Below are 56,784 nucleotides of genomic sequence, written 5' to 3' on the forward strand. Positions count from 1 at the left end.
CGCCGCCGGCACGCCGGGGAACGTCGCCGGGCGGCCGCGCACGAGGTCGAGCACCGTCACGCCGGTCACCGTCAGCACCAGCGCGCCCGTCGCCAGCAGCACGATGGCGATCGCCTTGATCCCGCGGGCGCTGCCGTCCTTTGCCGTGAACCCGCCAGCCGCCAGCACCGTGACCACGAGCGTGGAGATCAGCGTCGCGTCCGGGCCGGCCCCGATCGCCGCCGGGACGAGCGTGCCGAGCAGCGACGCCCCGACCGTGACCGCGAATCCCGTCCAGGAGAAGCGTTTCGCCTCGCGCAGCTGACGCCGGACCGTCGGCGCGCGCGGCTTGGTGACTGTGCTCATGCAGGTAGGAGCGCCGACCCCCGCCGCCAAGGACGACCTTCCCCCGTTCGGCGGTGCAGCGGGCCGGTCGTGATCTGAGGCACACCGCCGGCAAACGCCCCTGCCGGGTGATCGAACGGTGTTTACATGGCCGGAACGCGCAGCCGAAGAAGAGGTGAGTGATGATCGGATTCGAGACCGACCTGCAGGACCTGCGGGACTCGGCCGGAGCCCTCCAGGACGCGGCCGACGCCGCGGCCACCGCGTCGAACGGCCTGCGCGGCACCGATGTCCCCGTGTCCGGCGGCGGCAGCGGCCTCTTCGGCGGCATCGCCGGGATGCTGCCCGTGGACAACGCGTTCGGCCGCTCGCTGGGCATGCCGTCCGTCGCCGCGGCCTACGACGACCACCTGGCGAAGATCCAGAAGCTGGTCGCGCAGCTGCACCGGACCACCGCCGACACGAGCCACGCGCTGCTGCGGGTCGCTGACCTGTACGAACAGGCCGACGAGGACTCGAAGCAGCACGTCAACCGCGCGGCCGCGGGCCTGGAAGGGAACTGAGGACGTGGACGGCTACTTCGACACCGGCCTCGACGCCCAGCCGATGGCCGCCGGCGACGACCGCCGCGCCGAGCTGCTCGAAGGCGTCTCCGAGGACCTGAAGGACGGCGCGAACGACGCGCTGGACGCGATCGACGTGCTCCGGACGACCGACTTCCTGCTCTTCGGCTTCGACGGCTCCAACGAGAACGTCCGGAAGATGCAGGACGAGATCGCCGCGATCTACCGCGAGTTCTCCGACGCCGACATCGACCACGAGTCGGCGGGCGGCCTGCAGCACCTGATCATGCGGCACGACGCCACCTGGAAGGCGCTGCAGCGCGACTCGAAGCCGAAGCTCGACGACGCCCGGCAGTTCCTCACCGAGTGGCGTGGCTCGGCCGCGAACGCGGTCAAGGCCTACCTCAACGAGCTCGCGGACGCCTTCACCCAGGTCGAATCCAAGATCACCGTGCTGGAGAGCGACATCGTCGCCGCGCGGGAGGCCATCGCGTCGGCCCGGCAGGACCTGAGCAACCTCGGCACCACGTTCCTGCAGACGGCGCAGGACTACCAGAAGGACCAGTCCCGCAAGCGCGAGGCGGCGATGTCGAAGGTGCTCGCGGCGACGTTCGCGGGCGCGGTCGCCGGGCTGCTCACCGTGGCCAGCGCCGGCGTCGCCGCCCCGGCGGGCGCGGCGATCTTCACCGCGGCCAACGGCGCACTGGTGGCCGGCAACGCCGCCGGCGGCGCGATCGGCGCGGTGGTGGCCAACCAGGCGGAGATCACCGGCGACAACGGGTTGGACCTGTACCAGAGCTTCCTCGACAGCGCGGGCAAGATCCGTGACGGCGCCGCCGACGCGGCCCAGACGCTGGCGAACCGCATCGGCGACGAAGCCGTCGACCTGCCGAAGATCCCCGACCCGCCGGACGTCAGCCCGGGCGCGAGCTTCGACCCGTCGAACTTCGAGACCGGCCACACCTCGCGCCGGACGGAGCAGAACGTCCGCGACCGGCACGTCGACATCGCGCCCGACGGCCGGGTCTCGCAGGACAACGGTCACCTGGGGCGGCTGGATGGCTGACCGTCCGGCCAAACCGGACCGCGAAACCCTGCTGGCCGAACTCGATGCGCTCTCGGCGACGGCGACGTCCGCCGACGGCGCGGTTTCGCTGTCGGTCAACACCGACGGCGTGCTGACCCGGCTGCGGCTCACCGACGCCGTCTCGGGGATGTCGCCGACCGAGATCGCGGACGCCGTCTTGCGCACGTACGTCGAAGCGCAGCGCGAGTCGGCGAAGCGGACCGGGCAGCTGCTGGCGCCGCTGGGCAGCGGCGGCTACCTGATGGACCGGCTGCGCTGGCGGGTGCAGTTCGAGCCGGAACCGGTCCCGGTGGCCGCACCGGCGCCGGCCGCGCCGGTCGCCGAGCCGGACGGCAAGGTGCTGAAGGACCGGACTTCGGACACCCCGGCCGCCGAGCCGCCGTCCGGCCCGGTGGCGGACGACGACTGGTACGCCGGCGGGATGCGGTTCGACAAGGCCTGGTGAGTCAGGCGGGCTTGAGCTGCCCGGTGAAGAAGGCGAGGAGGTCTTCGACCCGGTCGGCGTCTTGCGAGACGTAGAGCCCGGCCGCCCGGCGGTCGTCCGCGCCGAACAGCACGATCCCCGCGACGCTGCCCATCCCGGCGAGGTACCGGCCGTGCAGCCCACCGCCGTCCCAGTCGCCGCGCGCGAGGCCCTTGGCATCCGCCTGCAGCTTCACCTTCGCCTCGATCTCGCCGGTGGTCACGCCCTGGTAGTACGTGACGGCACTGCCGTTGATCGAGCAGGTGACCGCCACCTGGGCGTGCAGCAGCTTGCCGATGGCGTCGGCGGCGTGGCAGGAGGCCCGGTCCGGAACGGTGCCGGCCAGTGAGCGCAGGCAGGGCGTGAACCCGGCCTGGTCGCGCTGCGCCGTCGTCCCACAGTCCACTGCGGACGGTGCGGAGTCGCCCCTGGTGGCCAGGACGACGATCGTCACCGCGACCGCGACGACCACGAGCACCGCCAGGCCGATGAGCCACGGCTTGCGCGTGGCGCGAACGGGCGGCGGGGGCGGCGGAGCCGGTTGCTGCCACGGTTGCGGCCGCGGCGGCGTCACCGGCGGGCGGACGGGCGCGAAGGCGGGCACGGTGAGGTCGGTGGGGCCGAGCGGCACGTGGTGGAGCCCGAACGCGACGGCCGTCTCGGGCTGGTCCTGCGTGGTGGGCGCGACGCCGAGCTGCCGCCCGAGCAGGGCGGCCAGCAGCGGCATCCGGCTCGGCCCGCCGACGAGGTAGACCCCGCCGAGCTGCGCGGGCGCGAGGCCGGCGCGGCGGATGGTCGCGGCGAGCAGTTCGGCGCTGCGCAGCAGGCTGGGCCGCACGAGCGCTTCGAGCTCGTCCCGGCTGACGAGGACGTCCCCGAACGGCTCGGGCATGGGCACGTGGGTCTGCGCGTGCCGGGACAGGCTTTCCTTGGCGTCGCGCACGTCCTGCAGCAGCGCCCGCCGAGTGCGCCGGTCGGCGGTGGTCTGCGGGCGCAGGAGACGTTGCCACTGCGCCGGATCGGCGTGCGACACCGACCGGCCGATGTGGACGAGCAGGGCCTGGTCGATGTCGAGGCTGCCGAGATCGGGCAGGCCATCCTCGGCGAGCACGGTGAAACCCTGCTGCGTGACACCGACGACGGCGCAGTCGAAGGTGCCGGCACCGAGGTCGTAGACGCCGATGGGGCCGAGGGTCCGGCTCCCCAGGCTGGCGTAGTGCGCGGCGGCGGCCACGGGTTCGGGGATCAGCCGGACGTCGGCGAGCTGCGCCATCGCGGCGGCTTCCCGGAGGACGTCCTGCAGGTCGCCGCCCCAGCCGGCGGGGTGCGAGATCCGCGTCTGCGCGGGAGGGCGGCCGAGCTGCCGCCCGGCTTCCTCACCGACCCGGCGCAGGACGGCGGCGAAGGCGTCGGTGACGGGGACTTTGGTGCCACCGAGGTCGAGGGTGCCTTCGTCGATGCGCCGCTTGGGGTGGGGTTCGAACCGGGCGGGATCGAGGCGGGCCCGGCGTTCGGCGTCCTGGCCGACGACGAGCGTGCCGTCGTCGTTGACGTAGACGGCGGAGGGCATGGTGACCGAGCCGTCGACCTCGACAACCCGCGCCCCGCGCCCGGCGGCGGAGAGGACGGCGACGGTGCTCGAGGTCCCGAAGTCGATCGCCAGCACGTCCACGCGGATTCCCCTCCCAAGGTCCGCGGGCATCGTCTCACGCGCGTGGGGCGCGGCTCCGGTCAGGCGGAGTCGCGCTGAGCGGCCGAAACAGTGACGTCGCGGTCCGCGAAGTCGGCGACCACCCGCATCCGCCCGCCGAGGGCCGTGATGTAGCGGCGAAGGGTGTCCAACGCCATCTGGCCCGGATCACCCTGTTCGAGCTGGCTGATCCGCGGCTGGCTGACTCCCATGCGCCGCGCGAGCTCGGTCTGGCTGACACCGGCGTCCTCGCGGAGCTGAGCAAGCCGGAACCCGAGCACATAAGCCTCGGTCGCCTCCCGCGCCGCGATCCGCGCGGCATCGACGTCACGACCGGCCTCACGGTCGATGGCGAGCTTCTCGGCTTTGACTTCCTTCCACGACCGGCTCGCGGGTGGTCCCTGCTCCGCTGCTCCGCGACGGGGATGTTCAGGTCGTACCAACGCCGGTCTCCGCTCCTCCAGGTTTGTGCAAGATCGAGCCCTTGATCCGATAGCCGGTGGGCACCCGGAACGCCGAAGGGCGGCTCCCACTGCGGGGAACCGCCCTCCTAGCGCACTACCTCAGCCGATCAGTCGTTCTCGGCTTCGCCCTGCTCCTCGTGGCCCGCGCCGATGCTGACCGGCGGGGCGTCCGGGATGGACGACGGACGGCGCTCGCCGCGGAACGTGAACCGCGCCTGGTCGTCCTTGTCCTCCGGGTTGCCGCTCCAGCCCTCGACGTCGACCAGGATGATCTGGCCCGGCTCGACCTCGCCGAACAGGATCTTCTCCGACAGCTGGTCCTCGATCTCGCGCTGGATCGTGCGGCGCAGCGGCCGCGCGCCCAGCACCGGGTCGAAGCCGCGCTTGGCCAGCAGCGACTTGGCCTTCGCCGTCAGCTCGAGCTCCATGTCCTTGGCCTTGAGCTGGGTCTCGACCCGGCCGATCATCAGGTCGACCATCTGGATGATCTGTTCCTGCGTCAGCTGGTGGAACACGATGATGTCATCGATCCGGTTCAGGAACTCCGGGCGGAAATGCTTCTTCATTTCCTCGTTGACCTTCTGCTTCATCTTCTCGTACCGGGTGCCGGTGTCGTTGGACCCGGCGAACCCGAGCGAGACGGACTTCGAGATGTCCGACGTGCCCAGGTTGGACGTGAAGATGAGGACCGTGTTCTTGAAGTCGACCGTGCGGCCCTGACCGTCGGTCAGGCGGCCGTCCTCCAGCACCTGCAGGAGCGTGTTGTAGATCTCCTGGTGCGCCTTCTCGATCTCGTCGAACAGCACCACCGAGAACGGCTTGCGCCGCACCTTCTCGGTCAGCTGGCCACCCTCTTCGTAGCCGACGTAGCCCGGAGGGGCACCGAAGAGCCGCGAAGCGGTGTAGCGGTCGTGGAACTCGCCCATGTCGATCTGGATGAGGGCGTCGTCCTCGCCGAACAGGAACGAGGCCAGCGCCTTCGACAGCTCGGTCTTACCGACACCGGACGGGCCGGCGAAGATGAACGAGCCCGACGGGCGCTTCGGGTCCTTCAGGCCGGCGCGCGTACGGCGGATCGCCTGCGAGACGGCCTTGACCGCGTCCTCCTGGCCGATGATGCGCTTGTGGAGCTCGTCCTCCATGCGCAGCAGCCGGGTGGTCTCCTCCTCGGTCAGCTTGAACACCGGGATGCCGGTCCAGTTGGCCAGCACCTCCGCGATCTGCTCGTCGTCGACCTCGGCGACGACGTCGAGGTCGCCGTCCTTCCACTGCTTCTCCCGCTCGCCCTTCTGGCCGAGGAGGGTCTTCTCCTCGTCACGCAGGCGGGCGGCCCGCTCGAAGTCCTGCGCGTCGATCGCGGACTCCTTGTCGCGGCGGACGTTCGCGATCTTCTCGTCGAACTCGCGCAGGTCCGGCGGCGCGGTCATCCGGCGGATGCGCATCCGGGCGCCGGCCTCGTCGATCAGGTCGATCGCCTTGTCCGGGAGGAACCGGTCGTTGATGTACCGGTCCGCCAGGGTCGCGGCGGCGACCAGCGCCGAGTCGGTGATCGAGACGCGGTGGTGCGCCTCGTACCGGTCGCGCAGGCCCTTGAGGATCTCGATCGTGTGCTCCAGCGACGGCTCGCCGACCTGGATCGGCTGGAACCGGCGTTCGAGGGCGGCGTCCTTCTCGATGTACTTGCGGTACTCCTCGAGGGTGGTCGCGCCGATCGTCTGCAGCTCACCGCGGGCGAGCATCGGCTTCAGGATCGAAGCCGCGTCGATCGCGCCCTCGGCGGCACCCGCCCCGACCAGCGTGTGCAGCTCGTCGATGAACAGGATGATGTCGCCGCGGGTCTTGATCTCCTTGAGCACCTTCTTCAGGCGCTCTTCGAAGTCACCGCGGTAGCGGGAGCCGGCGACCAGGGAGCCCAGGTCCAGCGTGTAGAGCTGCTTGTCCTTGAGCGTCTCGGGCACCTCGCCCTTGACGATGCTCTGCGCGAGGCCCTCGACGACGGCGGTCTTGCCGACGCCGGGCTCGCCGATGAGCACCGGGTTGTTCTTGGTCCGGCGGGACAGCACCTGCATGACCCGCTCGATCTCCTTGCCGCGCCCGATGACCGGGTCGAGCTTGCCCTCGCGGGCGAGCACGGTCATGTTGCGGCCGAACTGGTCGAGGACCAGCGAAGACGACGGGGTGCCCTCACCGCGGCCGGAACCGGTTTCGGTGGACTCCTTGCCGCCCTGGTAGCCCGAGAGCAGCTGCAGCACCTGCTGGCGGACCCGGTTGAGGTCCGCACCCAGCTTGACCAGTACCTGCGCGGCGACGCCCTCGCCCTCGCGGATCAGGCCGAGCAGGATGTGCTCGGTGCCGATGTAGTTGTGGCCGAGCTGCAGCGCTTCGCGCAGCGACAGCTCCAGCACCTTCTTGGCGCGCGGCGTGAACGGGATGTGCCCGCTCGGCGCCTGCTGGCCCTGGCCGATGATCTCCTCGACCTGCACCCGCCTCGCGCGGTCGGTGAACCTCTCAAACATGTGCACTCCCTCGACTGCTGCGCCGGCGGCCCGTTTCCATCGTGCTTTCACCGCGATGGATTCAGCACCGTGAGACCACTCTAGTAGCCAAGTCGTCGCGCTGGCGTACCACTACGGCTCTCGGCGGTCGTTCCCGCACCCGGACGTGGCATCTGCCGGGTGCTTCCATCATCAGGTTGCCCTGCACCTTTACGTCAAGCCCAACGTGCGGAGCGCCATCCGGATTCCGCCATCCGCGCGGTGTCCGCTCACCGCGAACAGTCCGCAAGCTGGGAGTACCCCACCCGATTGGCGGAGCCACCGAAAGTCTGTAAGGTTAGGCACGCCTAATCCCCTACGGCGCTTCGAGGAGGGCCGCGGTTGAACCAGCAGCGGTCCTTCCGTGACGCACGCGAGGTCGGCGACGGCCTCGCGTCGTCGTTGCGGCGGGTTTCGGGCCGGCAGGGCCGCAGTGAGCTGCGCCGCGACGTCCCGGCGGGCTGGATCCGCTGTTCGGAGCTGCTGGAGACACCGGCGTACTTCGACGAGTGGCGCGGCCTGCTGGGCGACTGGCTGCTGCGCGAGCACTCCTCGGCACCGGCCCGCACGACGGCCAGCTGGGTGATGACCTGGTACCTGCACGTACCGGCGTACGTCGGCGCGCTGCTGCTGCACCACGAGCGCCGGGTGCCGTCGCTGAAGCCGTCGGAGCTGGCATTCCGCCTGTCCGACGACCGCCCCCACCCGGACGGCATGGCGGTGCTGGGTGACGCGTTCCACTGCCTCCCGACGGACCCGGGCTCGGCCCGCCCGGAGGCCACGGTGGTCCGCGACGAGCGGGCGCTGGCGGCGGTGCTGAGAGCGCGTTACCTGGCGCACGCGGCCCAGTTCGTCCGGGCGTACGCGCCGCTGAGCAGACTCGGCCGCCGGACGCTCTGGGCGGCGGCGACGGACGCGCTGGAGAACTCGCTGTGGTGGGCGGGACGGCAGGGCGGCACCCCGGAGGCGGAGGGCGCGGGCGTGGCGGACGCCGCGCTGGTCCTCGACGAGCGGTACCCACCGCTGACGTCGGCGTCGACGCTGCGCCTGACGGCGGACCGCGAGTGGACGCGGCGCCGCGAGAGCTGCTGCTTTTCGTACCTGCTGCCGTCGGCCGACGAGTGCGACGGCTGCCCGCGCACCTGCCCGCGCTGACTCAGGGCGTCCAGCCCGGGTCCCGGCCCGCCGCGCCCAGCGCCCGCGCCAGCGGCGGCGCGTCCTCCGCCACCGCCACCGCCGGCCCGTAGACGCCCATCGACCGGGCCTGCTCGCCCATGGCCACCGCCGACTCGTACACCGCCGTCGCCGCCGCCGGGTCGCAGTCCAGTGCCTGGCCGCTCGCCCGGGCCAGGTCCCAGCCGTGCAGGACGAACTCGCCCAGCACCATGTCGCCCACCACCGCGGCCGGCAGCTCCGCCGTGCCCAGCGCCGTCGTGCCCGTCCAGGCCGACGGCGTCTCGAAGACGTCGACCAGCGTCTCCGTCTGCTTCTCCAGGGCCGCCCGCCAGTCGTCGGTCACCAGTGCCGCCTCCGCCTCGCCGCCGGACGGCGACGGCGGGGACTCGCGCCGTCCCGCCGCGACGAGCCACGGGCCCCAGTACAGGAGGTGGTTGAGCAGCCCGCGCACGTCGTAGCCCGCGCAGGGCGTGGGGGCGGTCAGGTCGGGGACCGCGCGGACGATCCGGAGGAATTCGGCCGCGGCGGGCCGCACCAGCTCGGCGTTCATGTCCGTGATCCAAACCCCCCGCCCGCCGGGCCGTATTGGACGAACGCGACAGCTACCGTGGGCGAGTGGGCGAACACCGGATCCCGCGCGGCATCGTGGCCGGGGCCACCGCGCGCACGATGTTCACGCTGACGCGGCACCCGCCGGCGCCCGAGCTGGCCGAGTTCGTCGACTACCACTGGATCCTGCGGTGGGACCGCACCGGCAAACCGCCGTACGAACAGCGCGTGCTGCCGAACCTCGCGGTCCACGTGACGTTCTTCCCCGGCGCTTCCGGCGTCCACGGCCCGGCCCGTGCCGTCTTTTCGCACCGGCTGACCGGCCGCGTCCAGGGCTTGGGCGTGCGATTCCGGCCCGGGTGCTTCCGCGCGTTCCTCGGCGGCCCGGTGCGTGACATCGCCGACCGCGCTGTCCCGCTCGCGGACGTTTTCGGCCCGGCGGCCGCGCGGGCCGCGGAATCGGTGCAGTCGGCGCGCGACGATGCGGAAATGGTCCGTGCGGTCGACAACTTGCTGATCGCAAATCCCGTGCGGCTCTCACCCGCGGCACGGGAGGCGGCGGAGGCGGTGGAATCAATCGCACGCGATCCGGGAATTACCCGGGTGGCGCAACTGTGCGCGGATACTGGACTAACCACCCGCTCTGTCCAGCGTATGTTCGCCGAACACGTCGGCTGCCCGCCCAAGTGGGCGATCCGGATATACCGCCTCAATGACGCAGCGCAGCGGCTCGTCACGGAAGGACAGCCCGATTACGCCGGTCTGGCGGTGCGACTGGGCTATAGCGACCAGTCGCACTTCATCCGCGATTTCCGGACCGTGACCGGGCTGTCGCCAGCCGAGTACGTCCGAACCGCCGGCGCGGACGGCGGGGAACCGGACAGCGACCGGACATGACAAAGCCGCCGGGTGCGAATTCACCCGGCGGCCACCACCTCTGGCAACCCCCGCGTCACCAGAATCGCCACCCCCGGCACGGGACAACGGCCTGCCGGTGACCGGCCGTCAACCCGTGCTGGGCGGCGCGAACAGTCTTCAGTTCTTCTTGTGGTAAGCCTCGACGACCTCGGAGGGGATGCGGCCGCGGTCGGAAACCGCGTATCCGTTCTTGCGCGCCCACGACCGGATGGCCTGGTTCTGCTCGCGGTCGACCGCCGCCGGCCGGGCCGAACCCTTGCCACCCGCGACCGGGCGCACCGAAGCGCGCTTGCGGCCACCCGCGCGACGCGCGTGCTCGACATACTGGGCGAGGGCGTCCCGCAGCTCCTCGGCGTTTTCCGAGGAGAGATCGATCTGGTAGCTGACGCCGTCCAAACCGAACTCGACGGTCTCTTCCGCCTCACTGCCGTCGAGGTCGTCGACCAGCGAGACGAGCACCTTCTGTGCCATCCGTTTCCTCCTGCGGGGGTTACTCAATGATCCGGGTTCGGGGCGAGCCCCGGAACAGAAGACTTTGTCCAGAACATTAGTACCCGCTTCCGGAGTGCAGCGCAAATCTCATATCCATAACCCGGCCGCTATGCACACGGCCGGGTTATTCGGGACGCACCAGCGGGAAGAGGATGGTCTCCCGGATACCGAGACCGGTCAGCGCCATGAGCAGCCGGTCGATCCCCATTCCGACACCACCGCTCGGCGGCATTCCGTACTCGAGGGCGCGGAGGAAATCCTCGTCCAGCCGCATGGCTTCGCTATCGCCCGCGGCGGCCAGCAGGGACTGTTCGGTGAGGCGTTCCCGTTCGACGACCGGATCGACCAGCTCGGAGTATCCGGTGGCGAGTTCGAAACCGCGCACGTAGAGGTCCCACTTCTCCGCCACACCGGCCCGGGAGCGGTGCTGCCGGGTCAATGGGGAGGTCTCCAGCGGAAAATCACGGACAAACGTCGGTGCGTGCAGGTGATCTCCGACGAGGTGTTCCCACAGTTCCTCGACCAGCTTGCCGTGCCCCAGCTTCGGATCCACTTCCAGGCCCCTGGCCTGCGCGAATCCGAGCAGTTTGGCGGCCGGCGTCTCCGGCGTCACCTCTTCGCCGAGTGAATCGGACAACGACTCGTACATTCCGAGTGTGGTCCATTCGCCGGAGAGGTCGTACTCCGAACCGTCGGGCAGGGTGACGACCTGCGTGTCCAGCACCGCCTGCGCGGCCTCCTGGATCAGCTCGCGGGTCATCACCGCGTTCGTGTCGTACGTGGCGTAGGCCTCGTAGTACTCGAGCATCGCGAATTCGGGCGAATGCGACGAGTCGCTGCCCTCGTTGCGGAAGTTGCGGTTGATCTCGAAGACCTTCTCGATGCCGCCGACGACGCAGCGCTTGAGGTAGAGCTCCGGCGCGATCCGCAGGAACAGCTCCATGTCGAACGCGTTGGAGTGCGTGACGAACGGGCGGGCCGTGGCGCCGCCGTGCAGCGTCTGCAGCATCGGCGTCTCGACCTCGGTGAACCCGCGGCGGTGGAACGACTCCCGCAGCGACCGGACCACGCCGGCGCGCGTGCGCACGACGTCCCGCGCGCGCGGGCGCATGATCAGGTCGACGTAGCGCTGGCGGACCCGCGTCTCCTCGGCCAGGTCCTTGAAGGCGTTGGGCAGCGGGCGCAGCGCCTTCGACGTGATGCGCCAGGAGTCGGCCATCACCGAAAGCTCGCCGCGCTTGGACGTGATGACCTCGCCCTGCACGAACACGTGGTCGCCGAGGTCGACGTCGGACTTCCACGCCGCCAGCGCGGCTTCGCCGACCTTCGCGAGGCTGATCATCGCCTGCAGCTCGGTGCCGTCGCCTTCGCGGAGGCTCGCGAAGCACAGCTTGCCCGTGTTGCGCAGGAACATGACCCGGCCGGTGACGCCGACGGTCTCGCCGGTGGCGGTGTCGACGGGCAGCCCGGAATGCGCCGCGCGCACCTCGGCGAGCGTGTGCGTGCGGGGTACCTCGACCGGGTAGGGATCGATGCCCTCGGCGAGGATCCGGTCGCGCTTCTCCCGGCGCACCCGCATCTGCTCGGGCAGTTCGTCTTCGGCGGGCTCGCTGGTGGAAGCGGGGTTTTCGGTCATGGCCCATAGGGTACGAACCCCGTCGCCCGCTACGCCAACCGGATTACCTTTGCTTTCGGTCGGTTAACCTGGGTTTCGTGAGTGACCCCACACCCGAGCACCGCGCCCGGCGGGCCGCTTCGTTCGGCGCCCGCGCAACCGAATACGCCCGGCACCGGCCCGACTACCCGCGAGAAGCCATCGAGTGGGGCCTTTCCGGGGCGACCGGCACCCCGAACCGGGTGCTCGACCTGGGCGCCGGAACCGGCAAACTCACCCTCGGCCTCACCGCACTGGGGCTCGACGTCACCGCCGTCGAACCGGACCCGGAAATGCGCGCGGAACTGGCGCGGGCCGTGCCGTCGGCGACGTCGCTGGCCGGCCGGGCGGAACAGATCCCGCTGCCGGACGGCGGCCTGGACGCGGTGTTCGTCGGCCAGGCGTTCCACTGGTTCGACGTGCCGGAGGCGATGACGGAGATCGCCCGCGTGCTGCGCCCGGGTGGCGTCTGCGTGCCGGTGTGGAACTACGAAGACGAATCGGTGCCGTGGGTCGCCGAGTTCACCGAACTGGGCCGCGACGGTGCCCGCCGCCCGGCGAGCGTCGAAGATTTGCGCCACGTCACCCACCCCGCGTTCGAGTCTTTCGAATGCGAACGGTTTCGCCATGTGCAACGGCGCACCGCGGAGAGCCTCCTGGAAACGATCGCGACGTATTCGATGGTGATCGTCTCGGCCCCGGACGAGTCGGCGGCCCTGCTGAACCGGCTCCGGCAGTTCCTGGCCACGAATCCGGCGACGGCGAACGGCGAGTTCGACCTGCCGCTGGTCACCACGGCGTTGCGCGCGCGGCGCCGCTGAACCGCGGCTTGACCTCGACCTCGGTGGAGGTTCGATACTGCGGGAATGCGCAGGAAATCACTGGGGCGGGCCTTGATCTCGCTGACCTCGCTGGTGACGGCCGTCGGCCCGTACAAGGCCGACTGGAACGAGACGCACGTGTTCAACCCGGCCTGGCCACCGCACGCGAAGTTCCACAACGGCCAGACGATGAGCCTCGGGCTCGCGCTGGGGGCGACGAGCCTGTGGCAGCTCTGGCGGCGGCCGACCCGGGCCGGTCTCGACGCGGGTGCCGTCCTGGCGTCGCTGTACTGGGTGACGCAGATTTCGGCGCTGGCCTACCCCGGGTCCCGCGCGGTGGACCCGCCGGGGGCCGACCGGTTCCCGCAGGCGAAGGTCGCCTTCCCGGCGCTGGCGGTGACCGCGCTGGGGTACGTGCTGGAGCGCCGCCGGCTGGCCCGGGGCTGAAGGGCGTCAGGCCCGGGTGTTGCGCTCGTACACCAGCCGCAGGCCGAGCAGGGTCAGCTCCGGCACGTGGTCGGTGATCGTCTCCGACTCGCCGATCACCAGCGGCGCCAGGCCACCCGTGGCCAGCACCGCCACCGGTTCCGTCCCGCCCGGTGCCAGCTCGCGGACGATCCGGCGGACCAGCCCGTCCACCTGGCCCGCGAACCCGTACAGGATCCCGGACTGCAGGCACTCCACGGTGTTCTTGCCGATCACCGACCGCGGCGGCACCAGTTCGACCTTCCGCAGCGCCGCCGCGCGCAACGCCAGCGCGTCCACCGAAATCTCGATGCCCGGGGCGAACGCGCCGCCGAGGAACTCGCCGCGGGCCGAGATCGCGTCCACGTTGGTCGACGTGCCGAAGTCGACCACCACGCACGCCGTGCTGTGGAGGTGGTGCGCGGCCAGCGTGTTCACCAGCCGGTCCGCGCCCACCTCCTTCGGGTTGTCCACCAGCAGCGCCACGCCCGTGCGCACGCCCGGCTCCACCACGATCTTCGGGATCCGGGCGTAGTAGCGGGCGAGCATCACCCGCAGCTCGCGCAGCACCGCCGGCACCGTCGACAACGCGCTGATCCCGGTCACCGCGTCCGCGTGCGGGCCGAGCAGGCCGCGGACCGTCAACGCCAGCTCGTCGGCCGTGATGCGCGCGTCCGTGCGCATCCGCCAGTCGCCGACCAGCGTGTCCCCGGACCACAGCCCCAGGACGATGTTCGTGTTGCCGACGTCGACGGTGAGCAGCAAGCGGGTCAGCTTTCCGCGTGCAGCAGCGCGTCGAGGCGGCGGGCGTCCGCCGTCTCGGCCACCGGGAAGACCGCCGTCTCCTCGTCCGCGGGCAGGGTCACCGTGCCGGACAGCAGCCCGGACCCCTCCGGTGCGTGCCCGGGATCGGTGTGCCGGTGGACGATCCGGTTGTCCGCGTCGACGAACACCACGCGCGGCTGGTACGCCGCCGCCTCGGCGTCGTCCATCTGGCCGTACGAGATGAGGATGACCAGGTCACCCGGGTGCACCAGGTGGGCCGCGGCGCCGTTGATGCCGAGCACCCCGCTGCCGCGTTCCCCCTTGATGACGTAGGTCTCCAGCCGCGCCCCGTTGGTGACGTCCACAATGGACACCTGTTCCCCCGGCAGCAGGTCCGCGGCCTCCATCAGGTCTTCGTCGACCGTCACCGAACCGACGTAGTGCAGGTCGGCCTGGGTCACGGTGACCCGGTGGATCTTCGACTTGAGCATCGTGCGGTACATCGTGGACTCCTATTCCCCTGCGTCCCGCTCCGGGTGCGCCGGGTGGTCCACCGACGCGCCGAGCAACACCGGAACGTTGTCGATCAGCCGGGTACTCCCCACCCGGGCCGCGATCAACAGCCGTGCTTCACCGTCGACGGGCGCGGGCCCGAGGTCGGTTCCCCTCAACTCCAGGTAATCCACCTCGACCGCGGGCCGCGCGGCGAGGGTCTTCCACGCGGTCTCGAGGACCGCTTCGGCCCCGTCCCGGCCGACGAACGCCCCCGCGGTGAGGGCGGCCGACAGGACGATGGCGTCTTCGCGCTGTTCCGGCGTCAGGTAGACGTTGCGCGACGACAACGCGAGCCCGTCGCGCTCCCGCACGGTCGGCACGCCGATCACGCGCGTGTCGATGTTCAGGTCGCGCACCATCCGCTTGATCAGCACCAGCTGCTGGTAGTCCTTTTCGCCGAAGAACGCGTAGTCCGGACGGAGCAGGTTGAACAGCTTCGCCACGACGGTGAGCACGCCGGCGAAGTGGCCGGGCCGGACGGCACCTTCGAGTTCTTCGCCGAGCGGTCCCGGGTGGACGGTCACCACGGCCCCTTCGGCGTACAGGGCGTCCGCGCTGGGCGTGAACGCGATTTCGACGCCGTCTTCGCTCAGGACGCCGAGATCGGCCTCCAGCGGCCGCGGGTACGCCTCGAAGTCTTCGCCCGCGCCGAACTGCAGCGGGTTGACGAAGATCGAGGTGGCCACGACGGTGTTCGGCAGCCGCTTCGCGCGGCGGATCAGCTCGCGGTGCCCGGCGTGCAGCGCGCCCATGGTCGGCACGAGCGCCAGCTTGCGGCCGACGCCGTGCAGCGCCCGGCCGACCTGGCTCGCGTGCTCGGGGGACGCGAACGTGTTCAGGGTGCCGCGGCTGAATTTCGGTGTGGTCACTGGTCTGGGTGCCCTTCGGCGGGATCGTCGAGGAGTTCGGTGAGGTCTTTGGCGGCCGCGGTGTCCAGCAGCCCGGCCGCCGTCGAACGCGCCACCGTGCGCTTGGCCAGCGCGCGGTAGGCCGGCGCCACGTCCGGCGCCCGGTCCGCCAGCACCGCGAGGTGCTTGCGGACGGTGCCGGCGTCGCCACGCGCGACCGGGCCGGTGAGGGCGCGGTCGCCGTGTCGCAGCACATTATCCAACGCGGCCGACAGCAGTGGTGCGACCAGGCGTTCGGAATGCCCGATTCCGGCCTGGCGCAACAGGTCCGCGCAGTCCGCGACCAACGTCATCAGGTGGTTCGCGCCGTGGGCCAGCGCAGCGTGGTAGAGCGCTCGCGCGGAGTCGGGGATCCGCACCGGTTCGGCGCCCATCTCGACGGCCAGCGCTTCGCCGACGTTCCACGCCGCTTCGTCGTCCTCGGCCGCCGTGACGCCGATGCTGCACGCCGCCAGCCGTTCGAGGTCCTCTTCGCGGCCGGTGAACGTCATCACCGGGTGCAGCGCGAGCGGCAGGGCCCCGGCCTCGGCCGCGGGGGCCAGCACGTCGATGCCGTGCGCCCCGGAGGTGTGCACGACGATCTGCCCCGGCCGCAGCGACTCGGTGGCGACCAGCCCGCGGACCATCCCGGCCAGCGCGTCGTCGGGGAGGGCGAGCAGCACCAGGTCCGCCCGGCGGACGGTCTCGTCGGGCGGCAGGAGCGGCACATCGGGGAGGAGGCGTTCGGCGCGGGCCAGCGACGAAGCGGACAAGCCGGACGCGGCGACCACGGTGTGCCCCGCCCGGGCCAGCGCGGCGCCGAGCACGCTGCCCACCCGGCCGGCGGAAACGACGCCGACCGCGAGGCGGGCGGGCCGCATCATGGCGTGCGCCTGTGGACGCTCATGGTTGGCAGACTCCCTCTGCTCTCGTTCCAGTCCCTTCGCGGGTACCGGACGACGGCGCGAGACTAACTCGGGTCAGCGGGCGTCGTTGAGCCCGGGTGACCAGCTTCACCCGGACCGGGTCACCCGCGGGCGGCCTCGTCGGCGAGGCGCGTCGCCTCCGCACGGGCGGCCTTCAGGGTGCGCAGCAGCTCCTGCTGGCGCTGCCGGTCGGCGTCGCTGGTGAGCTGGTGCCGGTCGAGGAACGCGAGCTCCGTCACGCTGGCCTGGTAGACGGCGACGGCTTTCGCAGCCTGCTTACCGGACTGCCGTTTCGCCTGCCGCCGCCAGGCCCGCCGCCCGGGCAGGCTGGCCAGCAGCTCGACCTCCGACGGCGCGATCCACCGAGCGGCGGCCATGTGCGGCAGCGCGGCGGCGATGATCCGCTGCTCCCGCCGTCGCTGCAGGACAACCAGGTAGACGACCCCGAGGAAGAGCGGAAGCATGATCAGGAAGTAGACGGTGAGGAACTTCGACCCGCCGAGCAGCGCGGCGCTGTTCCACAGCGCGTGCAGGCAGACGGCGGCGAGGTACCCGGCGACCGGCGCGATGATCTTGAGCGCCTTGGTGGTGGTCCGCGCGGCGATCCCGATCCCGATGCCGGTGAGCACGGCGAACAGCGGGTGCGTGAAGGGAGCGAGCACGCCCCGCAGGAAGAAGGCGGTGATGACGCCCTGGCTGTGCCCGTCACCGAAGCCGTAGTCGTAGAAGGCCCGGCCGAAGTAGTAGATGTTCTCGGTGAAGGCGAACCCGGCGGCGCTGAACCCGGCGTAGACGACACCGTCCACGACACCGTCGAACTCACTGGACCGCCGCCAGAGGATGAGCACGACGAAGAGGGCCTTCGCGGCCTCCTCGACAACGGGAGCGGAGACGAGCGCGGCCACGGTGTTGCCGCTGCCCTGCCCGAGCAGCTCGTCCCCGACGGCTTCGGCGGTGGTGTTGATGAGCAGCGCGGTGATGGTCGCGATGCAGGCGCCCCAGGCGAAGGCGAGCAGCAGGAACTTGGCGGGCTCGGGCTCCCACCGGTCGACCCAGAGGAACCCGGCGACCACCCCGGCCACGGGCACGAGCGCGGCGAGAACCCCGATGGTGACGGCGAGCGGCCCGACCCGCGCGGTGGCCAGCCCGAAGAGGAACAGGCCGCAGAGGGCCACGACGATCAGCCCGAGCACCGGCAGCAGCACGGTGATCCGGCGAGGCCGCCGTCCGCGGTCGAGTCCCGTCGCGGGCGAGAGGGTTCCGCTCACAGCCGGTCACCCTACGCAGAGCGGACACGAAGAGAAACGCCACCTCGGTCTTCCGAGCCTCCGGGACCGGCAGGTGCGCGCGGTTCGGCACACCCGGCAAGCACGAGGTGCGCTTGCCGGACCGCCTGAGGTGCGGTTCGCGGACCCAGGCCAGGCAGGTGCGCTCGCCAGGCCGCGTTCGCTCCCGCGCATCTGAGGCGCGCTCGGCTCACCCAACTCGAGCCGCCGAAGACCACGTCAGGTGGCTCGCCGGGCTCAGTCTTCCGCGCGGCGGCGGCGTCGCGGTGTCGAACCCGTGCCGCCGTTTGCGGCCAGTAGCTCGCTCACCGAACGGCCCGCCGCGTGGGAGCCGCTGCCCGGGGCCGGCTCGGGGGCCGACCGGCGGCCGTTGCGGGCTCCGTTGTGGCCGTTCTGCTCCACCTCGGCCGGGTCGACCGGGGCCATTCCGCGGCGGGACATCGAGGCCCGCTCGGCGACCATGCCTTCCCAGGCCGGTGGCTCGCCGTCCGGGCGACGGCGGCGGCCGCCGGCGGGTGGCTCCGGGGCCGCGGGGACCGCCGGCAGCTGCTGGGAGTCCTCCGGCTTGCGGCGACGGCCGCCCGAGCGGCCCTGGAAGTTGCGGACCGACTCCGGCAGCGTCGGGTTCGCCAGCGGTGCCGCGTCGGCCTGGGCCGCCGCCTCGCCCGGCGCGCGGTGGGACCCACCGTGCCGGGACGGCGGCTCCTCCAGGATCGGCGACATGTCCGCCCGCGAGAACTGCTCCAGCCGCGACGGGCGGCGGCCGTCGGCGGCCGGGACCGGCGTCGTCGGGGGCACCACCGGGGGCAGGTCCGTGCGCGACGGCTGCCGCGGCGCCGGGCTCTTGCTCGGCACCGGCGTCGTCGGCGGGACCACCGGCGGCAGGTCGGTGCGGGACGCCGCGGCGTCCCGCGGCATCGGCGGCTTCGGCTCGGGCGGCTTGGGCCGGTTCGGGCGCTGACGCTCGGCGAAGTCGTCGCGGTTCTGGAACGCCGCGCTCAGGTCCTTGACCGGCCGGATGTCCGACCGCGACATCTCGGACGGCTTCGGCGGCGGCACGTTCGCCCCCGGCCCCGGACGCCCCGGCGCCCGCGGCGGCTCGGGCGCCTTGCGCGGGTCGGGACGCACGCCGTTCGGCTGCCCACCGACACGCGGCAGATCCGGCCGCGACATCTCCACCCGCGGGATATCGGGCCGCGACATCTCAACGCGAGGAATGTCCGGACGCGACATCTCCACGCGCGGAATGTCCGAACGCGACACCTCACCACGCGGAACGTTCGGCCGCGGCGCCTCGACGCGCGGAATATCAGGCCGCGACATCTCGACCCGGGGGATGTCCGGACGCGACATCTCCACCCGAGGAATGTCCGGACGCGACATCTCCACCCGGGGAATGTCCGACCGCGACACCTCGGCGGGCCGGATGTCCGACCGCGACATCTCCGCCCGGCGCGCGGGCGGCGGCTCGGGACGGCGGATCTCGGTCTTCGGCTCCGACGGGCGCCGGATCTCCGTCTTCGGCTCCGACGGACGGCGGATCTCGGTCTTGGGCTCGGCCGGCCGTGGCACGTCCCGACGCGTCGGGTCGGCCGCGTCCGGGCGGCGCTCAGGCTGCTTCGCCACTTCGTCCGGCTTCGGCAGCCGCATCGGCTGCGACTCGGCCTGGCGGCGCGCCGCCTCGGCGCGCAGCTCCGCGGCCTTCAGCTCGCGCTGCGCGGCGTTCAGCGCCGGGTCGACCGGCGGGACCGGCGGACGGCGTTCGCTCAGCGGCTTCGGCCGGGCCAGCTGCTGGGTGCTCTGCACGGAGACGTTCGCCGGCGCCTTCGGGACCGGCTTGCCGCCGAAGCCCTTGCCCTTGCCGAGGCCGCCCTTGCCGTTCGCGGGCTTCGCGCCCGACGCCTTGCGGCGGCGCTCGTCGAGGACGCGGTCGATCAGCTCGGTCGGCCGCTCGCCGCCCTCGACCGGCTTCTTCCCGGCCATCAGCTGAGCGGGCTTCTTCTTCGGCGCGGCGTCCGGGATCAGGCGGTTCTCGTCGGACAGCTTGCGCATCCGGGTCGCCTGCGCGGTCAGCGCGACGCGTTCGAGCAGCACTTCGCCGCCGAACAGCGACTGGAGGCTGTCGCGCAGCGCGGACACCTCGGCGCGCAGCGCCTCCAGCTCCTCGCGGCCCTTGGAGTCGGCGACGGAACTCTTCTCCGCCTCCACCTCCAGCTCGAATTCGCGCCGGGCCGCGATCTCGCGTTCCAGCTCCAGTTCGTACACAGCCTGCGCCTCGGCGACCGCGTCCTCGCTCTGTGCCGCGTGCTTGCGGTACTTCACGGCGAGGAAGGCGCCGATCAGGGCGGCCCAGAGGGCCGCGACGATCCCCAGCCGGAGATAGCGGAGGTCGTCGCTGAGCACCAGTGCGAGGGTGGCTCCGATGGCGAGGACAAAGCCGACAACGAGCCACGGCCTGCCCAAGAGGCGGCCGCGCGAGTCGTCACCCACGCCGGTCATGTCTGACACCGTACCTGCTCGTAATCCGAACGAGACCTACTCGGTCCAGCGAGCGGTGCGATTCCAGCGCTAACCGGTCGTCCCGCGGGTGGGCTCACGATCGTGGTCACGCGGGGTCCGGCAGCAGTGTTCGAGCCACAAAGCCGCTGCTACCAGGGCTGCGGCGGACACCACGCCGACCACCGCGGCCCGGGTGTCGAGCACCGCGGCGACGAGTTCGTCACGTCGCGGAAAAAGATAGGCGAGCGCCGCCAGCCAGGCGCCCGCCATGAACGCTCCGGCGAGTGACGACGCCTTGGCGAGCGCCACTGATCGGGCGACCCCGATGGCGGCAACGACCCGGCCGCTCTTGATCCGCGACCGGATCGAAAACGCCAGCACGAGCTCGATCACGGCCAGCACGGCGAAGGTGATGCCGGCGAGCAGCGGCAGCTGCGGCAGCGAGCCGTACGCGACCTGGAAGAGCAGGTAGCCGAGGCCAAGGCCGAGCAGACCGGCCACCACCAGGTCACGGGGCCGGGTGAAGTGCATGCCCCAACCGTACCGTGGAAGAGTTGACTCTCCCCCGACTGGAGAGTTCACCATGCGTCTTGTGGGCACCACCGCAACCTTCACCATCGGCGAGCTGGCCCGCCGGACCGGCCTGCCGGTCAAGACCATCCGGTTCTACTCGGACGAGGGCCTGCTGCCCCCGACCGACCGGACGGACGCCGGCTACCGGCTCTACGACGCGGCGGCGATGGCCCGCCTGGAACTGGTCCGCACCCTGCGCGAGCTGGGCCTCGGCCTGGCCGACGTCTCCGCCGCACTGGCCCGGTCGGCGACGGTCGGCGAGCTGGCGACCCGGCACGTCGAGGCCCTCGACGAGCAGATCCGGCGGCTGCGGCTGCGCCGGGCGGTGCTGCGTGCGGTGGCCAAACGCAACTCGGAGCTGGAGGAAGTGAACCTGATGAACCGACTCGCGTCGATGTCCGACGAGGAGCGCAAGCGGCTGGTCGACGAGTTCTGGGACGAGATGGTCGCCGGGCTCGACATCGACCAGGACTTCTACCGCCGGATGCGCTCGGGGAAGCCGGAACTGCCGGACGACCCGTCTCCCGAGCAGCTCGAGGCCTGGATCGAGTTCGCCGAGCTGGTCCAGGACCCGGACTTCCGCGCCCTGATCCGCCGCATGAGCGAGACCCAGGCCCAGCAGATCCGGGACGGCGATTTCGAGCAGCCGGCGGAAGCCTGGCGAACGCACTGGAACGACTGGATGGCGCGCGCCCAGGAGGCCGTCGACGCGGGAGAAAGCCCGACGTCGGAACAGGGGCAAGCGCTTGCGGCCACGATCGCGGCCGCTTCCGCGCGCCCGGACCAGGACGCGGACTCGGCGGAGTTCCGCCGCGAGCTGGCGGACCGGTTCGCGGCCAGCGGCGACGACCGCGCCGAGCGCTACTGGCAGCTGCTGGCGATCATCAACGACTGGCCGCCGGTCCCGACCACCCGGCCCGCGGTCGGTTTCATGATCGCGGCGCTGCGCGGCTGACCGCACGGTGACTACCGTTCGACGACGGCCCGGGAACGGACCGTAACGAACACGCACGATCCACCGATGTGAATCCGTTTCAGCGCAACTCGAGGTCCGTCCGGCGGACCGTGGCCACCTCGGCCGCCGGCCGGGCCCCCAGCAGCTCCGCGATCGGGCCGTGGCCCGGCAGGACCGCGTCCGGGGCGATCTCCACCCAGGGCACCAGCACGCTCGCGCGGTCCGGGGTGCCCGGGTGGGGCAGCAGCAGCTCGGGGTCGTCGGAGGTCACGCCGTCCACCGTCACCACGTCGACGTCCAGCGTGCGCGGGCCCCACCTCAGCTCGCGGACGCGGCCCGCCGCCTTTTCCGCCGCCTGGCCCGTGCGCAGCCACGCCCAGTGGTCGCGTGCCGGGTCGTCGACGAGGCACACGGCGTTGAGGAAGTCCGGCTGGTCCTCGACACCCCACGCCTTCGTCTCGTAGACGCTCGACACCGCGACCAGCGCCGGGCGCACCGCGTCCAGGGCCAGCTCCAGGAAGGCCAGCCGGTCGCCCAGGTTGGACCCGAGGGAAAGGACCGCCCGGCTCACCGGTCGCGCCGGACCGTGACGGCCACGTCGTCGAACGTGAGCGGGATCGGCGCCGACGGCTTGTGCACCGTCACCTCCACCCCGCCCAGGCGCTCGTCGCGCATGACCTCGTCGGCGATCCGGCCCGCGACGCTCTCGATGAGGTCGTACGGCTCGCCCGCGACGATCCCCGCCGCCACCTCGGCCAGCTCGCCGTAGTGGAGCGTCTTCGTCAGGTCGTCCGACGCCGCGGCCGGCCCGAGGTCGAGCCACACCGTGATGTCGACGACGAACTCCTGGCCGTCGCGCTTCTCGTGCTCGAACACGCCGTGGCGCCCGAACACACGCAGGCCGGTCAGCGTGATCCGGTCAGACATCCGGCGAACCCTTCCACCAGGCGGCGGCCACCGCGACCGCGTCGAGCGAAGCCCCGACCTCGTGCACCCGGACACCCCAGGCGCCGGCCGCCGCGGCGAGCGCGGAGATCGCGGCCGTGGCGTCCTCGCGGCCGTCCGGCGGGCGGGGCGTACCGTCCTTTTCGGACAGCAGGCGGCCGAGGAACCGTTTCCGGGAGGCCCCGACGAGCACCGGGAAACCAAGCGACAGCAGCGAATCGAGGCCGCGCAGCAACGCCCAGTCGTGCTCGGCGTTCTTCGCGAAGCCGAGCCCGGGGTCGAGCACGATCGCGCTTTCGGCGACGCCCGCCGCCAGTGCTTCGTCCACTCTGGACAGCAGCTCGGCGCGGACGTCCGCCACCACGTCGTCGTACTTCGCGAGCGCCTGCATGTCCTTGCTGTGCCCGCGCCAGTGCATCAGCACCCACGGCACACCGCTCTCGGCCGCGACGCGCGCCATGTCGCGATCGGCCAGGCCGCCGGAGACGTCGTTGATCACCTTCGCCCCGGCGTCGAGCGCCGCGGCGGCGACGGTCGCCCGGGTGGTGTCGACCGACAGGTGGATGCCTTCGCCGGCGAGCGTCCGGATGACGGGCAGGACGCGCCGCAGTTCCGTTTCGGCGTCCACCCTGGCCGCCCCCGGCCGGGTCGACTCGCCGCCGACGTCGATCAGGTCGGCCCCGCGCGCCCACATTTCCCGGGCGTGCTCCAGCGCCTGGTCGAGCCCGAGGTACCGGCCACCGTCCGAAAAGGAATCCGGCGTCACGTTCAGCACGCCCATCACGACGCACCGGCCGGGAGCGGGAAGCCCCTCGCTCACCGGCGCGCCTTGATGAGGTCGAGCGCCTCCGCCCGCGAAGTGGCGGAGTTCTTGAACTGCCCCCGCACGGCGGAGGTGGTGGTGCGCGCGCCCGGCTTGCGGATGCCGCGCATGGCCATGCAGAGGTGCTCGGCCTCGATCACCACGATCACCCCGCGCGGCTCCAGCTTCCGCACGATCGCGTCGGCCACCTGCGACGTCAGGCGCTCTTGGACCTGCGGGCGCTTGGCGTAGAGGTCGACGACCCGGGCGAGCTTCGAGAGCCCGGTGACCTTCCCGGCGGCGTTCGGGATGTACCCGACGTGCGCGACGCCGTGGAACGGCACCAGGTGGTGCTCGCAGCTGCTGTACATCGGGATGTCCGTGACCAGCACGAGTTCCTCGTGGGACTCGTCGAACGTCTTGTCCAGCACCGAGTCCGGCTCGGTGTACAGGCCCGAGAACATCTCGCGGTACGCGCGGGCGACCCGGGCGGGGGTGTCCTTCAGACCGTCCCGCTCCGGGTCTTCACCGCACGCCAGAAGAAGCTCGCGGATCGCCTTCTCCGCCCGGTCGTGGTCGAAGACCGGGCGGTCGGCGTCACTGGGGCTTGTCTGGTCCATCCACGTCACGACGTTCTCCCTCGTTCTGCTGGTTGCCCGCCTGATCGGCGAACCAGCCGTGCTCACGAGGGCGTTCTTCACCACCGGGCCGCCACGACTGGCCCGGCTGACCGCCCGGCGAGGTCGCGGGCGTCCAGCCCGGAGGGGCACCGTAGTTCGGCGGGCCGCTCTGGCCGGCCGCGCTGCCCGGGTAGTTGCCGCCGGGCTGCTGGCCGCTGCCGTACGTCTGCGGCCAGTGCGCCGTTCCGTTGGGGCCGCCGTTCGGCGCGCCGTAGGGACGGCCGCCGTTCGGGTAGGCACCCGGCGGGGCGTACGGGTTCGCGTTCGGGTCGACCGGCGACGGGTACGGCGGGCCACCGGGCAGGTCGCCCGCGCCCTGGGCGGTGCCGACCGGGGTCGGCTCCGGCTTCAGGACCGGCTTCTCCTTCTCCGGCGGCGGCCACGGCTCACCGCGCTCCATCGCCAGCTCGCCCGGGGTCTTGATCGGCGGCTTGTCCGACGGCGTCCGCTCACCGAACTCGTTGAACACGGTGATGTGCGGCCGCTTCTCGACCGTCGCGAAGATCCGCTCCAGGTCCTTGCGGGTCAGCGTCTCCTTCTCCAGGAGCTCGATGACCAGCTCGTCGAGCACGTCGCGGTAGGTGTTGAGCACGTGCCACGCCTCGGTGTGCGCCGTCTCGATGAGCTTGCGCACCTCCTCGTCGATCTCGTGCGCCACTTCCAGCGAGTAGTCCGCCTGACGGCCGGCCGAGCGGCCCAGGAACGGGTCGCCCTGCTCCTGGCCGTACTTGACCGCGCCGAGCCGGGCGCTCATGCCGTACTCGGTGACCATCGCGCGGGCGATCTTCGTCGCCTGCTCGATGTCCGAGGACGCGCCGGTGGTGGGCTCGTGGAAGACGAGCTCCTCCGCCGTGCGGCCACCCATCGCGAAGACCAGCCGCCCGATCATCTCGGAGCGGGTCATCAGGTCCTTGTCGTCCTCCGGGACGAGCAGCGCGTGCCCGCCCGTCCGGCCGCGCGGCAGGATGGTCAGCTTGTAGACCGGTTCGATGTCCGGCATCGCCCACGCGGCGAGCGCGTGCCCGCCCTCGTGGTAGGCCGTGATCTTCTTCTCCTTCTCGGAGATGATCCGGCTCTTGCGCGCCGGGCCGCCGACGACGCGGTCTACCGACTCCTCCAGCGCCGCGTCGGTGATCACGTGCCCGTTCTGGCGGGCGGTGAGCAGCGCGGCCTCGTTGAGCACGTTCGCCAGGTCCGCGCCGGACATGCCGACCGTGCGCTTGGCCAGGCTGGACAGGTCCGTGCCCTGGGCGATCGGCTTGCCCTTGGCGTGCACCTCGAGGATCGCCTTGCGGCCGCGCAGGTCGGGCGCGGACACCGGGATCTGCCGGTCGAACCGGCCGGGACGCAGCAGCGCCGGGTCGAGGATGTCGGGCCGGTTGGTGGCCGCGATCAGGATGATGCCGCCGCGGGCGTCGAAGCCGTCCATCTCGACGAGCAGCTGGTTCAGGGTCTGCTCGCGCTCGTCGTGCCCGCCGCCGAGGCCGGCGCCGCGCTGGCGGCCGACCGCGTCGATCTCGTCGACGAAGATGATGCACGGCGCGTTCTGCTTGGCCTGTTCGAACAGGTCACGCACGCGGGAGGCACCGACACCGACGAACATCTCGACGAAGTCCGAGCCGGAGATCGTGTAGAACGGCACGCCCGCCTCGCCGGCGACGGCTCGCGCGAGCAGCGTCTTACCGGTACCCGGCGGCCCGTAGAGCAGCACGCCCTTCGGGATCTTCGCGCCGAGCGCCTGGTAGCGCGCCGGGTTCTGCAGGAAGTCCTTGATCTCGTACAGCTCTTCGACGGCCTCGTCGGCGCCCGCGACGTCCCCGAAGGTCGTCTTGGGCATGTCCTTGTTCAGCTGCTTGGCCTTGGACTTGCCGAAGTTGAGGACGCGGTTGCCGCCGCCCTGCGCGTTGTTCATCATCCACATCAGCAGGCCCAGCACGAGGGCGAGCGGGATGGCGAAGATGAGGATCTGCGTCAGCACGCCCTGCTGGGTCACCTTGGTGGTGAACTTGATCGGCTGGCCGCCCGCCTTCGCCGCGATCAACGAGTCGTAGATCGGGCGGGTGGCGTCCGCCGGGTACTGCGAAATGATCTGGGTGACCTGCTGGCCCTCGACGTCGATCGGCTTGGCCAGCAGCAGCTTGAGCTGCTGTTCCTTGTCCTCGAGGCTGGCTTCCTTGACGTTGTTCGAGGTGATCTGGGAGTTCGCCACCGAGATGGGTGCCTGGGTGTACCCACGATCACTGTCGAAGATCGTGTTGTACGCGAACAACGCCAGCAACCCCGCGACGATCCACAGCAGTGGGTTCCTGAGCACGCTCTTCCGGTTCATACGACTCGGCCCTGGTGGCCTCGACCCTCCCTGGTTGGGCGGCTCCTGTGATACCCGCCATCACGATCTTGACAACCCGTGGTGCCTGGACACCTGCCCATCAGGGTACCGCCCGCTGCCGCGTTCATCCCCTGTGAGCCTCTCGCAGGTCAACGGGCGATACCGCGCCCGGGTTCCCGGGCCACGCTAGCGCGTGCCGTCGGACACACTGCCCACCATCTCGCCGAGGCGGGTGCGCAGCGTCTTCGGGTCCGCCGGCGCCACGGTCACCCACTCGCGCCCGTCCGTCCCGGCCCGGGAAAGGCTCAGGTAACGCCCGGTTGCGGTGTCGAACCAGCCCAGCACGCGGGACCGCTGCCTGGCCCCGACCGGCGAACGGCTGTTCGCTGCCAGCTGACCGCCGCGCTGCCGGGGCTGCCCGGCGATGCGGCCGTATGCCTCCCGCGGATCGACGGCGAGGCGTTCGCTCAACGGCGTCCGCCGCGCCCGCCCCCGCCGCTTGTCGTCCTCTTCGCCCGGCCCGGACGGCGAGGAGACCGGCACCCGGATCGGTGCGGTGCGCAGGGCCTCGTCCAGCGGGAGGGTGACCGACGCCTCGCTGCCGCGCGGCGCGGCCGGCAGCACCCCGACGACCGCCGAGACCAGCCCGTCCGGCGGGACGTCACGCAGCCAGATGCCGTCCGCGTCCTGGACCGCGAGCACGCCCTTGGTTTCGTCGGCCGCCGCGAGCACGCCGACGGTCGGCGCTTCGAACTGGGGGATGTGCAGCGCGTCGATGGTCAGCGGCGCGAAGGCCAGCAGGTGCAGGGCGTCCTCGATCGGCGGCGCCGGCCTGCCCCGCGGGTCGCGGATGCCGCGCGCCTTCAGCTCGACGTCGGCGCGGTGGCGCAGCGAGACGCGCTCGTCCTCGGTGGCGCCGTGCGACCGGATGAGGAGCGGGTACGGCAGCTCGCCGACCTGCGCCGACTCCCACAGGAAGTCGAACGCCAGCGGCGAGAAGAACTCTTGCATCATCACTCTCCCGGATCGGACTCTTGCCCAGCGTAGCCCGCACCCCCGACAAAACCGGACCGCTCCGGGCCGGGCTGGGCACGTCCGAAGAGCCGGGACTCAGACCGCGGTGGTCGTCGCGGCGCCCGCGAGCATCTCGCCGAGGCGGTGGCGCAGCGTGGCGGCGTCGGCGGGGGCGATCGTGATCCAGTCCCGCCCGTCGCGGCCGCGGCTGGACTGGGCGAGGTAGCGGCCGGACTCGGTGTCGAACCAGCTCAGGACCGGCGTGCGGGTGCGCCCGCCCAGCCGGGTGCGGGCGTTGGCGCCGATCTGGCCGCCGCGGAGCCGGGGCTGGGCGAACAGCCGGGCCAGCGCCTTGCGGTCGTCGTCGGCCGACGCACGGCCGTCCGGGACACCGGGACCGCCGGGCAGCTGGTCCTGCGGCACGGTGACCGACTTCTCGGTGCCGCGCGGACCGCCGGGGAGCAGCGAGACGATCGCGCTCGCGAGCCCGTCGGCCGGGCACGGCTGCAGGTGCAGGCCGCGGGTGTCCTGCACGGCCAGCAGGCCCTGGCCGCCCAGCACGCCGGCGACCGAGAGCAGGGGCTCGGCGTCCGGGGCGATCAGCTGGACGGCGTCCAGGCTGAGCTCCGGGGCCGCCAGCACACCGAACCAGTCCTCGATGTGCGGCTCCGGCCGGCCGCGGCCGTCGGCGAGGCCGCGCGCGGCGAGCCCCTCCAGCGTGCGGCGGCGCAGCAGCGCCCGCTCGTCGACGGTCGCGCCGTGCGAACGGATCTTGAACGGGTACGGCAGCTCGCCCAGCCCGGCGGACTCCCACAGGAAGTCCACCTCGGCCGGGGTGAGCAGCTCAGCGTTCGGCATCGAGCCACCCCCAGGAGGAACCGGGCCGGGCACGCGCGCGGCGTGCCCGGCCCGAACGGATCAGCGGTCTTCGTCGTCCCCGGACCACGCGCCGATGACCGGCGGCGGGGTCGCCTGGTTCGCGCCGAAGGCCTCGTCCGGGTCCGCCTCGATGAGGAAGGACGCGTGCGTGTGCTCCTCGTCCTGCTCGCCCTGCGCACCGTGCGGGGCCATGCCGCCCATGCCCGGGTTCATCGGCGGCGGCGTCTGGCCGCCGATGGTGCCCGCCGGCGAGACGACACCCGGCTGCGGCCCCTGCGCCGAAGCGGCGCTCTGGCCCTTGCCCTCGGCCGAGGCCAGGGTGGTGTCGTCCTTCGCCTTCGCGCCGGACTTGCTGCCCGCGCCCAGCGCCCGCGACGCCAGCGCGCCGAGGCCGCCGACCGCGCCGCCGAGCCCGAGGCCCATGCCGATCTTGCCGAGCGGGTTGCTGCCGCTGTGCTGGCCGCTGCCCGCGCCGACGGTGCCCGCGCCGGTGGCCGTCCCGGCCCCGGTGACCGAGCCGCCTGCCGCGTCGCTGCCGAGCACCGCCGCGTCCTGGCCGAAGCCGGCCGCAGCCGGGACGCCGCCGTGGGCGCCGTTCGGGCCGACGACACCGGCGTGCTGCGCGCCGAACGCGCCGCCGTGGCCGCCGAAGCCCGCGCCGCCGGAGGCGAAGATCGCGTCGCCCGCGCCGGGCAGCGCGTCGACCGGGCCGGTGCTGCCGACGGTGTTCACCGCGTTGAACGAGATGGAGTTGTGCGACGCCGTCGGCTTCATGCCCAGCGACTCCGGGCCGAAGCTCGGGGTCGAGTTGTCGACCTCCTTCATCGCCTGCGTGTAGGCGTTGAAGAAGGCGACCTGCTGCGCCTTGACGTCGTTGGCCGCGTCCGCCTGCGCCTTCTGGTCGGCGACCAGCGCCGCCGGACCGCCGGCCAGCGCGGCCGCCATGGCCTGCTTGGGGTCGTAGTCCTTCGGGGCCGGCATCTTCTTGACCTCGGCGGCCGCCGCGGCCTGCCGGGCGAGCCGGTCGGACATCGTGTGCGCGGCGTCGGACGCCTGCGAACCGGAGTTCGCGATCGCCACCAGCGCACCCTGCGCACCCGCGGCGCCGCGGCCGACCCAGGCGTTGCCCAGCTCGGCGATCGCGTTGTACAGGTGGTCGGACGCCTGCTTCAGCTCGCTGCCGTGGTGCGCCCAGGCGTGCCCGGTCGCCTCGGCGGTGCCGGGGTCGTTGTTGTTGACCGCGCCGGCGTAGAGCTGCTGGCTCTCCTGCGCGTTCCAGTTCGGCGGGTTGGCGATCGCGCGGTCGCTGCCCATGTCGAAGCCGCCGGCGCTGCCGCGGGCGTTGTCGACGATGTTCTGCGAAGCCGCGTTGTCGCCGAGCGGGACCAGCGAACCCGGGTCGGTCGTGCCCGGCTGGTCGGTGTTCTTCGGAGCCATGACTACGAGTTCCCCTCTGGACTCAGGCGTTGCGGAACGGGTCGGCCGCGGCCTGGTCGATCTCGTGGTACCGGGACATCGCCGTGACGATGCCCTCTTCGGCGGCGGAGTACTGGTCGAGCAGGTTCTGCAGGGCGGCGGCGTAGGAGTCGCCGCCGCCGTCCGCGCGCTGGACGAACTTCGCGGCCATCGCGTTGCCGACCGGGTTGTCCCCGAGCTTCGGCGGCTGCGCGAGCGTGCCCGCGCCGCTGAGCAGGGCCTCGACCGCGTCCTTGCCGGTGCGGATCTTGTTCAGCACGGTCTGCGCGGCGTCGGGGTCGATCCCGACCTGACCCGCCGCGGCCGCGGCCTTGAAGGCGTTCGCGTCGGCAGCGCTGCTGTTCCCCATCTGAGCTCTCTCCCGTTCCCCCGACCCGGTCACCGCGGGCACGAATGGTCTTCGCATAGGTTAACGCACGTGATCAGAGCCTATGACGCAAACTTCGTGCCCGGGGTTCCGCGAATCCGGTGGTTGCGGTGAACGGTCGGTGAACTACGCCGTGTAGACCTTCGGGTCCAGCGTCCCGATGTAGGGCAGGTCCCGGTACCGCTCGGCGTAGTCGAGGCCGTAGCCGACGACGAACTCGTTCGGGATGTCGAAGCCGATGTACTTCACCGGCACGTCCACCTTCACCGCTTCCGGCTTGCGCAGCAGCGAAACCACCTCGAGCGACGCGGGGTTGCGGCTCGCGAGGTTCTTCAGCAGCCACGACAGCGTCAGGCCGGAGTCGACGATGTCCTCGACGATCAGCACGTCCCGGCCCGCGATGTCGCGGTCGAGGTCCTTCAGGATCCGCACGACACCCGACGACGAAGTCGCCGAGCCGTACGAGGACACGGCCATGAATTCCAGCTGCGTCGGCAGCGGCAGCGCGCGGGCGAAGTCGGTCATGAACATGACCGCGCCCTTCAGGACGCCCACCAGCAGGAGTTCGCCCTGCCCGTTGGCCGGATAGTCGGCGGCGATCTGCTCCGACAGTTCCGCGATCTTGTCCTTGATCTGCTGCTCGGTGACGAGCACGGAGGCGATTTCGCCCTCGTACACGGGTCATTCTCCTCGTGTGGTGGGTTGGGAGGTGAGGCAGAGCCTGCCACGGCACCGGCTCGCCTCCAAGTTGCCGGGCAACCACACGCCGCCCTGACCACGCCACCGGGCGACGAGGTCGTCGACCGCCCGCAGGTGCGCGTCGGTGAGCTCGCGCACACCCGATTGCAGCAACCACCTGCGGAGAACCCGCCGGCGCAGTGCCGCGGGCTCCGCTTCGAGCACCGCGACTTCCAGCCCTTCGGGGCCGCCCGCGCGGGTGAAGATCAGGTCCGCGACTGTGTCCAGCGCCTCATTGTCTTCACGCAGCTGCGCCGCCGTCCGGGCGAGCGCGGCGGCGACTCCGCCGTTGAGGACATCTTCCAGCAACGGCAGGACTTCGGTGCGCAACCGGACGCGCGTGAACCGCGGTTCGGCGTTGTGCGGGTCGTCCCACGGCTCGACGCCGAGCTCGGCGCACGCGGCCCGGGTCGTCGCGCGCGGGACGGCGAGCAGCGGCCGTCCCCACGGCGGGTCGTGCGGCCGCATCCCCGCCACGCTGCGCGGGCCGGAGCCGCGGCCGAGCCCGAGCAGGACCGTTTCGGCCTGGTCGTCGAGGGTGTGGCCGAGCAGGACGAGCTCGTGCCCGGCCAGCGTCCGGTAGCGGGCGTTGCGCGCGGCGGCTTCCGGGCCGCCCCGGCCGGTGACGTCGGCCCGGCGCACCTCGGCTTCGTCGGCACCGAGGGCCTTCGCGGCGGCGGCCGCGTCGAGCGCGATCTTCGCCGAGCCCTCCTGCAGGCCGTGGTCGACGACCAGCGCGCGGACGACGTGCCCGCGGTGGTGCCCGACGTACGCGGCGGCCTCGGCCAGCGCCAGCGAGTCGGCGCCGCCGGAGACCGCGACGCACAGCTCGGGCGGGGCTTCGACGGCGTCCAGGAACCCGCGCACGGCCCGCCGGACGGCCGCGACCGCCGGCCCGGTCATCCGTGCAGGCGCCGGACCCACGCCGCCGGATCGGCGATCTCGGCGCGCGACGGCAGGGTGTTCGGCGACCGCCAGACGGCGTTGAAGCCGTCCATGCCGACGGCGTCCACGACGTGCTTCGTGAACTTCGCGCCTTCTTCGTACTGACGGATCTTCGCGTCGACGCCGAGCAGCGCGCGCAGCAGCCGGTCGAAGACGCCGCCGCCCTTGCGCCGGGCGGTGAACCGGGCACGGATCTTGTCGACGCTCGGCACCACCTGCGGCCCGACGGCGTCCATCACGTAGTCGGCGTGGCCTTCCAGCAGCGTCGAAAGCGCCAGCAGCCGGTCGAACACCGCCCGCTCCTTCGGCGACTGGAACAGCTCGGCCAGGTTCAGCTTCGGGCCCTGCTTGATCGCGTCGGGCAGCCGGCCGACCAGGTCGGCCAGGCTGTCGGTGCCGCCGCCGGCGAGCCCGGAGACGAGCCGCTCGACCTCGTCGGCGAAGTAGTCGCGCAACCACCGGACCGCGGTGAACTGGAGCCGGTGGGTGCATTCGTGCAGGCAGACCCAGAGCCGGAAGTCGTGGCCGGACACGTCCATCGCCCGCTCGGCGGCGACGACGTTCGGCGCCACCAGCAGCAGCCTGCCTTCCTTGTCCGGCCCGCCGAAGGGGTCGTACTGGCCGAGCACGCGGCTGGCGAGGAAGGCCAGCACCAGCCCGGTCTGCACGCCGGCGCCGCCGGCCAGGATCGGCCCGAGCGGGCCGCCCTGCTGCGGCAGCGCCCGCCCGGTCAGCGCGTCCAGCCCGGCCGCGGCCGACCGGACCCAGCCGGGCCGGTCGACGACCTCGCCGGGCAGCAGCGGCAGGTCGAGCCCCAGGTTCGTCAGCCCGCGCACGTGCCCCTCGGCCTCGACGGTCAGCTCGCGCAGGTCGGCGACGGCTTCGTCGGCCTGTTCGCGCGGGACCTGCGGGCCGCCGCGCACGAGCAGCGCGCCGGTCTGCGCGGCGATCGCCCAGTCGACCATGGGCCGGGTCTGCGTTTCCTGACTCACCCTTCCGACGCTACCTGCCCCGGCGCGGGTTTCCGGCCACGATCTTCGTACGGTTCGGCGTCCGCTAAGCGCAGCCGCACTTGCGGAGGCTCGTCGCGAGGGCGTCGAGGGCGTCGCGGCCGGAGTCGGTGTCGGAGCCGTTGGACATGAACGCGAACACCAGCACCCGGCCGTCCTGGTCGAGGACCAGCCCGGCCAGGGTGTTGACGCCGGTGAGCGTGCCCGTCTTGGCCCGCACCCAGCCGCGGCCCGCCTGCGACGCCGGCGTGTCGAACCGCTTGTCGGCGAGGGTGCCCGAGCCGCCGGCCACCGGGAGACCGGCCAGCACCGGGCGCAGCTTCGCGGTGCCCGGGTTCTTGCCCTCCGGCGCCGCCGCGGCCGCCAGCAGCTGGGTCAGCAGCCGCGCCGGGATGCGGTTCTGCGACGAGATGCCGCTGCCGTCGGACAGCACGACGCCGGTGACGTCGAAGCCGTGGTCCTTCAGCACCTTGATGGTCGCCTTCGAGCCACCGGCGTAGCTCGCCTCCTCGCCGTTGGCGAGCGCGACCTGCCGGGCGACTGCCTCGGCGAGGACGTCGTCGGACAGCTCCATCAGGTCGGACACCAGCTCGGTCAGCGGGGCCGACTTGACCTCGGCGACCACCTTCGCGGACTTGGGCGCGGTCGCCTGGCCGCCCGCCGAAGCCCCCAGCTTCGAGGCGATCGTCCCGGCGAGCGCGCTGCCCGCGTTCGCCGTGCGCTGCGAGTTGTTGTCCTTGGGGTTGATCCGGCCGCCGTCGGCCATCACGGGCGCCAGCTGCGTCGCGTAGGTCGACGGCGCGTCACCCGCTTCCCAGCCCGGCGCGGTCGTCGCCCCCTTGAACAGGGTCAGGTCGACCTGCACCTTCTTGACGCCCGGGACCGCCTTCTTGACCTGCGCGACGAGGTCGTCGACGTGCGCGGCCCCCGGGTACAGCGGGGAGTCGGTGCCCAGCGGCAGGTTCGTGAGGGTCGTGTCGCCGCCGCCGACCAGGATCACCGTGCCCGGGTCCGCGCCCTGCACGATCTTGGTGGACAGCCGCAGGTTGTGGTCCAGCGAGAGCAGCGCGGCCGCGGACGTGAGCACCTTCGTCGTCGACGCGGGCGTCACCGGCGTCCCCGAGCTGTGGTCCCACAGCGTGGTCCCGCTCACCGGGTCGACCACGCTGCCGGTGAGCTGGCCGAGCGCGCCGCTGCCGGCCGCACCGGCCAGCGTGGACTTGACGCCGTTGGCGCTCGGCGCGGTGCCGGCCGTGGCCGGTCCCTGCAGCTGGCGCGTCGCCGAGGACGGCGACGGCGAGTCGCCCTTGGGCGCGTTCGGCGCCCACGGCAGGGCCAGCCGGTTCGCCACCTTCGGCATCGCGGCGGCGACCCCGCCACCGGCCAGCACCAGGAGGACGACCACGACCAGCGCGATCACCTTGCCCTTGCGCCGCTTCTTCGGCGGCTCTTCGCCGGAGGGCGCCTCGGCCGCGGGCGGGACCGGCGGTTCGGCGGGCGGCTCGGCCCGCGGCGGCTCGCCGCGGAGCTGGGGCTGCTGCTGGAAGACCCCGGGGAACTGGGTGGGCCGCTCGATCCCGACGGTCGCCTCGGCGTCGAACCGCTGGCCGTCCGGTTCGATCCGCTGCGGGCGGGCCAGCGTGCCGGCGGACGCCGAAGGCACGACTCCCCGCGGCGGCTCGGGCGGCAGCGCGGGACGGCGGTCGCCCGGCTCGGCCGGCCGGTCGGCGGCCCGGTCCTCCCGCAGCTCGATGCGCTGGGCCCAGGGTGCGTCGGACCGCTGCTGCTGAGCCTCGGCTCGTTGCTGCTGCCCCTCGGCACGCTGCTGCTGAGCCTCGGTGCGCTGGGATTCTTCGCGGCGGCTCAGCTGCTCTTCGCGGCGTTGCTGCTCCTCGCGCCACAGCTGCAGCTCTTCGCGCCACTGCTGCTGCGGCTCCTCCGGGCGTTCCTGCTGCTCACGAGCCCAGACATCGCGCTCGACCGGCACCACCGGCGTCGGCTGCGCCACCTCGATGAACTGGGTGCTCTCGGCGGCCGGCTTCGGCTGCTCGACCTTGATGTACTCGGTGCCGTCCTCGGCCGGCTTCGGCGGCTGCTTCGGCTCCCGGCTGCCGAGCCGGTCGGCCAGGTCCTGCTTGGCCGGGGCCGCCGGGGGCGCGGGTTCCTCCGCGGGCGCGTTGAGGCCCGGGATCGGCTCAGGCGGCACGTTCGGCGCGAACCACGACCCCTTGGGCGCGTCGCTGCCTGTGACCTTGGGCACGGCGGGGCGGTCGCCACCGCTCGCCGGCGTCTCGGGCAACGGCATCGGAGTGGTCTCCCGCGCGCCGGACGACGAGCGGTCTTCGTCCGACGAAGGCCACATCGGCTGGTCGTTTTCCGGCACCCACCACTCCTTCTCACCTGCCCCGGAAGGGGCCAAGCTCACATGCCGCGAGGCCGACATCGATGCGGCTCCCCGGCAGGGCGTAGTCCACACTAGGAGACGTCAAGACAGTCATGAAGGTTGCCGCCCACGACTGTGGTGCCCGGATCCGACGAAGAAGTAGCGAGGACGGCGTGGAGTTCGACGTCACGATCGAAATCCCCAAAGGGGAGCGCAACAAGTACGAGGTCGACCACAAGACCGGCCGCATCAAACTGGACCGGACGCTGTTCACGGCCACGCAGTACCCGGCCGACTACGGCTTCATCGACGACACCCTCGGCCAGGACGGCGACCCGCTGGACGTGCTCGTCCTCGTGCAGGAGCCGACGTTCCCGGGCTGCCTGATCCGCTGCCGCGCGATCGGCATGTTCCGGATGACCGACGAGAAGGGCCCGGACGACAAGGTCCTCGCGGTCCCGACGAACGACCCGCGCCTCGAGCACCTGCGCGACATCCATCACCTGAACGAGTTCCACAAGCTGGAGATCCAGCACTTCTTCGAGGTCTACAAGGACCTCGAGCCCGGCAAGAGCGTCGAGGGCTCGTCCTGGGTCGGCCGCGCCGAGGCCGAGAACGAGATCGCCCGCTCCTACGAGCGCGAGACCGACCGCCTGGCGAAGGAAGAAGCCAACGGCGGCCACTGAGCCAACGGAAAAGGCCCCCTCGGGATCACCCGAGGGGGCCTTTTCACGCGGTCAGTGCGCCAAGGCGAGGACCGGAGCGGCCTCTTCGGCCTCCGCGCGCTGCTCCATCGCCGACTTGTCCGACAGCGGCTTCTCCTTGAGGAACCACACCAGCGCGAAGCCGACGGTCAGCACGATCCCGCCGACCAGGAACACGGTGCTCATCGACTCGGCGAAGCCCTGCAGGATCGGCCGGGCCAGCGCCGGGTCGAGCGTGGACAGGAACGACGTGTCGTTGACGTCCAGCGCGCCGCTCTTCATCTGCTGCGCGAAGGCCGGGTTCTGGGCCAGCGCCGACACGTAGGCCGGGCTGGTCATCGCCGAGCGGATCGCGTTCGCGATCCGGTCGCCGACCGTGCCGAACAGGATCGAGAGGAACACCGCGGTGCCCGCCGTGCCGCCGATCTGCCGGAAGAAGGTCGCCGCCGAGGTGGCGACGCCGATGTCCTGCGGGCGGACGTCGTTGGTCGCGGCCAGCACCAGCGTCTGCATCGAGGAGCCGAGGCCGAGGCCGATCACGAAGGCGATCACCATGACCAGCGCCAGCGAGGTGTCGACGGTGATCGTCGACAGCGCGAACAGCGCCGCCGCCATCAGGCCGATCCCGGCCACCGCGAACATCTTGTACCGGCCGGTGGCCGCGATGATCCGGCCGCTGGTCAGGCTGGCGACCATGATGCCGAGCGTCAGCGGCAGCATCTGCAGGCCGGCCTGGGTCGGCGTCGCGCCCTTGACGATCTGCAGGTACAGCGGCAGCGACATCATCGCGCCGAACATCCCGGCGCCCTGCACGACGGTGACGATGGTCGACATCCGGAACACCGAGCGGTTGAACAGGCGCAGCGGCAGCAGGGCGGCGTCGCCCATGCGGCGTTCGATCCAGACGAAGGCGGTCACGCCCAGCGCACCGACGACGTACATGGCGATCGAAGCGGCGGAACCCCAGCCCCACTCGCGGCCCTGCTCGGCGACGATCAGCAGCGGCACCAGGCCGGTGGCCAGCGCCACGGCACCCCAGTAGTCGACCTTCTGGTCCACGCGGGTGTGCGGGAGGTTCAGCACCTTGCTGACGACGACCAGCGCGGCCAGCGCGATCGGGACGTTGACCAGGAAGACCCAGCGCCAGCCGGTGATGCCGGCGAAGGTGTCGATCCCGGCGAAGAACCCGCCGACGACCGGGCCGGCCACGCTCGAGATGCCGAAGACGGCCATGAAGTAGCCCTGGTACTTGCTGCGCTCACGCGGCGCGGTGATGTCGGTGATGATCGCCAGCGCGAGCGACATCAGGCCACCGGCACCGAGGCCCTGGAAGGCCCGGAAGGCGGCGAGCTCGTACATCGACGTCGCCATGCCGCTGGCCAGCGAGCCGACCAGGAAGAGCGAGATCGCCGTCAGGTACATGGGCTTGCGGCCGTAGAGGTCGGACAGCTTGCCGTACAGCGGCGTCGAGAGGGTGGCGGTGATGAGGTAGGCGGTGGTGGCCCAGGCCTGCAGGGACAGGCCGTGGAGCTCGTCGGCGATGGTGCGCATCGAGCTCGACACGATGGTCTGGTCGAGCGCGGCGAGGAACATGCCGAGCATCAGCCCGGACAGGACGGTCAGGATCTGGCGGTGGGACAGCTTGCCTTTCGTAGCGGCTGCTCCTTCCGCCGTGGTGGTGTCGCTCATGGTGGTCTCCCTCGGAAGCCTTCGGCGTAGTTGCTTGTACCTCTCAACTACTTGCTTGAGCCAAGTATTCCGCGAGACGGTTGTATCGTGCAATCAAATTTTCTGTGAGCCGGGTCTCCCGGCCCGCTTGACGGCCTTCGCGACCACGGTGACTTCGGCGGACGGCACGTCGAGGCTGGTCACGAAGCGGTAGAGGCCGCCGAGGTCGCGGCACCAGACGGCAGCCATCAGGTTGGTGACGCCGGTGGTGGCGAGCGTGCCGTGCACCATCGGGTGCTTCGCCAGCGCCCGGCCGACCTCGTCGAGCCGTCCGGGCGGCACGGTCATCCAGACGTTGGCGTCGACGTCGAGCCCGAGCGCCCGGACGTCGATGTTCGAGTAGCTGCGGATGCGACCGGCCCTGGCCAGCCGGTCGAGCCGACGGCGCACCGTGGACTCCGGCGCTTCGACGGCCAGCTCGGCCGGCCCGAGCCGCGCATCCGCGGCCAGTTGATCGAGGATGCGCCGGTCGAGGTCGTCGAGCGGCACGTCCGCGCCGGGTGGCGGCGGGGTCAGCGCGGCGAGCTCGGCGCCGGTCAGCAAGCCGGTTCGCCACTGCGTCGCGTCGGAGAAGACGCGCAGGATCGAGTGGGCTCGCAGCTCGGTGACCGCGGTCGTCGACGGCAGCGCGTCGTGGACCAGCCTGCCGTCGAGGCCGCCGAGCGCGACGGCGCTGATCTCTTCACCGCCCGCGAGGACGTCGACGAACAGCACGTCGTCCCGCCGGGCCAGGGCGTCGGCGATCGCCGATGTGCGGCCACGGAGGATCTTGACCCGCAGCAGCATCGCGCCGCGCAGACCGTGCGCGGGATCGGGGACGCACACGACTTTCAGCCGCCCGTCGGCGCGAAGCCGGGCGATGACCCGGGTGACCGTGCGCGGCGAGAGGTCGAGCACCTCGGCGATCCGACCGGACCCGGCGCGGCCGTCGACCTGCAGGGCCGAGACGACTCGCTGTTCGATTTCCGTCAGGATCTGCATGCTTGAGTCCGAATCCGCTCATCCGCCCACGCTGGAGTACCGCACAGAGCCACGCGAGCTTAATCCTGGCGTCATGCTGAAACCGTGCTCGACATCGTGGAAACCCTGGCCGCCGACGTCCGCGCCCCGGACCGGCCGCCCGCCTCCTTCGCGGAGCTGGGCGCGGTCTTCTCGGCCATCGACGACCCGCTGGCGGCCGAGCTCCGGTCCGCGCTGACCGAGGTGCGACCCGCCGCCTGGGCCGGCGAGTTCGACGACCTCCCCGCGGGCGAGGTCTGGGTCGTCGACGCCCTCGACGGCGCCGTCCAGCTCCTCCAGGGCCTGCCGCAGTACTGCCTCACCGTGACGCTGGTGCGCGACGGCGAACCCGAACTCGCGGTGCTGCACTCGCCGTGGCTGAAGGAAACCTACGCGGCGCAGAAGGGCGAAGGCGCGACCCGGAACGGGAAGGCGATCGAGCCGTCACGGAAGACGTCACTCGAAGCGGTCGTCGCCGCGACCAGCCAGCCGCCGTTCGTCACGAAGCAGCCGGGCGTCGCCGAAGCGGCCGGCGTCTCGCTGACCGCCGTGCTGAAGGAGGTCGCCGCCGTGCGGAACCTCGGGCCGACCTCCTGGCAGGTCGCCGACGTCGCCGCCGGGCGGCTCGACCTCTTCTGGCAGTACGGCACCGACGCCACCAACCTCGCCGGCGCCGCCCTGGTCGCGCGCGAAGCCGGCGCGGTGGTCACCACCGCCGACGGCGCCCCGTGGACGCCGTCGGCGAGCAGCTTCCTCGTCGCCGCGCCGGCCCTGCACGAAAAGGCCGTGCGAATCCTTCGTCAGGCGGAGTAACCCGGGATCGGGAACGGGGTCAGGAACTCGCGGATCTCCGCGGCGATCGTGTCCAGCGCGGCCTCCTCGGACGCGGCGGCCGCCGTCACCGTGCGGTCGATCCACTCGGCCACCTGCGGCTGGTGCTCCGGCTTGAGGCCGCGGGTGGTGATCGCGGACGTGCCGAGCCGGATGCCGGACGGGTCGAACGGCTTGCGCGGGTCGAACGGCACCGTGTTGTAGTTCAGCTCGATGCCCGCGCGGTCCAGCGCCTGCGCGGCCGGCTTGCCCGCGACCGCCTTGTTCGTCAGGTCGATCAGCAGCAGGTGGTTGTCCGTGCCGCCGGACACCAGGTCGTAGCCCTTCGCGAGGAGTGCGTCGGCGAGGGCCTTCGCGTTGGCGACGATCGTGTGCGCGTACTCGCTGAAGTCCGGGCGCTGCGCTTCGCCGAGCGCGACGGCGATCGCCGCGGTCGTGTGGTTGTGCGGGCCGCCCTGGAGCCCAGGGAACACGGCCTTGTCGACGGCCTTCGCGTGGTCGGCGTCGGACAGGATCATCGCGCCGCGCGGGCCGCGCAGGGTCTTGTGCGTGGTCGTGGTGATCACCTGCGCGTGCCCGACCGGCGACGGGTGCGCGCCGCCCGCGACCAGGCCGGCGATGTGCGCGATGTCGGCGACGAGCACCGCGTCCACCTCACGCGCGATCTCGGCGAACGCCGGGAAGTCGATGGTCCGCGGGATCGCCGTGCCGCCGGCGAAGATGAGCTTCGGCCGGTGCTGGCGGGCCAGGTCGCGCACCTGGTCGAGGTCGACGCGGCCGGTCTCCTTGGCGACGCCGTAGCGCACGGGGGTGAACCACTTGCCGGTCGCCGAGACGCTCCAGCCGTGCGTGAGGTGGCCGCCATCCGGCAGCGCCATGCCGAGCACGGTGTCACCGGGCTGGGCGAAGGCCAGGTACACGGCCAGGTTCGCCGGGGACCCGGAGTACGGCTGGACGTTCGCGTGCTCGGCGCCGAACACCGCCTTCGCCCGCTCGATGGCCAGCTGCTCGACCTGGTCGATGAACTGCTGGCCCTCGTAGTACCGCTTGCCCGCGTAGCCCTCGGAGTACTTGTTGGTCAGCACGCTCCCGGTCGCCTCGAGGACGGCCTGCGAGACGTAGTTCTCCGAGGCGATCAGGCGGATCTTGTCGTGCTGGCGCTGGGCTTCGTCCTCGACGAGCCCGGCGATGGCGGGGTCGGCGGTGGCGAGCGCGGTCAGTTTCGGCTGGTGTGTCATGGCGTACTCCGGCTCTGGAGTGGCCTTCACCCAGGCGCGCGGTGCCGGCCTCGTCGTCGCTTCCCGGTGGTGCTCCACCTCGATGGCGCCAGTCGCTGCTGCGCGTAAGAGCCTAGACCACCCCGCTCGAAGCGCGATGCACGTCAATCCACGACCACGACCCCCATCGAGCGGGCCGTGCCGGCGATCGTGCGCATCGCCGCCTCGACGTCGGACGTGTTGAGGTCCGGCAGCTTCCGTTCGGCGATCTCGCGGAGCTGCTGCGTCGTCAGCTTGCCCGCGACCTCGTGCCCGGGACGCGCGGAACCCTTGTCCCCCAGTGCTTTCTTGATGAGGAACGACGTCGGGGGCGTCTTGAGCCGGAGTGCGAACGAGCGGTCCTCGAACACCGAGACGACCACCGGCACGATGTCGCCGCGCTGGGCCGCCGTGGCGGCGTCGTAGGTCTTCTTGATCTCGACGAGGTTGACCCCGGTCTGCCCCAGCATCTTGCCGAGGTCGACGACCGGGGCGTTGCCCGCGGCGAGTTCCAGGGTGACTTGGTGGGTGAGTTTCTTCTTCGGAGCCATGCCCCGAAGCTAGAGTCTCCAGTTACTGGAGAGTCAAACCGGTTTCGTGCCCGCGCGGTGCCGCCGTGCCAGCTCCTGGTAGATCGCCGCGTTGTGCTCGACCCACATCCGCGCCGAGTCGGTCAGCGGGACGAACTTCTTCGCCGGGCTGCCCATCGCGATGACCTCCTCGGGCACCTCCGTCGCGGGCGTCACCGTGGCCCCGGCCGCGACCAAGGCCCGCGCGCCGATCTTCGCCTTGTCGAGCACGGTCGAGCCGTTGCCGATCAGCGCCTGCTCCCCGATCGTGCAGTCGTGCACCAGGCACTGGTGGCCCACGGTGACGTTCTTGCCGACTTCGCAGACGCCGTCGTTGACGTGGATCACCGAGTTGTCCTGGATGTTGGCGCCCTCCCGGATGACGATCCGGCCGAAGTCGGCCCGGATCACCGCGCCGAACCAGACCGAGGCGTCCTTCTCGACGACGACGTCGCCGATGAGGGTGGCGGTGGGGGCGATCCAGGCGTCCGGGTGGACCTGCGGGCTGAGCCCTTCGAACGAGAACAGAGGCATGCCCCGCACCCTAAACCGCGCAGGCCCCCTTCCCCGGCCGAGCGGGAAAGGGGGCCGTTCGCGAGCCGCGGCCGGTTGCTGGGGGTCAACCGGTGATCGCGGCGTTGATCAGGATGTCGACGGCCTGGTCGTTGCGGGTCGTCTGCGGCACGATCTGGGTGTCGCGCGGGTAGAAGCCGGGGCTGCTGCCCTTCGGGTACATCTCGAAGGTGAAGCTCCAGATCTTGTGCGTCGCCCACATCCAGTCGTTGACGCTGCCGTCGGTGATGTAGAGGTCGCTGGACTGCTCCGGCGTGTAGCCGTTGGTCGCGGCCATCTGCTTGCCGAGCGTCTGGAACTTCTGCGCCTCGGCCGCGGTCATGCCCGGCGCGGTGTCGGCGTAGGTGTAGCCGAACGGCCAGAGCACCAGCTCGGAGTAGGTGTGGAAGTCGATGTGCGTCTTGATCTGCTGGACGCCGCCGACCACCCGCGAGTTCACCCAGTTCGACACGGCCCGGGTCTCGGGTGCGGAGAACGCCGCCGTGCCGCGGTAGGTCTCGCTGGACGTCGAGCCCGACGAGCCGCCGCAGCAGCCCCACTTGTAGCCCCAGTTGCGGTTCGTGTCGGTGCCGGGGCCCTGGCGGTTCTTGCGCCAGCTGTGGAACGTGCCGCCGGAGATGTCGTACTCGGAGCCGTCCGGGTTGACGCTGGGGATCACCCAGATCTCGGTGCTGTCGACAAGTCGCTTGATCGCCGGATCGGTGGCGTACCCGCTGGTCAGGCGCTGCACGATGTGCAGGCACATCTCGGTGGTGAGGTGCTCGCGCGCGTGCTGGTTGCAGGTGAAGAGGACCTCGGGCTCGTTCTCGTCGGTGGCGACGTTGTCGCTGATCTTGATCAGCGACAACGCGCGGCCCTCGTACGAGGTGCCGGCGCTGCCGAGCTTCGCGAGCGCCGGGTAGTTCGCGACGGTCTTCTGCAGCTCGGTCTGCGTCTCGGCGTAGGTGTGGTAGCCGGTGTAGCCGGCCGGGAAGTCCTCGACGGTCGCCGTGCCCTGCGGCCGGTTCACCTTGCCGAGCGACTTGACGCCGTAGCCCAGCGCGCGCAGCTGGGCGGCTTCGCCGGGGTTGGCGATGACCGTGGTCGTCGCGCCTTCGGCGTCGAGGATGTCCGCGCCGGTGCGCGCGACCTCGGTGCGCTGCTGGGCGGTGGCGGCGCCGGTCACCTCGTAGACCTGCGGGCCGCCGGGCTGGGCGGCACCGGCCTGGCCGCCGAGGGTGAGCACCAAGAGGACGGCCGCGGCCGCGGCCATGCACGTTCGTGTGCGCATCACGTCTCCTGCTCTCGGGGGTTCCTCGACCTTGGCCGGAGCCGGACGGAGGACACAATCCGGAGCAGTACGGATCTATTGGCGGTTTCTACCCGTAGTTCGCGAAGCAGAGCGCCTCGATGTCGGCACGCAGCGTGGCGAACGGCCGCGGGCGCACGCGCTGCTGGACGACGGTGCCGAGCAGGTAGGACAGCAGCGCACGGGCCCTGGCCCGCGGGTCGTCGACGTCGAGCGGGGCGAGCAGCTCGGCGAGCAGTTCCGTGAGCGAGGTGAGCATGACGTCAATGGCCTGCGGGTGCTGCGCGCGCCCGGCGGCGATCCAGTACTCGAACCAGAGGAAGGCGGCGTTGGGGTTGCCGGCGAAGACGCTCAGGTACTCCTCGAGGACGGCGAAGAGCCGCTCACGGGGTTCGTCGTGCTTCGCGGCGACCTCACGCAGGCCCGCGGCGAAGGCGGTGATGTGCGCGGCCATGGCCCGGTCGATGAGGACGTCGATGTCGGCGAAGTAGTAGTGGATGGCGCTCTTGGTGAGCGGGCCGGCATCGGCGATGGCCCGCACGGTGCACCCGGCGAGGCCATCGCGGGCGAGGACGACGCGGGCGGCCTCGACGATCTGTTCCTGCTTGGCCAGCTGGTTGGGCGAGAGCCGCTCGCTGCGACCGGGGACTGCGCTCACGGTGATTCTCGTTACCTTCTTCCTGGACGTCAGCCTGGAAATCCTAGGGCAGACGTCCGGTGGGTGGCGTTCGGGTGAAAAACCGGATTGGCCACCCCGGTCCGCGCAGCGGACAATGCCCGGCATGGTGATCTCAGGGGACAAGGGGCTCAGCCCGGCTGCGCGCAGCCAGCTGGAGAAGGAAATCGCAAACTTGCGCGCGCAGCGGGAGGCCCTCGCGCCGCAACCGGGCGAGCAGGAGCGCACGGGCGACGCGGCAGACCAGGCGGACGTAATCGACCGCGCAGAGGCCGCGGCCCGCCTGGACCGCCAGATCGCCGACCTGGCGGCCAAGATGGAGCACGGAGGCTACGGCAACAGCCAGCTACCGGACGGAACGGTGGTCTCCTTGCGCTTCCCGGACGGCGACGAAGAGACGTTCCAGGTGGTGACGGTCCCCGGCGAGGACGCGGACGCGATCACTTCGGACAGCCCTTTGGGCCTGGCGCTGGTGGGCGCGAAGGCGGGCGACGAGATCACCTACCGCACCCCCCGAGGCGACGCGAAGGCCACGGTGGTGAAGCTGACCCCGCCGAAGTAAGACCCTGACGATCCCGAAGGCCCCCGCTCGGCGAGCGGGGGCCTTCTCTCGTCTTCGAGACGACCCATCCGGGTGGTTCTCGTTGTCCGTCACCCGTCGTTGTCGGCCAGCAGGGCGCGCACGGTGTTGCGCCGCTCGTCGTCAGCGGCCGTTGCCACCTCTGGAGGCACGAAGGTGTCTCGCCGCAGCTGGACACCCACCGCCTTTACCCTGCGGAGCACCAACCGCGGAAGGCGAATGAGGAAGATACGCCGGAAGACGCGACGCCAGGGCTCATCTCCCCAAGGCGGCTGGACGTTGGCCAAGATCGCATAGGAAAACCGCCGGGCACTTGGGTACTTCAGCGACGCAGCCACCAGCGCCAGCACTGCATAGAGCAGCACAGCGAATGCCCCGCCAATCGTCATACCCACCAGTTCGGACACTTTTCCCAGGGGTAAGACGACCGTTGCGTAAAGTGCGAGATACGCCGTCAAAAAAAGGAAGGCGAGCGAAACCGAGACCCATCGACGCCGAAGACGGCCAGGCGGGACCAGCGTGGCCAGGAGATCGATTCCGGTCGCTTCCGATTTGGTTCCGAACGGCGACGGCAGCCTCCGGGTGATCACCAACGTCAAGGCGTAGCTGTACATCGAAGGCCCCAGGATCCGCCGCGCACTCCACAGTGATCGGGTCTCGGCCGACGGTGGTTTGCCGTCGAAGTACCACCGGCTCGAGGCGTCCAGTGAACCGTTGACGCGCGCCTGCAGCGGCGTGGGATCTCGGTCCGCCAGCTCGTCCGCAACGAACTCGCTGGTCATCCCCGCGTGCGCGAGGACGATGCTCCACTGCTCCAGCTTCTTCGTGTTCTCGGTCGGGCGAAGGGCTTCGAACTTCTGGATCGCCAGCGAACGGAACGCCGGATCGTCGAAGCTGGCGATGATCAGCCCCGGCCGTTCCGCCACCAGGTCCATGCCGACCGCATCGGCGAGCCGGAACGCGGCGGGAGCGTCTGTCCTGGCGAACGTCACGAAGACCCGGCTCAGGCGGCTCTTGTCCGACCGGATGAGGGTTGCGAAGAACTCGTCCTTGTGGCCGTCGTCCTCGCGGTTGAACAGGACCCGCCACTCCGCCTCGTCAGACAGCACCACGCTGAACAGGTGCAATCGCCGGAGCCAGTCCTCGTCCCATTGGTCGGAGGGCGTCGACTCCAGTGCTTTCTCCTCGCTGGCACGGTAATCCGCCCAAAGGGCAAGGTCGTAGGCCTGCGTCTCCAGGAAGCAGCGCCCGAGTGTCTCGCTGTCGACGAAGGGGGCGAGCCCGATGAGGGCATCCGTCCGCTCGGACCGGTGCGTGGACGCCACGCAGAACGGAATGACCTCGACAAGACGGCTCCGCAACTGCGCTTGAGAAGACTTGGCGAAAGCCTTCTGGAGGTCACGCAGTGCCTGCCACCCGCCGGTGATTCCCTGCGCGAATTCGCGCGCGGCGAGGAACTCGCAGAAGGTGAGGTGGATGAACCGGAACGACTCGCGCGGCCGTTCTTCCGAGATGATGCCGGTTTCGTTCAGAATCCGCAGGAATTCGACCTCGGCGACCTCTGCGGACGCTTGGAGGACGTCCCGCACCACCTCGATCGCCGTCGACCAGCTCAGTGAATTGGCCGGCTGCGCCGGGTCGGCGATGTTGTCGCGGGCCAGCCGCCCGAGAATGGTTTCGCGCTGCTCGCGCAGCATCGACCGGGCTTGGCTGCCGAGCTGCCGGCTGCGTCGCCGGACCAGGAGTTCCTCTACGACGTTCGAGTAGAACGCGGTACGGGTGTCCGGGGCGCCGCCGTCGTGCCTGCCCTCCACGTCGCTGGCGACGTACATGGCGAGCACGAGCGGGTTCGAGCACATCTCCCGGAGTGTCGGCCGGTCGGCCAGCTCGCTGTAGAGCCGGGTGACTTGCGCCTCGGGGTCGTCGTCGAACGGCCAGTTGCCGAGGAACCGGTAGATACCGCTCGGCGTGAACGGCTGGATCTGGACCACCATCGGGAAGCCGTCGTCGAAGTGCTCGCCGATCTGCTGGTGGAACTGGCTGCGCATGGTGAGCACGACCGAGTTGCCGTCGCTCTTGTTCTCCAGCAGCCTGCTCAGCTCCAGGATCGCCGTCGCGACTCGGGGATAGACATCACCGGCGACCTCGTCGAGCCCGTCCAGCAGGACCACCACGCCACGGCCGAGCGCGTACACGTCGAACAGCTTCTCCATCTCGAAGCCCTCAACGGCGGCGACAGCGCGACGCAGCTCCCCATAGGCCCACTTGCCGAGCAAGTCCTCGGCCAGGTCCGGCGGCGAGAAGGTCTTCAGCTCCAGCATGATCGGCAGCTTGTGCTGGGGTAAGCCGTGCAGGCCCTGGCTCAGCATCTGCCGGAACATCTTCTTGACGAGAGAGCTCTTGCCGGATCCGGGATCGCCGATGATCCGCACCCGGAGGCCCTTGCCCAACACCTCGTTCATGAGGTTCTGGGAGCCCATCTTCTTGCTGAACCGCAGCGGCACGAAGACCGAGTCCGTCTCCAGGAGAACGGACGTCCTTCCGGGAACGGCGAGGTACCGGTTGCCGGACTTCCCCAGCAGGGTGCGGCAATACCGCCGAAGACTGACACGGCGCATCAACGCGGTCCGGAAGACCCGCCCGACCGCGAAGAAGACCGCGTCGAGAAGTTCTGAGGCGTGCTCCTTGAGGAACTTGACAAGCCGGCGGATCAGAAAGTAGCCGATCGGCAGTACAACGGCGGAGAGCGCCGCTGTCAGGGGATCGAACCAGTTGAGCACGCAGACCACCCCTCGCTCGACGTCCGCGCACCTTGGTCGCTGACTGCGCCGCGGCCGTTACGGCACGCGGTCTACCTCACCGGGTGGTCTTCCGGGAATTTTCGAGGGACCCAGGTCACCCACTTAGCCACCCGCTAGACGAGTCAGGCCCCACCCGAGGACTCTCGGATGGGGCCTGACCTGCGGAGCCGCCTAGGGGAATCGAACCCCTGACCTATTCATTACGAGTGAATCGCTCTGGCCGACTGAGCTAAGGCGGCGTTGTCTCCTGCTTGCGCTGGCGACGATAGCAAGTGTAGCGGAGGCTGTGCGCGTCACTTTTCGGGGGGACCGTCGTTAGGGCCCTATGACGTCGGTCTCACTCCCCGGTTGACCTGTCTGGAGGCTCTGGCACATGCGGCGAAGACTGCCCCGTTCGGTGGCGCTGACGGCGGCTGGCGCGCTTGTCCTGTTCAGCGCGGCGCCCGCCTACGCCGATCCGACCTATCCGACGACGCCGATTCCGCAGCCGGCGAATCCGGGGCAGGCGCCGATCTCGGCGCCCATCGGGCCGCAGCCGCTCGGGCAGGCCGTTGGGGATGCCGGGACTGCGCTCGGGATCATCCGGTTGCTGCCCAATGCCGTGCCGACCAGCACCATCCTGCCGGGGTTCGGGCAGACCTTGCCGAAGCAGTCGGCGCTCGAGGCCGGGATGGGGCTGTCGAGCGCATCGGCGAACTCCGACGCCTACCTGAACTACGAGAAGTCGATTGCGCAGGCGTCGCCGTTCGGGTTGTCCGTTGGCGGGAACGCGCCGCAGACGCCGGGCAGTGTTGTGCAGACCGCGTTGCCCGACAACCCGCAGCCGGTCAGCGGTGGCCTCAATGCGCCGTCGAATCCGCTGCTCAACGTCGGGCTGCTGAATGGGAGCGCGCACGCGCGGTGGAGCCAGACGCTCGGGCCGTGCGTCGACACCATCGCCGATGCCAGCACGTCCGTGGCCAGCCTGTCGCTGCTCAACGTCGTGCCGTCGATGCCGAACCTCGGGCTGGACGCGCTGAAGCCGAAGCTCGACCCCAGCTCGCTGGCCAGCGGGTTCGACCTGACGAAGGGCCTGCAGAGCCTCGGCGGCCTGCTGCAGGGCGGCGGACAGACCACCGCGGACGGCACCGGGTCGCTGCTGAGCCTGCCGAACACGCTGTCGTCGCGGTCGCAGGTGAAGCTGGTCGACATCCCGGGCTCGAAGAACAAGGCCGTGCAGTCGACGTCGACGCTGCAGGCCGCGGACATCGAGATCCTCAAGGGCACGCCGCTCGCGCTGAGCATCAAGGTGGCCAGCCAGCCGACGCTGAAGGTGACCTCCACCGGCGACGCGAAGACGTCCAAGGTCGAGTACACCGCGCCGGTGCTGACCATCGAAGCCGGCGGCAAGGTGCTGTACACGCTCGACGCGGCGCACCCGACCAAGGACATCCCGATCGGGCTGCCGCTTAAGCCGCTGAGCGACCAGTTCGGCGCCGTCAAGGACATCCCCGTGGTCGGCGGCCTGCTCGCCACCGCGGCCGGGCAGATCCAGCAGGTGGGGACCACCGCGGGCACCGTGCTCGACCTCGGCGTGCTGCGGCTGAGCATCGCCGGGCTCGACCAGAAGTCGGCCAACATGACGACGCCGTTCAAGGGGTTCCAGCTGGGCGCGTCGGCGCGGATGTTCGACCTGCAGCTGCTGCCGACGACCAAGCTCAAGAGCCTGCTGCCGGACGACCAGGCGAAGAACCTGCCCTCGTCGCTGGCCCAGCTGTCGCTCGGCGAGCAGATCGCCCGGGCGTACGCGCCGACCGGCGGCGTGGTCTGCGGGACGACGTCGACGCCGCCGCCCGCGGGCGGGGAGGCGCCGAAGGGCCCGGTGAAGAACCTCGCCTACACCGGTGGCGCGTACGACACCGTGCCGCTGTTCTGGACCGGCACCGCGATGCTGCTGCTCGGCGTGGTCATGGTGGCCGCGATGCCGGGTGGCCGCCGTCGCCCGCTGGCCGTGGCCGTCGAAGCGAAGCCGTTCAAGCCCTCGCCGCGTCCGCGCGAGTGATCCGAGGGGTATGAAGGAGCCCGTCAGGTGCGCCTGGCGGGCTCCTTTGTGCTCAGCCTTGGCGCAGCGTCGTGACCATCGCTTCGACGGCGATACGTGGCTTGACGTTCAGCTCGATCGCGTCCCGGCACTCCAGCACCGCTTCGAGCCGGCGGAGCGTCGACTCCGTCGTCCAGGACGAGGCCGCTTCGCGGATCTGGTCGGCGTGGTCCGGGTGGTTGAGCGTCGCTCCGGAGCGGGTCGTCGTCACCAGGACGTCGCGGTAGAAGCCCGCGAGGTCGACCAGGGCGAGGTCGAGCGTGTCGCGCTGGGTGCGTGTTGCGCGGGACTTCTGCTTCTTCTCGAGCTGCTTGACCGCGGCTTCGGCGGCGCGCTTGGCGCCGGCGACGCCCTTGCCGACGCCGTCGCCGCCCATCGCCGTGCGCAGCTCGTTGCGCTCGTCTTCGTCGCGGGCCTTGCTGGCCTCGCCCGCGTCCGCCTCGGCCGCGCTGATCAGCTGGTCGGCGCAGGTGAAGACGTCGCTCATCCGGCGGAGGCCGAGCGGGATCCGCAGCACGGTGGCGCGGCGCTGCCGCGCGGCCTCGTCGGTGGCGAGGCGGCGCGCGCGGCCGACATGGCCGCCGCACACCGAAGCCGCCCAGTGCGCGCGTTCGGCGTCGACGTTGTCCCGCCGCATCAGCACGTCGGCGATCGCCTCCGGCGGCGGCGTCCGGAGCGTCACCAGGCGGCAGCGCGAGCGGATCGTCACCGAGACGTCCTCGGGGTGGTCCGAGGGCGCGCAGAGCAGGAACACCGTGCGGTCCGGCGGCTCCTCGACGGCCTTCAGCAGGGCGTTCGACGCGCCTTCGGTGAGCCTGTCGGCGTCCTCGATGATCACGACCTGCCAGTTGCCGGTCGTCGGGCGGCGCGCGGCGGCCTGCACCAGCGCGCGCATCTCGGCGACCGAAATGGACAGTCCTTCCGGGACCACCAGCCGGACGTCGGCGTGCGTGCCCGCCATCGTCGTGTGGCAGCCGGGGCAGGCGTCGCAGCCCGTGCCGGTGCTGCACTGCAGGGCCGCGGCGAACGTCCGGGCGGCCACCGAGCGGCCGGAGCCGGGCGGCCCGGTGAGCAGCCAGGCGTGCGTCATCGCGCCCGGCGGGGCGGGCTCGCCCGCGATGATCTTGGCGGCGGCCGAAGCGGCCGCGCTCAGCGTTTCGACCGCAGGCTCCTGGCCGACCAGCTGGTTCCAGACGCCGATGCGTTCGGTCGTCGTCACTTCGCCTCCACGCGAGGCACTTCCGGGGTCTCGACGGGCAGGGTCTCCAGTGGCAGGGTGACCGGCTTCTCCGTCGTCGGCGCCAGCGCGGACAGGCGGCCGACGAACACGGCGCGCAACGCGGTGCGGATGCGCTCGGCGACCTCGGTGTCGGTGCCGTCGGCGTCGATCACGACGTACCTGTCCGGGTCGGCCGCGGCCATCTCGGTGAGCAGGTGCTGGACGCGCCACTGGTCGTTCAACGCGGCCGACTTGTCGCGCGGGGCGCCGTTCGGGGCGGCGTCCAGCAGGACGGTCAGGTCCGGGCGCAGCCGGCCGGTCGCCCAGTCGGCGAGGCCTTCGAGCTCGTCGCTGTCGAGCCCGGCGACGGCGGACAGGTGCGCCAGCGGCGAGTCGACGAACCGCTCCATGACGACCACCGAACCGGCGTCGAGCGCCGGCTGGACGTGCCGCTCGACGATGTCGGCCCGCACCGCGGCGGCGGCCAGCGCCTGTGCGCGCGCCCCGGTGAGCGAGGCACCGGAGACGAGCGCGGTGAGCCGCTGGTCGTCGAGCGCGGGGTCGGCGGCGACGACGACCGGCCGGGTGCCGCCGCGCAGCCAGTCGGCCAGGTTGACGGCCTGGATCGCGGTGTTGATCGCGGTGGTGCCCTCGACGGCGATGAGGAAGCCGTTGACGCGCCGCGGCGTGCGGCGCAGCGCGTTGCGCAGGTCGGCGAGGATCGGCTCGGTGCGCTTGTCGTCCATCTGCCGGTAGGCGAAGAGGCCGGCGACCAGCGCGATCACGGCGCCGCCGAGCATCACCGGCCGCGTGCCGTCGATGCTGAGCTCGCTGCCCCAGACGGTGACGTTGCGCTGGTGCACCAGGCCGACCAGCAGCGGCACGGTGACGGTGGTGCCGAACAGCACCAGCTTCATCATCAGCTGGTAGATCGCGTTGATCCGGCCGCGGATGGCGTCCTCGACGCGGGACCCGATGATCGTGACGCCGGTGAGGAACGCCGTCCCCGCCCAGATGCCGACGAAGAACACCGCGACCAGCGAGAAGGCCAGGTGCGGCGACAACGCCACCACCGTCAGCGAGACCGCGGCGGCGACGATCGAGATGCCGAACAGGCGGTCGTGCGCGAGCCGCCGGGCGAGCTTCGGCGCGGTGGCCATGCCGGTGGCCAGGCCGAGGAAGACGGCCAGGACCAGCAGGTTGAACGCCGAGTCACCGGCGAGCAGGCTCGAGGAGTACGGCTTGGCCGAGCCGATCACCGCGCCGCCGGCGGCGAACGCGCCGAACGCGCCGACGAGCAGGCCGCGCACGAGCGGCGTGCTGCGGATGAACCGGAAGCCGTCGGCGATCATCTGGCCGACGCCGAACTTCTCCTCGTCGGCCGCCTTGACCTTCTGTTCCGGCAGCGCGTGGACGTTGCGCAGGGAAAGTTCGGGGATCCGGGTCGCGAGGATGATCGCGCTGGCCAGGTAGAGCAGGCCGGTGATGATGACGACGAGCTTGGCGATGCTGAGGCTCGCGTTGTCGCCGAACAGGTGGAAGGTCGTGTTGACGCCGGTGATGATCGCGTTCGCACCGGCCGCGGTGATGACGGCGAGGCCGTAGGTCATCACCATGCCGAGCTGGTTGGCCGTCTCGACCTGGTCGGGCCGGCGGAGCAGGTTGGGGACCGCGGCCTCTTTCGAGGGGATCCACATGCTCGACGCGCAGCCGACGAGGAAGTTGCCGACGAGCAGCCACCACGGCGCGCCGACGATGGCGATGGACAGCAGGAAGCCGCACCGCAGCAGGTCGGCGACGACCATCACCTTGCGCCGGTCGAACCGGTCGGCGAGCAGCCCGCCGATCGGCGCGAACAGCAGCCCCGGCGCCAGGCCGGTCAGCACGACGCCGACGAAGGCGAAGTTCTGCGCGAAGTAGTTGTCCGTGAGCTTCGTGGCCAGGCCGGTGAGGGCCAGGATGTTCAGCCAGTCGGCCACGCTGCACAGGTACGTGACGCCCCAGAGGCGCCGGAACGGTTTGATCGCCAGTACCCGCCGGACCCGGTTGATCGTGGACGCCTCGGCGCCCGACGACGCACCCGGACCGGCCCCGGGTACCGATCGCACGCCCTCGCTGATACGCCCACCCCACTAGTCACCGCGGTGCCGGACGCCCTCGCGCGAGAGCCCGACCGTGAAGTCAGGGTAGCCCGATCGGCCCTCGGCGCGCGGCACGGCCCCGTGTGGTGACCAGCGAAGGAACGCTAGTCGAACAGCCCGGTCACGCTGCTGACCAGGCTGGACACCATTTCGATGGCGACGAAACCGAACACGATCAGCAACGCGACGGCGAGCATCACCCCGGCCGCACTCGACGACGGCCGGTTGAAGGCCGGCATCGTCACCGACGGCATCCGCGGCAGCCGCCGCCGCTTGACGGGCACGACATCGACGTCGTCGACATCGTCCTCGGCCAGCGGATCCTGCCGCACGGGCCGCATGATCTGCGGCGGACGGCTCGGCCAGGTGCTGCGCTGCCGGTTCCGCTGCCGCGGCAGCAACCCCATCGGCGGCTTGTCACCGAGCGTGCCGGCCGGCGGGATCGCCACCGGCGTCTTCACCTCGGCGTCCTTGTCGTCGCGAAGCGTTTCCTCGACCATCCGCCGCACGGCCTCTTCGTCGGGCTGCACCGGCCCGGCCACCGGGATGGCGGCGGGCTCGTGGCCATTCGCCACCGCGCCGCGTGGCTCCGGTGCCGCGGTGACCAGCCCGGATACCGGGTCGGCGAACATCTCGCCAGGTGCTTCGGACAGAGTGCCGTCGCGCTGAGTGAGCTCGGGGGCATTGAAGAAGGGAGCCTCACCGTTCGCGCTCATGGTGACCACCTCACTACTGAATGTCCTCGCCTTTCCAGGGTAGCGACGCTGGCGGATAACGCATCCGCCCAATGGCTCTGTCTCCAGTGGATGGTCCGTCACGCAGCGCAAGCCCGCGCCCGAACCCCCTGCAGTGTCCAGTCCGCCGGTGGTTCGGTCGACCGCCAATGGTGACAGATCGTAGTGAGACCGATCACAGTGGCGGTTGCGGGCGGTTGGCCAGTGACTGGCCGTGGGTGGCCAGTTTGCCGGGTGAGGGTCGGCCGGTGGATGGGGCGCGGTGGAGGGCCTCGAGCCGGACCGAGCCGAGCCGGGCCGGACCGAACCGGGCCAAGCCGCGCTGGGCCGGATCGGGCTCGCTGCGCCGCGTTGTGCGCCAGCCGCACCCACGCCGTCCGGTCAGCCGGCTCTTCCTTCCCTCCTCCCCCTCCCCCTCCCCCTCCCCGCCCCTTGTCTCATCGCTCGCTCAGGGCATCTCCTCCTGCCCGAGGTCGATCATCTTCCGGCACCAGTCGCGGAGCATTCCTCGGCTGAAGGGGCTCAGGACCAGCTGGCGGCGGCCCTCTCCTCGGTCCAGGGCGGCCAGTGCGAACCGTCCCAGGTCCGTGTCCACCAGGACGAATCCGTGGTCCGGGAACTCTGCGCACAGGCCGCCGAAGGCCAGCATGTCCAGGACCGCCGTTCCCGATCTCGGGCGGGCCAGTAGCTCGCGCATTGCGCCCACGTCGTCGTCCTGGCCGTCGTGGACCAGGCCGTCCGCGTCCACCGAGAGCCAGATCGCCCTGGGTGAGGCGCCGAACGGGACCTCCGGCAGCTCGGCCACCAGCATCTCCGGCAGCTCGTCGAAGTCGGCCAGGTGGATCGCCGTGCGGCCGGGGAGGGAGCCCATCATGAACGCCCTTTCCCCGTCGGCGTAGCACCGGATGTCCGCCATCTCCGGTCCTCCGTCGAACACGCCGCACAACGCCGCCCGGACCGAGCCGCGCAGCATCAGCGACACCACCTCGAAGCCGATCTCGTTGAGCTCGCCGTCCTCGCCGAACGGCGTGCCGTCGATCCACGCGGCCCACGCCATGTGCCGCTCGACCTCCGCCACCAGGTCCGCCGGGTCGTCCGATACCGGGCCGTGCACCAGGATGTCGTCGTCGCTGACGTCCGGGTTGTACAGCCGGTCGACCGGCTCGCGGTCCGGCATCGCCGCCAGCACCGGACCGGCCGCCAGCTCCAGCAGTTCACGCGCTGCTGTGCGCTCAGCCATGCCGTCGCCTCTCGTCCGGGGCGCGCTCGTCGGCCTCGGTGGCCTCGGCTGCCGGCTGCGCGGCCGCCTGTCGCTGGTGGGGGACGCCGCTGTTCTGCTCGGCGGCCGCCAGGATCGCCTCGCGCACGGTCAGGTCCCGCGGGGCCGCCGCGACCACCCTGTCCACGCCCTCCCCTTCCGTTGTCCGCACCGCTCCTTCCTCACGCATGGCTCTGCACCGCCTCGACGATCCACTGCTCGGCCGTGCTCCGGGACGCCGGACCCCACGTCACCGTCCAGCGCCCGTTCCGGGCCACCGCCGCGCTGAACTGGTAGCGGCCCAGGTCGTTGTCCACCAGGCCGAACGCGCCGTGCGGGTACTCGGCCAGGATCGCGTTGCGCACCGCGAGGTCGACCAGCACCGTGCCCAGCCGCGGCCGGGCCGCGCACTCCCGGATCAGCTCGACCGCCCGCTCGCACCGGTGCGGGATCAGCCCGCGCTCGTCCGTTTCGATGCGCAGGTGCTCGCCCGGCCCCGGTGGCCGGTCGGGCAGGCCGTCGAACACCCAGCCCGGCAGCTCGCTGAGGAAGCCCGACCGCAGCCGCGCGCGGTTGCCCAGCTTGTGCAGGACCGTCGTGTAGTCCTCGTCGCCGAAGAACCGCACCTCCCACGGCTTGGCCCTGGCCGGGAAGACGCCGGTGACGACGCCGCGGATGAAGCCACCGCGCAGCGCCCGGTACAGCCCGACGGCTTCCGCGGTGACCTCGCCGCCCGGTGCGAGGCCGATCGCCGCCATCCCGGCGACGAACCGCGTGTACTGCTCCACCTCGTCCGCGAGGCTCCGCGCGGACGGCGGCGAGGGGTGCCGGCCCGGCAGCGGTCCGGTGTCCGCCAGCACCGGCGGGATCTCGAACTCCGGGTCGTAGAACTCCATCACCGAGGGCCGCTCCGGCACCTCGGCCGAGAGCGGGGCGATGACCTCGTCGATGACGTCGAAGACGGCTACTGCGTTGCTCACCCCTTGATTGAACACCCTGGCACCGACAATTTCTCGCACATATGTTCGAGAGGGTGACATGGTTCGGTGAGCGGTCGGCGAGCGGCTCAGCCATGGTCCGGCACCCGCCCTTCGACGAACTCCGCGAGCCGGTCGACGCTTCCGGGCAGCCACCAGAACCGGCGGTGGCCGCCCCTCGGTCTGCTCAGCGCCGCCAGGTGACGGCCGCGGTCGTCGTCCACGAACGCCAGCACGTCCCACGGCCGCTGCTCGCCGTCGCGCGCGATGTCGAACTGGACGGTGCCGAGCCGGGGCCGCCGCAGGTCGTCCATCAGGTCGAGGACGAGACAATCCTGTCCGGGCCCGAGCACGCCGCGCTCGTCGGCGTCGAGGTACAGGCCCTCGCCTGGCCCCGGCGAGAGCGGCTCCAGGCGAGCCAGCGCCGCGTGCAGCACCTTCGCCACCGAGCCCGGCGAGGACCCGAACAAGCGCACGCCGTCGCCTGCGATGCCGAAGGTGGTCCGGTCGTCGTAGAACGCCGAGGTCCACGGCTCGCCGGACATCGCGACGGCGACGCCGCAGACGCCGCCGCTGCCGACGAAGCCGGGCAGCGACCCGATCAGCTCCAGGGCGGTGGAACTGCCGGCGGCCGCCGCCCGGACCGGCTTCAGGATCTTGGTGGTCACCGTGTGCACGGTGCGTGGTGTTTCGGTCACGCGTCCATGGAACCCGGCACCACCGACAATTTCCCGAACATGCGTTCGAGGTGTCACTCGAAGGTGTGACGTCGAGGGCCTCCCACCAGGGGAGACCCTCGAGCCGCGGTTACTTGGCCTTCGTCGCGGTCGAGCTCGACCGCTTGGCCGTGGTCGCCTTCTTGGTCGTGCCCGCCTTGACCGTCTTCGCCGTCGTCGAAGCCGGTTTACGCGCCGGCGCCTTCCGCTTCGGCGCCGGGCCCTTGGCCCGCTTCTCCGCCAGCAGCTCGGACGCCCGTTCCGCGGTCAGCGACTCGATGTCGTCGCCCTTCCGCAGCGTCGCGTTGTACTCGCCGTCGGTCACGTACGGGCCGAACCGGCCGTCCTTGACCACCATCGGCTTCTTCGACACCGGGTCCTCGCCGAGCTCCTTGAGCGGCGGCTTCGCGGTCGCGGACCGGCCACGCTGCTTCGGCTCC

General features: G+C 71.2%; 55 protein-coding genes, 1 tRNA gene and 1 pseudogene (2 of these 57 only partly in view). 12 read left to right on the forward strand and 45 right to left on the reverse strand.

All coding sequences use genetic code 11. The features are described 5' to 3' along the window. Positions 1-345: the 5' portion of an Ig-like domain-containing protein gene (locus tag OO60_RS16915; protein WP_033261632.1), read on the reverse strand. It extends 318 nt beyond the left edge of the window; the window shows 345 of its 663 coding nt (coding positions 1-345); it begins with the start codon at positions 343-345; the stop codon falls past the left edge of the window. Between the two features lie 161 nt (positions 346-506). On the opposite strand from OO60_RS16915, the gene OO60_RS16920 reads away from it, so the two are divergent. The 3 genes from OO60_RS16920 to OO60_RS16930 are packed head-to-tail and all read left to right on the forward strand — an operon-like array spanning position 507 to position 2,419. Beyond that, positions 507-887: a hypothetical protein gene (locus OO60_RS16920; protein ID WP_033261633.1), complete on the forward strand. Its 381-nt coding sequence runs from the start codon at positions 507-509 to the stop codon at positions 885-887. 4 nt (positions 888-891) lie between these two features. Then, positions 892-1,953 carry a hypothetical protein gene (locus OO60_RS16925; protein WP_033261634.1) on the forward strand — a complete coding sequence of 354 codons (1,062 nt, stop codon included), beginning with the start codon at positions 892-894 and terminating at the stop codon, positions 1,951-1,953. Further along, positions 1,946-2,419, forward strand: a complete 474-nt coding sequence (locus OO60_RS16930) for a YbaB/EbfC family nucleoid-associated protein (protein ID WP_033261635.1) — start codon at positions 1,946-1,948, stop codon at positions 2,417-2,419. The genes OO60_RS16925 and OO60_RS16930 overlap by 8 nt, the downstream gene beginning before the upstream one ends. 1 nt (position 2,420) lies before the next feature. On the opposite strand, the gene OO60_RS16935 is transcribed toward OO60_RS16930, so the two are convergent. The 3 genes and pseudogenes from OO60_RS16935 to OO60_RS16945 form a co-directional block, all read right to left on the reverse strand. Continuing rightward, positions 2,421-4,109 (reverse strand): Hsp70 family protein, encoded by a 1,689-nt coding sequence (locus OO60_RS16935; protein WP_033261636.1) that lies wholly within the window; start codon positions 4,107-4,109, stop codon positions 2,421-2,423. Positions 4,110-4,168: 59 nt separating this feature from the next. Further along, positions 4,169-4,570, reverse strand: a complete 402-nt coding sequence (locus tag OO60_RS16940) for a helix-turn-helix domain-containing protein (protein ID WP_051767706.1) — start codon at positions 4,568-4,570, stop codon at positions 4,169-4,171. A 128-nt stretch (positions 4,571-4,698) separates the two neighbouring features. Continuing rightward, positions 4,699-7,194: pseudogene (locus OO60_RS16945) on the reverse strand (ATP-dependent Clp protease ATP-binding subunit); the annotation flags it as partial. A gap of 273 nt (positions 7,195-7,467) precedes the next feature. Between OO60_RS16945 and OO60_RS16950 the strand changes: the two are divergent. Next, on the forward strand, positions 7,468-8,280 hold the full coding sequence (locus tag OO60_RS16950) for a (2Fe-2S)-binding protein (protein ID WP_003075197.1): 813 nt from the start codon (positions 7,468-7,470) through the stop codon (positions 8,278-8,280). Between the two features lies 1 nt (position 8,281). On the opposite strand, the gene OO60_RS16955 is transcribed toward OO60_RS16950, so the two are convergent. Next, the gene (locus OO60_RS16955; RefSeq protein ID WP_003075199.1) at positions 8,282-8,851 is read right to left on the reverse strand and encodes a TIGR03086 family metal-binding protein; all 570 of its coding nucleotides are present in this window, start codon (positions 8,849-8,851) and stop codon (positions 8,282-8,284) included. A 35-nt stretch (positions 8,852-8,886) separates the two neighbouring features. Here OO60_RS16955 and OO60_RS16960 point away from each other — a divergent pair, with 35 nt between their 5' ends. Continuing rightward, complete coding sequence (locus OO60_RS16960) at positions 8,887-9,747, forward strand: AraC family transcriptional regulator (protein ID WP_033261637.1); 861 nt, start codon at positions 8,887-8,889, stop codon at positions 9,745-9,747. 138 nt (positions 9,748-9,885) lie between these two features. Here the strand turns inward: OO60_RS16960 and OO60_RS16965 are convergent, their stop codons facing one another. Both OO60_RS16965 and lysS read right to left on the reverse strand, forming a co-directional pair. Further along, the gene (locus OO60_RS16965; protein ID WP_003075203.1) at positions 9,886-10,239 is read right to left on the reverse strand and encodes a histone-like nucleoid-structuring protein Lsr2; all 354 of its coding nucleotides are present in this window, start codon (positions 10,237-10,239) and stop codon (positions 9,886-9,888) included. Positions 10,240-10,384: 145 nt separating this feature from the next. Then, a complete protein-coding gene (lysS, locus tag OO60_RS16970; protein WP_003075205.1) occupies positions 10,385-11,896 on the reverse strand; it encodes a lysine--tRNA ligase in 1,512 nt (503 codons plus the stop codon). Between the two features lie 77 nt (positions 11,897-11,973). On the opposite strand from lysS, the gene OO60_RS16975 reads away from it, so the two are divergent. Next, entirely contained in the window at positions 11,974-12,735 is a 762-nt protein-coding gene (locus OO60_RS16975; RefSeq protein ID WP_003075207.1) for a class I SAM-dependent methyltransferase, read from the forward strand. A gap of 45 nt (positions 12,736-12,780) precedes the next feature. Then, positions 12,781-13,182 (forward strand): DUF6640 family protein, encoded by a 402-nt coding sequence (locus tag OO60_RS16980; RefSeq protein ID WP_033261638.1) that lies wholly within the window; start codon positions 12,781-12,783, stop codon positions 13,180-13,182. A gap of 6 nt (positions 13,183-13,188) precedes the next feature. On the opposite strand, the gene OO60_RS16985 is transcribed toward OO60_RS16980, so the two are convergent. The 8 genes from OO60_RS16985 to OO60_RS17015 all read right to left on the reverse strand — a co-directional run bounded on the left by OO60_RS16985 (position 13,189) and on the right by OO60_RS17015 (position 20,649). After that, the gene (locus OO60_RS16985; RefSeq protein ID WP_003075211.1) at positions 13,189-13,965 is read right to left on the reverse strand and encodes a type III pantothenate kinase; all 777 of its coding nucleotides are present in this window, start codon (positions 13,963-13,965) and stop codon (positions 13,189-13,191) included. 5 nt (positions 13,966-13,970) lie between these two features. After that, positions 13,971-14,468 carry an aspartate 1-decarboxylase gene (gene panD, locus OO60_RS16990; protein WP_003075212.1) on the reverse strand — a complete coding sequence of 166 codons (498 nt, stop codon included), beginning with the start codon at positions 14,466-14,468 and terminating at the stop codon, positions 13,971-13,973. A gap of 9 nt (positions 14,469-14,477) precedes the next feature. Further along, on the reverse strand, positions 14,478-15,389 hold the full coding sequence (gene panC / locus OO60_RS16995) for a pantoate--beta-alanine ligase (RefSeq protein ID WP_003075214.1): 912 nt from the start codon (positions 15,387-15,389) through the stop codon (positions 14,478-14,480). Beyond that, positions 15,386-16,345 carry a Rossmann-like and DUF2520 domain-containing protein gene (locus tag OO60_RS17000; RefSeq protein ID WP_420835553.1) on the reverse strand — a complete coding sequence of 320 codons (960 nt, stop codon included), beginning with the start codon at positions 16,343-16,345 and terminating at the stop codon, positions 15,386-15,388. Before OO60_RS17000 ends, panC begins: the two co-directional genes overlap by 4 nt. An 89-nt stretch (positions 16,346-16,434) precedes the next feature. After that, on the reverse strand, positions 16,435-17,538 hold the full coding sequence (locus tag OO60_RS17005) for a PrsW family intramembrane metalloprotease (RefSeq protein ID WP_003075218.1): 1,104 nt from the start codon (positions 17,536-17,538) through the stop codon (positions 16,435-16,437). Between the two features lie 318 nt (positions 17,539-17,856). Continuing rightward, positions 17,857-20,118: a DUF6779 domain-containing protein gene (locus OO60_RS17010; protein ID WP_033261639.1), complete on the reverse strand. Its 2,262-nt coding sequence runs from the start codon at positions 20,116-20,118 to the stop codon at positions 17,857-17,859. Further along, the gene (locus tag OO60_RS48425; RefSeq protein WP_425304650.1) at positions 20,115-20,228 is read right to left on the reverse strand and encodes a hypothetical protein; all 114 of its coding nucleotides are present in this window, start codon (positions 20,226-20,228) and stop codon (positions 20,115-20,117) included. The genes OO60_RS17010 and OO60_RS48425 overlap by 4 nt, the downstream gene beginning before the upstream one ends. Then, on the reverse strand, positions 20,188-20,649 hold the full coding sequence (locus tag OO60_RS17015; RefSeq protein ID WP_004562714.1) for a DUF3180 domain-containing protein: 462 nt from the start codon (positions 20,647-20,649) through the stop codon (positions 20,188-20,190). Before OO60_RS17015 ends, OO60_RS48425 begins: the two co-directional genes overlap by 41 nt. Before the next feature lie 61 nt (positions 20,650-20,710). Here OO60_RS17015 and OO60_RS17020 point away from each other — a divergent pair, with 61 nt between their 5' ends. Then, a complete protein-coding gene (locus OO60_RS17020; protein WP_004562713.1) occupies positions 20,711-21,646 on the forward strand; it encodes a MerR family transcriptional regulator in 936 nt (311 codons plus the stop codon). Between the two features lie 79 nt (positions 21,647-21,725). Here OO60_RS17020 and folK read toward each other — a convergent pair whose 3' ends face one another. The 13 genes from folK to dacB form a co-directional block, all read right to left on the reverse strand. Continuing rightward, positions 21,726-22,217, reverse strand: coding sequence for a 2-amino-4-hydroxy-6-hydroxymethyldihydropteridine diphosphokinase (gene folK, locus OO60_RS17025; protein WP_004562712.1), 492 nt, complete (start codon positions 22,215-22,217; stop codon positions 21,726-21,728). Continuing rightward, entirely contained in the window at positions 22,214-22,573 is a 360-nt protein-coding gene (folB, locus tag OO60_RS17030; protein WP_004562711.1) for a dihydroneopterin aldolase, read from the reverse strand. The genes folK and folB overlap by 4 nt, the downstream gene beginning before the upstream one ends. Then, complete coding sequence (folP, locus tag OO60_RS17035) at positions 22,566-23,372, reverse strand: dihydropteroate synthase (RefSeq protein ID WP_004562710.1); 807 nt, start codon at positions 23,370-23,372, stop codon at positions 22,566-22,568. Before folP ends, folB begins: the two co-directional genes overlap by 8 nt. A 35-nt stretch (positions 23,373-23,407) precedes the next feature. Further along, positions 23,408-24,013, reverse strand: coding sequence for a GTP cyclohydrolase I FolE (gene folE / locus OO60_RS17040; protein ID WP_004562709.1), 606 nt, complete (start codon positions 24,011-24,013; stop codon positions 23,408-23,410). Beyond that, complete coding sequence (gene ftsH, locus OO60_RS17045; RefSeq protein WP_033261641.1) at positions 23,991-26,402, reverse strand: ATP-dependent zinc metalloprotease FtsH; 2,412 nt, start codon at positions 26,400-26,402, stop codon at positions 23,991-23,993. Before ftsH ends, folE begins: the two co-directional genes overlap by 23 nt. A gap of 186 nt (positions 26,403-26,588) precedes the next feature. Continuing rightward, positions 26,589-27,416, reverse strand: a complete 828-nt coding sequence (locus tag OO60_RS17050) for an ESX secretion-associated protein EspG (protein WP_004562708.1) — start codon at positions 27,414-27,416, stop codon at positions 26,589-26,591. A gap of 96 nt (positions 27,417-27,512) precedes the next feature. Beyond that, positions 27,513-28,274, reverse strand: a complete 762-nt coding sequence (locus OO60_RS17055; RefSeq protein WP_004562707.1) for an ESX secretion-associated protein EspG — start codon at positions 28,272-28,274, stop codon at positions 27,513-27,515. A gap of 60 nt (positions 28,275-28,334) precedes the next feature. Continuing rightward, complete coding sequence (locus OO60_RS17060) at positions 28,335-29,732, reverse strand: hypothetical protein (protein WP_033261642.1); 1,398 nt, start codon at positions 29,730-29,732, stop codon at positions 28,335-28,337. Between the two features lie 22 nt (positions 29,733-29,754). Continuing rightward, positions 29,755-30,120: a hypothetical protein gene (locus OO60_RS17065; protein WP_033261643.1), complete on the reverse strand. Its 366-nt coding sequence runs from the start codon at positions 30,118-30,120 to the stop codon at positions 29,755-29,757. A 144-nt stretch (positions 30,121-30,264) separates the two neighbouring features. After that, entirely contained in the window at positions 30,265-30,816 is a 552-nt protein-coding gene (gene hpt / locus OO60_RS17070) for a hypoxanthine phosphoribosyltransferase (RefSeq protein ID WP_033261644.1), read from the reverse strand. 3 nt (positions 30,817-30,819) lie between these two features. Then, complete coding sequence (tilS, locus tag OO60_RS17075) at positions 30,820-31,779, reverse strand: tRNA lysidine(34) synthetase TilS (protein ID WP_033261645.1); 960 nt, start codon at positions 31,777-31,779, stop codon at positions 30,820-30,822. Then, on the reverse strand, positions 31,776-32,786 hold the full coding sequence (locus tag OO60_RS17080) for a zinc-dependent metalloprotease (RefSeq protein ID WP_033261646.1): 1,011 nt from the start codon (positions 32,784-32,786) through the stop codon (positions 31,776-31,778). Before OO60_RS17080 ends, tilS begins: the two co-directional genes overlap by 4 nt. Positions 32,787-32,877: 91 nt before the next feature. Then, on the reverse strand, positions 32,878-35,214 hold the full coding sequence (gene dacB / locus OO60_RS17085; protein WP_033261647.1) for a D-alanyl-D-alanine carboxypeptidase/D-alanyl-D-alanine endopeptidase: 2,337 nt from the start codon (positions 35,212-35,214) through the stop codon (positions 32,878-32,880). A 173-nt stretch (positions 35,215-35,387) separates the two neighbouring features. Here dacB and OO60_RS17090 point away from each other — a divergent pair, with 173 nt between their 5' ends. Further along, complete coding sequence (locus tag OO60_RS17090; protein WP_004559896.1) at positions 35,388-35,900, forward strand: inorganic diphosphatase; 513 nt, start codon at positions 35,388-35,390, stop codon at positions 35,898-35,900. 51 nt (positions 35,901-35,951) lie between these two features. Here the strand turns inward: OO60_RS17090 and OO60_RS17095 are convergent, their stop codons facing one another. Together OO60_RS17095 and OO60_RS17100 are read right to left on the reverse strand one after the other, a co-directional pair. Beyond that, positions 35,952-37,607: an MDR family MFS transporter gene (locus OO60_RS17095; RefSeq protein WP_004559895.1), complete on the reverse strand. Its 1,656-nt coding sequence runs from the start codon at positions 37,605-37,607 to the stop codon at positions 35,952-35,954. A 93-nt stretch (positions 37,608-37,700) separates the two neighbouring features. After that, a complete protein-coding gene (locus OO60_RS17100) occupies positions 37,701-38,627 on the reverse strand; it encodes an Lrp/AsnC family transcriptional regulator (RefSeq protein ID WP_004559894.1) in 927 nt (308 codons plus the stop codon). Positions 38,628-38,711: 84 nt separating this feature from the next. Here OO60_RS17100 and OO60_RS17105 point away from each other — a divergent pair, with 84 nt between their 5' ends. Continuing rightward, the gene (locus tag OO60_RS17105) at positions 38,712-39,458 is read left to right on the forward strand and encodes an inositol monophosphatase family protein (RefSeq protein WP_004559893.1); all 747 of its coding nucleotides are present in this window, start codon (positions 38,712-38,714) and stop codon (positions 39,456-39,458) included. Here OO60_RS17105 and OO60_RS17110 read toward each other — a convergent pair. The 5 genes from OO60_RS17110 to OO60_RS17130 form a co-directional block, all read right to left on the reverse strand. Further along, on the reverse strand, positions 39,446-40,714 hold the full coding sequence (locus tag OO60_RS17110) for a serine hydroxymethyltransferase (protein WP_004559892.1): 1,269 nt from the start codon (positions 40,712-40,714) through the stop codon (positions 39,446-39,448). The two genes, OO60_RS17105 and OO60_RS17110, sit on opposite strands and share 13 nt — an antisense overlap. 143 nt (positions 40,715-40,857) lie before the next feature. Further along, a complete protein-coding gene (gene rplK, locus OO60_RS17115; protein WP_004559891.1) occupies positions 40,858-41,283 on the reverse strand; it encodes a 50S ribosomal protein L11 in 426 nt (141 codons plus the stop codon). Between the two features lie 33 nt (positions 41,284-41,316). Continuing rightward, positions 41,317-41,835, reverse strand: a complete 519-nt coding sequence (locus OO60_RS17120; protein WP_004559890.1) for a gamma carbonic anhydrase family protein — start codon at positions 41,833-41,835, stop codon at positions 41,317-41,319. A gap of 85 nt (positions 41,836-41,920) precedes the next feature. Further along, the gene (locus tag OO60_RS17125) at positions 41,921-43,126 is read right to left on the reverse strand and encodes a M14 family metallopeptidase (protein ID WP_004559889.1); all 1,206 of its coding nucleotides are present in this window, start codon (positions 43,124-43,126) and stop codon (positions 41,921-41,923) included. Positions 43,127-43,232: 106 nt separating this feature from the next. After that, complete coding sequence (locus OO60_RS17130) at positions 43,233-43,820, reverse strand: TetR/AcrR family transcriptional regulator (RefSeq protein WP_004559888.1); 588 nt, start codon at positions 43,818-43,820, stop codon at positions 43,233-43,235. 124 nt (positions 43,821-43,944) lie between these two features. Between OO60_RS17130 and OO60_RS17135 the strand changes: the two genes are divergently transcribed. After that, a complete protein-coding gene (locus OO60_RS17135; RefSeq protein ID WP_033261743.1) occupies positions 43,945-44,400 on the forward strand; it encodes a GreA/GreB family elongation factor in 456 nt (151 codons plus the stop codon). An 89-nt stretch (positions 44,401-44,489) separates the two neighbouring features. Here the strand turns inward: OO60_RS17135 and OO60_RS17140 are convergent, their stop codons facing one another. Next, positions 44,490-47,198 carry an NACHT domain-containing protein gene (locus tag OO60_RS17140; protein WP_155849035.1) on the reverse strand — a complete coding sequence of 903 codons (2,709 nt, stop codon included), beginning with the start codon at positions 47,196-47,198 and terminating at the stop codon, positions 44,490-44,492. 186 nt (positions 47,199-47,384) lie between these two features. Beyond that, positions 47,385-47,458 (reverse strand) — tRNA-Thr (locus tag OO60_RS17145). Between the two features lie 134 nt (positions 47,459-47,592). Here OO60_RS17145 and OO60_RS17150 point away from each other — a divergent pair. Beyond that, a complete protein-coding gene (locus OO60_RS17150; protein WP_051767707.1) occupies positions 47,593-49,260 on the forward strand; it encodes a hypothetical protein in 1,668 nt (555 codons plus the stop codon). A gap of 52 nt (positions 49,261-49,312) precedes the next feature. Here OO60_RS17150 and OO60_RS17155 read toward each other — a convergent pair whose 3' ends face one another. The 8 genes from OO60_RS17155 to topA all read right to left on the reverse strand — a co-directional run. Continuing rightward, complete coding sequence (locus OO60_RS17155) at positions 49,313-50,518, reverse strand: DNA polymerase III subunit delta' (RefSeq protein ID WP_033261648.1); 1,206 nt, start codon at positions 50,516-50,518, stop codon at positions 49,313-49,315. Next, positions 50,515-52,626 carry a bifunctional MFS transporter/dTMP kinase gene (locus tag OO60_RS17160; protein ID WP_004558539.1) on the reverse strand — a complete coding sequence of 704 codons (2,112 nt, stop codon included), beginning with the start codon at positions 52,624-52,626 and terminating at the stop codon, positions 50,515-50,517. The genes OO60_RS17155 and OO60_RS17160 overlap by 4 nt, the downstream gene beginning before the upstream one ends. A gap of 137 nt (positions 52,627-52,763) precedes the next feature. Continuing rightward, positions 52,764-53,375 (reverse strand): hypothetical protein, encoded by a 612-nt coding sequence (locus tag OO60_RS17165; protein WP_240490812.1) that lies wholly within the window; start codon positions 53,373-53,375, stop codon positions 52,764-52,766. Between the two features lie 466 nt (positions 53,376-53,841). After that, a complete protein-coding gene (locus OO60_RS17170; RefSeq protein WP_004558541.1) occupies positions 53,842-54,633 on the reverse strand; it encodes a hypothetical protein in 792 nt (263 codons plus the stop codon). Continuing rightward, entirely contained in the window at positions 54,626-54,799 is a 174-nt protein-coding gene (locus OO60_RS17175; RefSeq protein WP_240490813.1) for a hypothetical protein, read from the reverse strand. The genes OO60_RS17170 and OO60_RS17175 overlap by 8 nt, the downstream gene beginning before the upstream one ends. Before the next feature lie 34 nt (positions 54,800-54,833). Continuing rightward, positions 54,834-55,631: an ESX secretion-associated protein EspG gene (locus tag OO60_RS17180; RefSeq protein ID WP_004558543.1), complete on the reverse strand. Its 798-nt coding sequence runs from the start codon at positions 55,629-55,631 to the stop codon at positions 54,834-54,836. An 86-nt stretch (positions 55,632-55,717) separates the two neighbouring features. After that, positions 55,718-56,326, reverse strand: a complete 609-nt coding sequence (locus OO60_RS17185; protein ID WP_004558544.1) for a hypothetical protein — start codon at positions 56,324-56,326, stop codon at positions 55,718-55,720. Between the two features lie 109 nt (positions 56,327-56,435). Continuing rightward, a protein-coding gene (gene topA / locus OO60_RS17190; RefSeq protein WP_205624241.1) for a type I DNA topoisomerase crosses the window boundary here: on the reverse strand, positions 56,436-56,784 show its 3' end. It continues 2,513 nt past the right edge of the window; the window shows 349 of its 2,862 coding nt (coding positions 2,514-2,862); the start codon falls outside the window, past its right edge; it ends in the stop codon at positions 56,436-56,438.

The sequence above is a fragment of the Amycolatopsis vancoresmycina genome, from assembly GCF_000716785.1.
Lineage (GTDB): Bacteria > Actinomycetota > Actinomycetes > Mycobacteriales > Pseudonocardiaceae > Amycolatopsis > Amycolatopsis vancoresmycina.

Bases quoted from the DNA above. Each gene is read 5' to 3' on its own strand.
- OO60_RS17010 (WP_033261639.1), bottom strand. From the start codon at position 20,118: ATGACCGGCGTGGGTGACGACTCGCGCGGCCGCCTCTTGGGCAGGCCG.
- OO60_RS16955 (WP_003075199.1), bottom strand. From the start codon at position 8,851: ATGAACGCCGAGCTGGTGCGGCCCGCCGCGGCCGAATTCCTCCGGATC.
- OO60_RS17055 (WP_004562707.1), bottom strand. From the start codon at position 28,274: ATGCCGAACGCTGAGCTGCTCACCCCGGCCGAGGTGGACTTCCTGTGG.
- OO60_RS17170 (WP_004558541.1), bottom strand. From the start codon at position 54,633: ATGGCTGAGCGCACAGCAGCGCGTGAACTGCTGGAGCTGGCGGCCGGT.
- OO60_RS17050 (WP_004562708.1), bottom strand. From the start codon at position 27,416: ATGATGCAAGAGTTCTTCTCGCCGCTGGCGTTCGACTTCCTGTGGGAG.
- OO60_RS17165 (WP_240490812.1), bottom strand. From the start codon at position 53,375: ATGAGCGCGAACGGTGAGGCTCCCTTCTTCAATGCCCCCGAGCTCACT.
- lysS (WP_003075205.1), bottom strand. From the start codon at position 11,896: ATGACCGAAAACCCCGCTTCCACCAGCGAGCCCGCCGAAGACGAACTG.
- folP (WP_004562710.1), bottom strand. From the start codon at position 23,372: ATGGGCGTGCTGAACGTGACGCCGGATTCCTTTTCGGACGGTGGCCGG.
- panD (WP_003075212.1), bottom strand. From the start codon at position 14,468: ATGTACCGCACGATGCTCAAGTCGAAGATCCACCGGGTCACCGTGACC.
- OO60_RS17125 (WP_004559889.1), bottom strand. From the start codon at position 43,126: ATGGCCGCGGCCGCGGCCGTCCTCTTGGTGCTCACCCTCGGCGGCCAG.
- OO60_RS16965 (WP_003075203.1), bottom strand. From the start codon at position 10,239: ATGGCACAGAAGGTGCTCGTCTCGCTGGTCGACGACCTCGACGGCAGT.
- OO60_RS17135 (WP_033261743.1), top strand. From the start codon at position 43,945: ATGGTGATCTCAGGGGACAAGGGGCTCAGCCCGGCTGCGCGCAGCCAG.
- rplK (WP_004559891.1), bottom strand. From the start codon at position 41,283: ATGGCTCCGAAGAAGAAACTCACCCACCAAGTCACCCTGGAACTCGCC.
- OO60_RS17060 (WP_033261642.1), bottom strand. From the start codon at position 29,732: ATGGCTCCGAAGAACACCGACCAGCCGGGCACGACCGACCCGGGTTCG.
- OO60_RS17015 (WP_004562714.1), bottom strand. From the start codon at position 20,649: ATGCACTTCACCCGGCCCCGTGACCTGGTGGTGGCCGGTCTGCTCGGC.
- OO60_RS17065 (WP_033261643.1), bottom strand. From the start codon at position 30,120: ATGGGGAACAGCAGCGCTGCCGACGCGAACGCCTTCAAGGCCGCGGCC.
- OO60_RS17120 (WP_004559890.1), bottom strand. From the start codon at position 41,835: ATGCCTCTGTTCTCGTTCGAAGGGCTCAGCCCGCAGGTCCACCCGGAC.
- OO60_RS17100 (WP_004559894.1), bottom strand. From the start codon at position 38,627: ATGCAGATCCTGACGGAAATCGAACAGCGAGTCGTCTCGGCCCTGCAG.
- OO60_RS17150 (WP_051767707.1), top strand. From the start codon at position 47,593: ATGCGGCGAAGACTGCCCCGTTCGGTGGCGCTGACGGCGGCTGGCGCG.
- OO60_RS17110 (WP_004559892.1), bottom strand. From the start codon at position 40,714: ATGACACACCAGCCGAAACTGACCGCGCTCGCCACCGCCGACCCCGCC.
- OO60_RS16980 (WP_033261638.1), top strand. From the start codon at position 12,781: ATGCGCAGGAAATCACTGGGGCGGGCCTTGATCTCGCTGACCTCGCTG.
- OO60_RS16920 (WP_033261633.1), top strand. From the start codon at position 507: ATGATCGGATTCGAGACCGACCTGCAGGACCTGCGGGACTCGGCCGGA.
- folB (WP_004562711.1), bottom strand. From the start codon at position 22,573: ATGTCTGACCGGATCACGCTGACCGGCCTGCGTGTGTTCGGGCGCCAC.
- OO60_RS16930 (WP_033261635.1), top strand. From the start codon at position 1,946: ATGGCTGACCGTCCGGCCAAACCGGACCGCGAAACCCTGCTGGCCGAA.
- folE (WP_004562709.1), bottom strand. From the start codon at position 24,013: ATGGACCAGACAAGCCCCAGTGACGCCGACCGCCCGGTCTTCGACCAC.
- tilS (WP_033261645.1), bottom strand. From the start codon at position 31,779: ATGACCGGGCCGGCGGTCGCGGCCGTCCGGCGGGCCGTGCGCGGGTTC.
- OO60_RS17095 (WP_004559895.1), bottom strand. From the start codon at position 37,607: ATGAGCGACACCACCACGGCGGAAGGAGCAGCCGCTACGAAAGGCAAG.
- OO60_RS17080 (WP_033261646.1), bottom strand. From the start codon at position 32,786: ATGGTCGACTGGGCGATCGCCGCGCAGACCGGCGCGCTGCTCGTGCGC.
- ftsH (WP_033261641.1), bottom strand. From the start codon at position 26,402: ATGAACCGGAAGAGCGTGCTCAGGAACCCACTGCTGTGGATCGTCGCG.